This window comes from Paenalcaligenes suwonensis, assembly GCF_011290505.1.
GTDB classification, from domain to species: domain Bacteria; phylum Pseudomonadota; class Gammaproteobacteria; order Burkholderiales; family Burkholderiaceae_B; genus Paenalcaligenes; species Paenalcaligenes suwonensis.
Genome location: NZ_JAANPV010000004.1, coordinates 1 through 57,671 on the forward strand (window position 1 = coordinate 1; position 57,671 = coordinate 57,671).

Annotated in this window: 54 protein-coding genes; 23 read left to right on the forward strand and 31 right to left on the reverse strand. The window is 51.1% G+C overall.

The features are described 5' to 3' along the window. Window positions 1-233, forward strand: a 233-nt coding sequence (locus GY634_RS07085) for an IS3 family transposase (RefSeq protein WP_166407858.1), incomplete at its 5' end; no start/stop codon positions are given. On the opposite strand, the gene GY634_RS17435 is transcribed toward GY634_RS07085, so the two are convergent. Both GY634_RS17435 and GY634_RS07095 read right to left on the reverse strand, forming a co-directional pair. Beyond that, complete coding sequence (locus GY634_RS17435) at window positions 191-646, reverse strand: 4Fe-4S cluster-binding domain-containing protein (protein WP_166408116.1); 456 nt, start codon at window positions 644-646, stop codon at window positions 191-193. The genes GY634_RS07085 and GY634_RS17435 overlap by 43 nt on opposite strands. Before the next feature lie 312 nt (window positions 647-958). Further along, the gene (locus tag GY634_RS07095) at window positions 959-1,861 is read right to left on the reverse strand and encodes a LysR substrate-binding domain-containing protein (RefSeq protein ID WP_166407859.1); all 903 of its coding nucleotides are present in this window, start codon (window positions 1,859-1,861) and stop codon (window positions 959-961) included. A gap of 151 nt (window positions 1,862-2,012) precedes the next feature. On the opposite strand from GY634_RS07095, the gene dkgB reads away from it, so the two are divergent. The 3 genes from dkgB (at window position 2,013) to GY634_RS07110 (ending at window position 4,848) form a co-directional block, all read left to right on the forward strand. Beyond that, entirely contained in the window at window positions 2,013-2,816 is an 804-nt protein-coding gene (gene dkgB, locus GY634_RS07100; protein ID WP_166407860.1) for a 2,5-didehydrogluconate reductase DkgB, read from the forward strand. Between the two features lie 38 nt (window positions 2,817-2,854). Beyond that, window positions 2,855-3,976, forward strand: coding sequence for an alkene reductase (locus tag GY634_RS07105; RefSeq protein WP_166407861.1), 1,122 nt, complete (start codon window positions 2,855-2,857; stop codon window positions 3,974-3,976). A gap of 86 nt (window positions 3,977-4,062) precedes the next feature. Continuing rightward, complete coding sequence (locus tag GY634_RS07110; RefSeq protein ID WP_166407862.1) at window positions 4,063-4,848, forward strand: SDR family oxidoreductase; 786 nt, start codon at window positions 4,063-4,065, stop codon at window positions 4,846-4,848. Window positions 4,849-4,911: 63 nt separating this feature from the next. Here the strand turns inward: GY634_RS07110 and GY634_RS07115 are convergent, their stop codons facing one another. The 8 genes from GY634_RS07115 to GY634_RS07150 all read right to left on the reverse strand — a co-directional run bounded on the left by GY634_RS07115 (window position 4,912) and on the right by GY634_RS07150 (window position 14,084). Next, entirely contained in the window at window positions 4,912-5,616 is a 705-nt protein-coding gene (locus tag GY634_RS07115) for an SDR family NAD(P)-dependent oxidoreductase (protein ID WP_166407863.1), read from the reverse strand. Next, window positions 5,613-6,650 (reverse strand): histone deacetylase family protein, encoded by a 1,038-nt coding sequence (locus GY634_RS07120; protein ID WP_166407864.1) that lies wholly within the window; start codon window positions 6,648-6,650, stop codon window positions 5,613-5,615. Before GY634_RS07120 ends, GY634_RS07115 begins: the two co-directional genes overlap by 4 nt. A 21-nt stretch (window positions 6,651-6,671) precedes the next feature. Next, window positions 6,672-8,276, reverse strand: a complete 1,605-nt coding sequence (locus tag GY634_RS07125) for a dipeptide ABC transporter ATP-binding protein (RefSeq protein ID WP_166407865.1) — start codon at window positions 8,274-8,276, stop codon at window positions 6,672-6,674. Beyond that, window positions 8,276-9,115, reverse strand: a complete 840-nt coding sequence (locus tag GY634_RS07130; protein WP_166407866.1) for an ABC transporter permease — start codon at window positions 9,113-9,115, stop codon at window positions 8,276-8,278. Before GY634_RS07130 ends, GY634_RS07125 begins: the two co-directional genes overlap by 1 nt. Continuing rightward, on the reverse strand, window positions 9,115-10,089 hold the full coding sequence (locus tag GY634_RS07135; RefSeq protein ID WP_166407867.1) for an ABC transporter permease: 975 nt from the start codon (window positions 10,087-10,089) through the stop codon (window positions 9,115-9,117). Before GY634_RS07135 ends, GY634_RS07130 begins: the two co-directional genes overlap by 1 nt. Window positions 10,090-10,101: 12 nt before the next feature. Next, entirely contained in the window at window positions 10,102-11,679 is a 1,578-nt protein-coding gene (locus tag GY634_RS07140; protein ID WP_166407868.1) for an ABC transporter substrate-binding protein, read from the reverse strand. A 90-nt stretch (window positions 11,680-11,769) separates the two neighbouring features. Continuing rightward, window positions 11,770-13,029, reverse strand: coding sequence for an aspartate aminotransferase family protein (locus tag GY634_RS07145; protein ID WP_166407869.1), 1,260 nt, complete (start codon window positions 13,027-13,029; stop codon window positions 11,770-11,772). Beyond that, on the reverse strand, window positions 13,026-14,084 hold the full coding sequence (locus GY634_RS07150; protein ID WP_166407870.1) for a phosphotransferase: 1,059 nt from the start codon (window positions 14,082-14,084) through the stop codon (window positions 13,026-13,028). The genes GY634_RS07145 and GY634_RS07150 overlap by 4 nt, the downstream gene beginning before the upstream one ends. Window positions 14,085-14,286: 202 nt before the next feature. Between GY634_RS07150 and GY634_RS07155 the strand changes: the two genes are divergently transcribed. The 7 genes from GY634_RS07155 (at window position 14,287) to GY634_RS07185 (ending at window position 22,679) form a co-directional block, all read left to right on the forward strand. Beyond that, complete coding sequence (locus tag GY634_RS07155) at window positions 14,287-14,970, forward strand: GntR family transcriptional regulator (RefSeq protein WP_166407871.1); 684 nt, start codon at window positions 14,287-14,289, stop codon at window positions 14,968-14,970. Between the two features lie 161 nt (window positions 14,971-15,131). After that, window positions 15,132-16,172: a Dyp-type peroxidase gene (locus tag GY634_RS07160; RefSeq protein ID WP_166407872.1), complete on the forward strand. Its 1,041-nt coding sequence runs from the start codon at window positions 15,132-15,134 to the stop codon at window positions 16,170-16,172. Between the two features lies 1 nt (window position 16,173). Then, window positions 16,174-16,977 (forward strand): family 1 encapsulin nanocompartment shell protein, encoded by an 804-nt coding sequence (locus tag GY634_RS07165; protein ID WP_166407873.1) that lies wholly within the window; start codon window positions 16,174-16,176, stop codon window positions 16,975-16,977. Between the two features lie 235 nt (window positions 16,978-17,212). Further along, the gene (locus GY634_RS07170) at window positions 17,213-17,707 is read left to right on the forward strand and encodes an RNA polymerase sigma factor (protein ID WP_166407874.1); all 495 of its coding nucleotides are present in this window, start codon (window positions 17,213-17,215) and stop codon (window positions 17,705-17,707) included. Window positions 17,708-17,719: 12 nt separating this feature from the next. After that, window positions 17,720-18,727 carry a FecR family protein gene (locus GY634_RS07175; RefSeq protein ID WP_166407875.1) on the forward strand — a complete coding sequence of 336 codons (1,008 nt, stop codon included), beginning with the start codon at window positions 17,720-17,722 and terminating at the stop codon, window positions 18,725-18,727. Between the two features lie 170 nt (window positions 18,728-18,897). Further along, on the forward strand, window positions 18,898-21,405 hold the full coding sequence (locus GY634_RS07180; RefSeq protein WP_166407876.1) for a TonB-dependent siderophore receptor: 2,508 nt from the start codon (window positions 18,898-18,900) through the stop codon (window positions 21,403-21,405). A gap of 32 nt (window positions 21,406-21,437) precedes the next feature. After that, window positions 21,438-22,679: a YncE family protein gene (locus tag GY634_RS07185; RefSeq protein ID WP_166407877.1), complete on the forward strand. Its 1,242-nt coding sequence runs from the start codon at window positions 21,438-21,440 to the stop codon at window positions 22,677-22,679. Between the two features lie 85 nt (window positions 22,680-22,764). Here the strand turns inward: GY634_RS07185 and thiC are convergent, their stop codons facing one another. The 9 genes from thiC to GY634_RS07230 all read right to left on the reverse strand — a co-directional run bounded on the left by thiC (window position 22,765) and on the right by GY634_RS07230 (window position 33,396). Next, window positions 22,765-24,678 (reverse strand): phosphomethylpyrimidine synthase ThiC, encoded by a 1,914-nt coding sequence (gene thiC, locus GY634_RS07190; RefSeq protein ID WP_166407878.1) that lies wholly within the window; start codon window positions 24,676-24,678, stop codon window positions 22,765-22,767. 398 nt (window positions 24,679-25,076) lie between these two features. Then, the gene (locus GY634_RS07195; protein ID WP_166407879.1) at window positions 25,077-25,796 is read right to left on the reverse strand and encodes an SDR family NAD(P)-dependent oxidoreductase; all 720 of its coding nucleotides are present in this window, start codon (window positions 25,794-25,796) and stop codon (window positions 25,077-25,079) included. A gap of 24 nt (window positions 25,797-25,820) precedes the next feature. Then, window positions 25,821-27,341, reverse strand: coding sequence for a tripartite tricarboxylate transporter permease (locus GY634_RS07200; protein WP_242683636.1), 1,521 nt, complete (start codon window positions 27,339-27,341; stop codon window positions 25,821-25,823). Window positions 27,342-27,362: 21 nt separating this feature from the next. Next, entirely contained in the window at window positions 27,363-27,821 is a 459-nt protein-coding gene (locus GY634_RS07205) for a tripartite tricarboxylate transporter TctB family protein (protein ID WP_166407880.1), read from the reverse strand. Between the two features lie 14 nt (window positions 27,822-27,835). Beyond that, window positions 27,836-28,813, reverse strand: coding sequence for a tripartite tricarboxylate transporter substrate binding protein (locus GY634_RS07210; protein WP_166407881.1), 978 nt, complete (start codon window positions 28,811-28,813; stop codon window positions 27,836-27,838). 52 nt (window positions 28,814-28,865) lie between these two features. Then, entirely contained in the window at window positions 28,866-29,597 is a 732-nt protein-coding gene (locus tag GY634_RS07215; RefSeq protein ID WP_423227293.1) for an SDR family NAD(P)-dependent oxidoreductase, read from the reverse strand. After that, the gene (locus tag GY634_RS07220; protein WP_166407883.1) at window positions 29,597-30,124 is read right to left on the reverse strand and encodes a 2,4'-dihydroxyacetophenone dioxygenase family protein; all 528 of its coding nucleotides are present in this window, start codon (window positions 30,122-30,124) and stop codon (window positions 29,597-29,599) included. Before GY634_RS07220 ends, GY634_RS07215 begins: the two co-directional genes overlap by 1 nt. A gap of 172 nt (window positions 30,125-30,296) precedes the next feature. After that, window positions 30,297-31,112 (reverse strand): IclR family transcriptional regulator, encoded by an 816-nt coding sequence (locus tag GY634_RS07225; protein ID WP_166407884.1) that lies wholly within the window; start codon window positions 31,110-31,112, stop codon window positions 30,297-30,299. Window positions 31,113-31,266: 154 nt separating this feature from the next. Next, window positions 31,267-33,396: an alpha/beta hydrolase domain-containing protein gene (locus tag GY634_RS07230; RefSeq protein WP_166407885.1), complete on the reverse strand. Its 2,130-nt coding sequence runs from the start codon at window positions 33,394-33,396 to the stop codon at window positions 31,267-31,269. 317 nt (window positions 33,397-33,713) lie between these two features. Here GY634_RS07230 and GY634_RS07235 point away from each other — a divergent pair, with 317 nt between their 5' ends. Continuing rightward, on the forward strand, window positions 33,714-34,244 hold the full coding sequence (locus GY634_RS07235; protein ID WP_166407886.1) for an AAA family ATPase: 531 nt from the start codon (window positions 33,714-33,716) through the stop codon (window positions 34,242-34,244). Here GY634_RS07235 and GY634_RS07240 read toward each other — a convergent pair. The 3 genes from GY634_RS07240 to GY634_RS07250 all read right to left on the reverse strand — a co-directional run bounded on the left by GY634_RS07240 (window position 34,235) and on the right by GY634_RS07250 (window position 37,742). After that, on the reverse strand, window positions 34,235-35,116 hold the full coding sequence (locus tag GY634_RS07240; protein WP_166407887.1) for a DMT family transporter: 882 nt from the start codon (window positions 35,114-35,116) through the stop codon (window positions 34,235-34,237). The two genes, GY634_RS07235 and GY634_RS07240, sit on opposite strands and share 10 nt — an antisense overlap. A 33-nt stretch (window positions 35,117-35,149) precedes the next feature. Next, window positions 35,150-36,118 carry a threo-3-hydroxy-L-aspartate ammonia-lyase gene (locus tag GY634_RS07245; protein WP_166407888.1) on the reverse strand — a complete coding sequence of 323 codons (969 nt, stop codon included), beginning with the start codon at window positions 36,116-36,118 and terminating at the stop codon, window positions 35,150-35,152. A 121-nt stretch (window positions 36,119-36,239) separates the two neighbouring features. Next, the gene (locus GY634_RS07250; RefSeq protein WP_166407889.1) at window positions 36,240-37,742 is read right to left on the reverse strand and encodes an MFS transporter; all 1,503 of its coding nucleotides are present in this window, start codon (window positions 37,740-37,742) and stop codon (window positions 36,240-36,242) included. A gap of 146 nt (window positions 37,743-37,888) precedes the next feature. Here GY634_RS07250 and GY634_RS07255 point away from each other — a divergent pair, with 146 nt between their 5' ends. Both GY634_RS07255 and GY634_RS07260 read left to right on the forward strand, forming a co-directional pair. Further along, window positions 37,889-38,503, forward strand: a complete 615-nt coding sequence (locus GY634_RS07255; RefSeq protein ID WP_166407890.1) for a TetR/AcrR family transcriptional regulator — start codon at window positions 37,889-37,891, stop codon at window positions 38,501-38,503. A 131-nt stretch (window positions 38,504-38,634) separates the two neighbouring features. Then, the gene (locus tag GY634_RS07260) at window positions 38,635-40,005 is read left to right on the forward strand and encodes an MmgE/PrpD family protein (RefSeq protein WP_166407891.1); all 1,371 of its coding nucleotides are present in this window, start codon (window positions 38,635-38,637) and stop codon (window positions 40,003-40,005) included. Between the two features lie 4 nt (window positions 40,006-40,009). Here the strand turns inward: GY634_RS07260 and GY634_RS07265 are convergent, their stop codons facing one another. The 6 genes from GY634_RS07265 to GY634_RS07290 form a co-directional block, all read right to left on the reverse strand. After that, entirely contained in the window at window positions 40,010-40,945 is a 936-nt protein-coding gene (locus GY634_RS07265) for a LysR family transcriptional regulator (RefSeq protein ID WP_166407892.1), read from the reverse strand. 80 nt (window positions 40,946-41,025) lie between these two features. Next, on the reverse strand, window positions 41,026-41,967 hold the full coding sequence (lhpI, locus tag GY634_RS07270) for a bifunctional Delta(1)-pyrroline-2-carboxylate/Delta(1)-piperideine-2-carboxylate reductase (protein WP_166407893.1): 942 nt from the start codon (window positions 41,965-41,967) through the stop codon (window positions 41,026-41,028). Window positions 41,968-42,155: 188 nt separating this feature from the next. Then, window positions 42,156-42,995, reverse strand: coding sequence for an HpcH/HpaI aldolase/citrate lyase family protein (locus GY634_RS07275; RefSeq protein WP_166407894.1), 840 nt, complete (start codon window positions 42,993-42,995; stop codon window positions 42,156-42,158). 40 nt (window positions 42,996-43,035) lie between these two features. Beyond that, complete coding sequence (locus tag GY634_RS07280) at window positions 43,036-44,217, reverse strand: CaiB/BaiF CoA transferase family protein (protein WP_166407895.1); 1,182 nt, start codon at window positions 44,215-44,217, stop codon at window positions 43,036-43,038. A gap of 12 nt (window positions 44,218-44,229) precedes the next feature. Continuing rightward, on the reverse strand, window positions 44,230-45,390 hold the full coding sequence (locus GY634_RS07285) for an acyl-CoA dehydrogenase family protein (protein ID WP_166407896.1): 1,161 nt from the start codon (window positions 45,388-45,390) through the stop codon (window positions 44,230-44,232). A 14-nt stretch (window positions 45,391-45,404) separates the two neighbouring features. Further along, a complete protein-coding gene (locus GY634_RS07290) occupies window positions 45,405-46,274 on the reverse strand; it encodes an HTD2 family dehydratase (RefSeq protein ID WP_242683637.1) in 870 nt (289 codons plus the stop codon). A 103-nt stretch (window positions 46,275-46,377) separates the two neighbouring features. On the opposite strand from GY634_RS07290, the gene GY634_RS07295 reads away from it, so the two are divergent. The 8 genes from GY634_RS07295 (at window position 46,378) to GY634_RS07330 (ending at window position 53,739) form a co-directional block, all read left to right on the forward strand. Then, complete coding sequence (locus GY634_RS07295) at window positions 46,378-47,307, forward strand: LysR family transcriptional regulator (protein ID WP_166407897.1); 930 nt, start codon at window positions 46,378-46,380, stop codon at window positions 47,305-47,307. Window positions 47,308-47,471: 164 nt separating this feature from the next. Then, window positions 47,472-48,350, forward strand: a complete 879-nt coding sequence (locus GY634_RS07300) for an ABC transporter substrate-binding protein (protein WP_166407898.1) — start codon at window positions 47,472-47,474, stop codon at window positions 48,348-48,350. 18 nt (window positions 48,351-48,368) lie between these two features. Further along, the gene (locus GY634_RS07305) at window positions 48,369-49,889 is read left to right on the forward strand and encodes an amino acid ABC transporter permease/ATP-binding protein (protein WP_166407899.1); all 1,521 of its coding nucleotides are present in this window, start codon (window positions 48,369-48,371) and stop codon (window positions 49,887-49,889) included. Between the two features lie 6 nt (window positions 49,890-49,895). Continuing rightward, entirely contained in the window at window positions 49,896-51,173 is a 1,278-nt protein-coding gene (locus tag GY634_RS07310; RefSeq protein ID WP_166407900.1) for an amidase, read from the forward strand. Beyond that, complete coding sequence (locus tag GY634_RS07315; protein WP_166407901.1) at window positions 51,160-51,546, forward strand: ectoine synthase; 387 nt, start codon at window positions 51,160-51,162, stop codon at window positions 51,544-51,546. Before GY634_RS07310 ends, GY634_RS07315 begins: the two co-directional genes overlap by 14 nt. 29 nt (window positions 51,547-51,575) lie before the next feature. After that, window positions 51,576-52,421, forward strand: coding sequence for an urea carboxylase-associated family protein (locus GY634_RS07320; RefSeq protein WP_166407902.1), 846 nt, complete (start codon window positions 51,576-51,578; stop codon window positions 52,419-52,421). A gap of 4 nt (window positions 52,422-52,425) precedes the next feature. Continuing rightward, window positions 52,426-53,106 carry a GntR family transcriptional regulator gene (locus GY634_RS07325; protein ID WP_242683638.1) on the forward strand — a complete coding sequence of 227 codons (681 nt, stop codon included), beginning with the start codon at window positions 52,426-52,428 and terminating at the stop codon, window positions 53,104-53,106. Between the two features lie 192 nt (window positions 53,107-53,298). After that, window positions 53,299-53,739 (forward strand): universal stress protein, encoded by a 441-nt coding sequence (locus GY634_RS07330; protein WP_166407903.1) that lies wholly within the window; start codon window positions 53,299-53,301, stop codon window positions 53,737-53,739. Window positions 53,740-53,801: 62 nt separating this feature from the next. On the opposite strand, the gene GY634_RS07335 is transcribed toward GY634_RS07330, so the two are convergent. Genes GY634_RS07335 through nadE form a run of 3 tightly spaced genes read right to left on the reverse strand, consistent with a single transcriptional unit; the run spans window position 53,802 to window position 56,283 of the window. After that, window positions 53,802-54,323 (reverse strand): cytochrome b, encoded by a 522-nt coding sequence (locus tag GY634_RS07335; RefSeq protein ID WP_166407904.1) that lies wholly within the window; start codon window positions 54,321-54,323, stop codon window positions 53,802-53,804. Window positions 54,324-54,348: 25 nt separating this feature from the next. Then, the gene (locus tag GY634_RS07340) at window positions 54,349-55,416 is read right to left on the reverse strand and encodes an AI-2E family transporter (RefSeq protein WP_166407905.1); all 1,068 of its coding nucleotides are present in this window, start codon (window positions 55,414-55,416) and stop codon (window positions 54,349-54,351) included. Between the two features lie 24 nt (window positions 55,417-55,440). Further along, on the reverse strand, window positions 55,441-56,283 hold the full coding sequence (nadE, locus tag GY634_RS07345) for an ammonia-dependent NAD(+) synthetase (RefSeq protein ID WP_166407906.1): 843 nt from the start codon (window positions 56,281-56,283) through the stop codon (window positions 55,441-55,443). A gap of 176 nt (window positions 56,284-56,459) precedes the next feature. Here nadE and GY634_RS07350 point away from each other — a divergent pair, with 176 nt between their 5' ends. After that, window positions 56,460-57,581 carry a GGDEF domain-containing protein gene (locus tag GY634_RS07350; RefSeq protein WP_166407907.1) on the forward strand — a complete coding sequence of 374 codons (1,122 nt, stop codon included), beginning with the start codon at window positions 56,460-56,462 and terminating at the stop codon, window positions 57,579-57,581. Window positions 57,582-57,671 lie beyond the last annotated feature (90 nt).

A 57,671-nucleotide genomic window follows, 5' to 3' on the forward strand; every position in this document is an offset into this window, starting at 1 on the left:
TGAGCAGACGAGGAAATTGCCACGACAATGCTGTGGCCGAAAGCTTCTTCCAGTTACTGAAACGAGAACGTATCAAACGTAAAATCTACAACACAAGAAACTTAGCTCGTCAGGATATCTTCGACTATATCGAGATGTTCTACAATCCGGTTCGCCGACATAGTCATGCCGCGAATCTTTCACCTGTACACTACGAACAGCAATATTTTTCTGAGGCAACGAAGTATCTATAAAAGTCTGGTCGATTCACAAACCGAATATTTTTATGATGAGATAGGTTTATTTTTTTTATATACAGTACAGCTGCCTGCACCATATCAAAACGCAATAATGGATCTCCACCCTGAAACTCTACCGTTAAGGCTTTTGCTTCACTTTGAAATATTGACTCACAGGCCTTGTAAAGACACTCGTCACTCATAACATGATGAGAGTCTGTCAGTGAACGACTGACCTGACAGTATTGACAGGAATGGGCACACTGAAGCGTAGGGACAATAATGTGAAGGCATGGCCCAGCTTGTACAGTCTCCCGCCGGGCAGATTCCCTTGATAATAGTAAGCTATCGCTTCCTAGAGCATCGATAGATCTGATAAAAAAATGCGATTTAAGTGTTGCTTGTTCACTTAGGGAAAAACGATCAATTTAGCCATTTTCTAGTAATTTAATTTGACCATCATCAAGAAATAAAAAATCACCCGATGAGCTCACTACTAACCATTTCTCACCCAATTTTCTAGCGTTATAGGGCAATGCTTCTGCGGCGTACATATCTATAACATTCCACTATCCATTATCCTAAAATTCGAATTTACTATATATTACAGTTCATTTATTCCCATAAGATAAATTCAGAAACTTAAACTCATAAAGTAGCTATATAGCTTCCAAAAAACCACAGCAAAGCACTAATTTAGATCTGGCGTATAACATCGCCACGCTCTTTTCAGAAACCGCCTACAACCTACACTCCCCTTCGGTTATCGCCTCGATTACGTAATCTACAAAACACGCAATCCGTGAAGCCAGCGCTGTATTGCGGTAATACACCGCATTAATGGCCCTGCGCATATCAAGGGAGTCCTGAGGAAACAGCACTACTAATCTGCCGCTTTCTACATCGGCAGCAGTCATAAAGTCTGACAAGCTCACAATGCCTTCACCTGCTAACGCTAATTGGCGCAGGGTTTCGCCGCTGGATGAGGTCATGGTGGGGCGTATTTGCAGCAGTTCGCCATCGGCACCGTTAATGGGCCACTGATTTAGCGTTTCAGGTTTAGAAAAACCCAATAAGCGATGCGACAACAAATCAGAAGACTGCCGTGGGTTGCCCATTTCCGCTAAGTACTCTGGGCTCGCCAACATGCGCAAGCGGCTGCTGCCTACTGGACGTGCATGCAACGTGGAATCGCGTAGTTGCCCAATCCTAAATGCCACATCCGTGCGCTTTTCCAGCAAGTCGGTAATACCGTCATTGCTGTTTAGCTCTAATTCCACCTGTGGAAAACGTTCTCTAAAACCTTTCACCAACGGCACCAATACATGCAGCATGAAAGGTGTAGCCGCGTCGACACGCAAACGCCCTGCAGGCTGACGTCGGCGAGCAGCCACTTGCTCTTCGGCCTCCACCACTGACATCAAAATAGAACGCGCATTTTTTAAGAATGCCGCCCCTTCCTCTGTCAGTTCTAATCGCCTAGTCGTGCGACGTAACAAGGTGGTTTGCAGCTTTTCCTCTAAACGCCCCAAACAACGGCTGGTTGCCGAGATAGTGAGTCCTAAATGTTCCGAGGCTGCTGTAATAGACCCCGCATCCACCACTGCCACAAAGGCCTGAAGCTCATCTAAGGTTACTTTCATATTTGATTTTTATTCAATAGTATTTTCCTACTGCACAGCTTAATTCACAAATATAAAACTGGCAAAATACTTTTCATACGATGACTGAGCACGCAGTACTACGCATCAGGACTCCCTACCCCTTACCTGATTCAGGAGCTTAACCATGCCCATGACTATCCCTTCATTTGGTGTTGGTACTTTCCGCCTAACTGGCCAAACCGTTATCGACTCTGTACACAATGCCTTAGATGTAGGCTACCGCGCCGTAGATACCGCGCAGATTTACGGCAATGAAGCCGAAGTAGGTCTAGCAATTGCTGAAAGCGGTGTACCCCGCGCTGACTTGTTCGTGACCACCAAGATCTGGACCGACAATTACGCTAAAGACAAACTCATCCCCAGCCTACGTGAAAGCTTGGAAAAACTGCGTACGGATTACGTGGACCTTACCTTGATTCACTGGCCCGCCCCCGGTAATGGCGTATCGCTACCCGAGTTTATGGAAGCCTTGGCAGAAGCCAAAGCACAGGGTTTAACACGCCAGATTGGCGTATCGAATTTCAATATTGCACTCACCCAGCAAGCCATAGATGTGGTGGGTAAAGGCCAAATTGCCACCAACCAAATCGAACTTAGCCCTTACCTACAAAACCATAAGCTGACCGCCTTTCTGAATGCACAAGACATCGCGGTGACCTCTTACATGACATTGGCTTACGGCAAAGTGCTGAAAGACCCTGTGCTGGAAAAAATTGCCAGCAAACACCATGCCACGGTTGCACAAGTCGCATTGGCGTGGGCCTTACAACTAGGCTATGCCGTGATTCCATCCTCTACCAAACGTGAAAATCTGTGCAGCAACCTCTTGGCTAAAGACCTAAAACTGGATGCTGACGATATGGCACTGATTGCCAACTTGGAACGCAATGGCAGGGAAGTGAACCCTGAAGGTTTAGCCCCCGAGTGGGACTAATCACGCATCCTCAAACCGCTTATTCTGGATACACCGCTATGTCTACCACTACTGCTTCACTGTTCACCCCCTACTCCTTGGGTGAGCTGCCATTACCTAACCGCATTGTCATGCCACCCATGACGCGGTCACGCTCTAGCCAACCCGGCGATGTGCCGAATGAGCTAATGGCCACCTACTATGCGCAACGTGCCAGTGCCGGCCTAATTATCAGCGAAGGCACATGGATTTCACCGCTAGGTAAAGGCTACGCATGGACGCCTGGCATCTGCACCGAGGCGCAAATTGCTGGCTGGCGCAAGGTAACAGACGCCGTACACGCAGCTGGCGGTAGAATTTTTGCGCAACTGTGGCATGTAGGTCGTTTAAGCCATAGTAGTTTGCTAGATGGACAACCACCCGTTTCGTCTTCTGCCCTGCAAGCCACTGGTGTTAATGTGTACGTTGTGGAAGCCGATGGCAAGCCTGGTTTTGCCCAAGCTTCTACACCCCGTGCGTTAAGCGTGGAAGAAATTCACGACATTGTGGACCAATACCGCCAAGCCGCCCGTAATGCGATGGCCGCAGGTTTTGATGGTGTAGAACTGCATGCCGCAAATGGGTATTTGGTGAACCAGTTTATTGACTCCAATGCCAACACACGCACAGATGAGTACGGTGGCTCGCTGGAAAACCGCTTGCGCTTCCTTAAAGAAGTTAGCCAAACCTTGGTAGAAGGTGTGGGTGATGCCAGCCGTGTAGGGATACGACTCGCGCCCCTCACCACCCTAAATGGATGCTCTGATGCCGACCCTGAAACCACCTATACCGCTGCCGCAAAACTGCTGGATCAGATTGGTGTGGCCTACATTCACATTGCAGAAGCCGACTGGGAAGATGCACCATTGATGCCAGCCCCCTTCAAACAGCGCTTACGTGATGCCTACAGAGGTTGCTTAATTTACGCGGGCAACTACACCGTCGAGCGTGCAAACACCGCTATAGCAGAAGGTTGGGCTGACTTAATCGGCTTTGGCCGCACCTTCATTGCCAACCCCGATTTGCCTGAACGTTTACGCGTAGGTGCCCCCTTAAACACCCCAGAACGTGAGACCTTTTTTGGAGGCGACGCCAAAGGCTTCACCGACTACCCCACCTTAGCTGAAGCCACTACGGCTTAAGCCACCCACAACAAGGCCAGGAAATACGTTGCAGCATGCACGTATGTACCTGGCCATTACTGTTTTTTCTACTAAAGGAGCTTTTCATGGATTTAGGTATTTCTGGACGCTGGGCCATCGTTTGCGCCGCCAGCCAAGGCTTAGGTAAAGGCTGCGCCGAAGCCTTGGCCCACGAAGGTGTGAACCTTGTGATCAACGCCCGTACTGCTGAAACACTGGAACAAACAGCAACTGAGTTGCGTGCACGATTCCCCGCCATTGAAGTGCGTACAGTAGTGGGTGATGTCGCCCAAACAGACATTCAAGAAACCTTACTCGCTGCTGCGCCACAGGTGGATATTTTGGTCAACAACGCTGGCGGCCCACCACCCGGTGACTTCCGCGACTGGGATCGCACCGACTGGCTTAAAGCCTTAGATGCCAACATGCTCACACCCATTGCATTAATGAAAGCCGTGGTAGATGGCATGGCAGAACGAGGCTTTGGTCGTGTGATCAACATTACCTCTGGCGCGGTCAAAGCCCCCATTGATATCCTAGGGTTATCTAACGGTGCTCGCAGCGGTTTGACAGGCTTTATTGCTGGCGTCGCCAGACAGCATCGCTTGGCCGGTAAGAACGTAACGCTTAACAACTTACTACCTGGCGCATTTGATACGGCCAGATTGCAGAAAACACTGCAAGTAGCCAGCCAAGCCAATGGCGACTTAAACGCCGTGACCGAAGCCAGAATCAAAACCATCCCAGCCGCACGCTTTGGTACCCCCGAGGAATTTGGTGCGTACTGCGCCTTTTTGTGCAGCAACTACGGTGGTTACATCACCGGCCAGAATTTGCTGATTGATGGCGGCGCTTACCCTGGGACTTTCTAAGCTTAGCCGTACGACACAGCCCACCCTTCTTCAAGCGTGGGCCGTTTACACTGACATACCTTATTAATACTCCGACTCTACCTGCCAATTGATAGGTATCTCGGCAATACTGGCCGTAAATGGTAATGACAGCACCGTTCTGACAACGGTTGCTACATCTTCAGGGCGTGTGATCTTGGCCTGAATATCCGCAGGTACTTGCTGCGCCATATCCGTTGCAATGAACCCTGGGCATATGGCTGTTGCCCGTATGCCTTCGGTGTCGCCGCAATGGCGTATACCATGCGCCAAACTGAGTGCTGCAGCTTTGCTTAAGGCGTAAAGTGACGCCTCGGCGGTACGCACCCTTTTGCCTGCTAACGATGCCACCACCACTACCCGCGCCTGATCGGACTGTTTCAAATACGGCCATGCATATTGGGTAATACGACGAGGTGACTTCACATTCACGTTGAAGATTTCGTCTACCTCAGCCTCTGTGGCCGCCATCACAGAGGTGCTACTGAGTATCCCTGCGTTATGCACCAGCCCATCTATACGGCCAAATCGCTCTACCGCCGAATTCACCCATGCGGCTTCACTGCTGGGGTCGCGGGCATCATAAGGGCTCCAATGCAGCGCATCACCCCACTCACCTAGATTTGGCTGACTACGGGACCCCACACTCACCCGCCATCCTGCCTGCAGCAACTCTACCGCAATGGCTTTCCCTAGACCACGAGCAGCACCACTCACCAGTGCTACTCGGCTGTGTGTAGGTAATGTCATGCGCGTTTATCCAAGAAGCCGTTTAGCAACGAACGGGTATTAGCGCGCAAAGCCTCAATCACATACCCCCCTTCTTGGACAAACAAGGTAGGTAGGTTCAATTGCGCTAATCGTTCTCCCAACACCGCGTAGTCCACCGTATCCAAACACAAGTTACCAAAGGGGTCGCCCCTAAACGTGTCATAACCTGCCGCCACGATTAATACATCAGGGTTAAAGTCAGCAATACGCTGTAAGGCTCGTTCAAACTGTGGACGGTATTGGGCTATTTCGCTGCCTGCGGCAATAGGGATATTCAAGTTATAGCCCTCACCTGCTCCCACGCCTATTTCATCGTCGTAACCGCAGATAAACGGGAAAATCACGTCTGGGTCACCGTGTATAGAAATGGTCAGCACATCATCACGATCATAAAATAATTGCTGAGTACCATTACCGTGATGCACATCTATGTCTAACACAGCTACGCGACTAAACCTTGTGCGTAAACGTTCTGCTGCCAAGGCTGCGTTAGCAATGAACGACCCGCCCATTGCCATATCGCGCATAGCATGATGGCCGCTTGGACGCGACAACACATAAACTTCACGAGCACCGTCTAAAATAGCTTGCGCACCACTTACGGCTGTTTCAGCACCGGAATGCACATTTTTCCAGGTATCTTCCACCACAGGTGATGCACCATCACCCAAGTAATACCCTGCTTTAGCAACCGGTAGACTGCCCTTCATTTCTGGGAAATAACGATTGGGCCAAATATTGGGGCGCACCTCAAACGAAGAGCCTGCACGCTTGCTCCATTCCTCTGTTGCCGTTTGCAGGTAATGCAAATAATCCTCTGAGTGCACTTGATGCAATTCGGGCATCAACACACTGCCGGGCGTCACGTAGTAGCAGTCTAATTTTAAGTCTTGTAAGGCTGCTTCTACTTGCGCACCACGCCCTTGCGCATCATGGTGTGGCTGCAGTCGCCCACGCACCAAAGCGTTACCGGTCCAGTGATGATCGTGAAATGGTGATATGTACGCTTTCATGGTCTACGTCCATCTAAAAGATTATTTCCAATCCCTGCCAGGCATAGCGTCAATCAATGCCTTGGTATAGGGATGCTTGGGTGATTGCAATACCTCAATGGCATCACCCTGCTCAACGATTTCACCGTGCTGCAAAACGATAATGCGCTCGCACAGCTGGGCAGCCACACGCAAATCGTGCGTAATAAACAGCATGGAAAGCGACAACTCCGTTTTCAGCTCATTCAACAGTTTTAAGACTTGCTCTTGTACAGAAACGTCCAAGGCCGACACAGGCTCATCCGCAATGATGAGTTCTGGATTCACCGCGATGGCACGCGCAAAACCTAGCCGTTGACGCTGCCCCCCTGAGAACTCATGAGGAAAGCGCTCCAACGCGGCTTCATCTAAACGCACAATGTTGACTAACTCTTTAGCCCTACGTAAGGCCTGCTCTCGGGATACCCCTTGTGCAATCATGCCTGCCGTCAAAATAGTAGAAACACGATGACGTGGGTTTAGCGAACTGTAGGGATCCTGAAAAATCATCTGTACGCGTCGACGTAAGGCTTTATCTTCAAACGCATGCGCTTTTAATAAGTCGTGTTCTTGCATGCTGGCGTGCCCTGCATCAGCTGGAATTAACCCTGCCAAAATTCGACCAATCGTAGATTTACCCGAACCAGACTCCCCTACCAGCCCTACAGTTTCCCCTTTATGTATGGTGAAGCTCACCCCTTTCACGGCCTGAAACTGCTGCTCTGGCTTGAATAAACCTGCACGCTTCACGTAGGTTTTACGTAGCCCCTCTACGTTCAGTAGTACATCTTCTGGCTGAGCAGTTTCAGGATGCTCTGGTGGAACAGACGACGGCACCGCATCCAACAACGCTTGGGTATACGGTTGTTGTGGATTACGCAGCACTTGTGCTGCATCACCCTCCTCAACAATACGCCCCCCTTTCATCACCACCACGCGGTCGGCAATTTCCGATACCACCCCAAAATCATGGGTAATGAACAAAACGCCTAGCCCTTTACGCTGCTGTATGTCTATCAAGACGCGCAAAATCTGTGCTTGGGTCGTCACGTCCAATGCCGTAGTAGGTTCATCAGCAATCAGAATTTCAGGTTCTAATGCCAAGGCCATAGCAATCATCACCCGTTGGCGCTGACCACCCGACAACTGAAAAGGGTAAGAAGCCGCCACACGTTGGTAATCACTAAGCCCTACAGACTGCAATAGCTCTGCCACGCGTTCTTGCATTTGCTCAGATGACATCTGCGTGTGTTCACGCAAGGTTTCTTGCACCTGTTCACCACACCGCATCAAGGGATTCAGTGCGCTAAGCGGCTCTTGGAAAATCATCGAAATACGGCAACCCCGTATTTGACGCAAGGCGCTTAACGACTGCCCCAATAACGGTAGCTCACCCAACTGTATGTTTCCTTGCGTCACCGCCAACCCTCGTGGCAACAACCCCAACACGGCATGCGCTAATGTGGATTTTCCAGAGCCCGACTCACCCACCACGCACACAACCTCACCGGGCCGTACCCGCAGCGAAACATCTTCCACCGCGAAAGCTCTATCCCCCCCCTTGGGTAAGGCAATACGGATGTCTTCAATAATCAGTTCTGCGCTCATCATCCTTCCTTACGATGCAGTTTAGGATTCAATGCGTCATTCAACCCTTCGCCCACCAGATTCACAGCCAGTACGGTCATGAAAATGGCCAACCCAGGGAACAAACACATCCACCACGCCAAACGCAGCAACGAACGTGAGGCACCTACCATGTACCCCCAACTCATTAAGTTAGGATCACCTAGCCCTAAAAAGCTCAACGCACTTTCTAGCAAAATGGCATTAGCTACCATCAACGAAGCCATCACAATCAACGGTGATAAACAGTTAGGCAGAATTTCCACCAACACAATGCGAAGCTTAGTAAGCCCCTGCACCAATGCAGCCTCTACAAACTCGCTGGTTTTCAAGCGCATAAACTCTGCTCGCACTAAACGAGCAATAGGCGGCCAACTGACTAGCCCCACCGCCGCCACAACGGACCACAAGGAAGGCTGAAATATCGCCACAAATAAAATAGCCAAAAAGAAACTGGGAATGGTTTGGAAGATTTCCGTCAGACGCATTAATGCTTCGTCCGTACGTCCACCAAAAAAGCCTGCTGGTACCCCCACCAATAAACCTATAGTGACGGCAACGAGGGTAGCAGCCCCGCCTACCAGTAATGACGCACGCGCCCCATGTGCAATACCCGAAGCAATATTGCGGCCCATGGAGTCAGTACCTAACCAATAGCCGGGCTCTTCAAATGGCTTCAAAAAGGGCGCAGCATCAGCGTCCCACGGATTGCCGGGGAATAACAGCGGAGCAAATACCGCCACAAAAATCACCAATGCCAAGACCAGCAAACCAATGACTGCCCCGCTGTTCTTCGTAAAACGTGTCCATAATCCACGCATCAGACACCTCGCATCCGTGGATCAACCACGACATACAGCAAATCAGTCAGCAAATTCAGCACTACCACCACTACCGAGGTGCAAAAGAACACACCCAGTAAAATTTGATAATCGCGCTGCATCAGTGCATCAAAGGCCAAGCGTCCTACACCCGGCCACGCAAACACAGTCTCCACCAGTACCGAACCACCTATAAGCTGACCAGCTTGCAAGCCTGCCAAGGTAATCACCGGCAATACGGCATTACGCAGTTGATGCACCCACACTACTCGTGACGACGACAACCCTTTGGCCCACGCTGTTTTCACATAGTCGGCCATTTGCACTTCATTCATAGAGGCTCGTGTCATTCGGGTGTACAACGCCACGTTAAAGGCCCCTAAGGTCACAATAGGTAGGAAAGCATGGTGTGCAATATCTAACCAGCGCGACATGCCCGTTAAGGTAGAACCCATTTTTTCAAAGCCAAACGGCGGGAACCACGGCACATAGACAGAAAAGATCAGCACCAACATTAGCCCTACCCAGAAAATAGGTGTGGCATAAAACGCCAGCGATGCAGCCGTAATCGCTGAATCTTTCCATGTACCTCTGTACCGACTGGCCAGTACTCCTAACAACACACCTACTATCAACGACAGTGCAAAAGCGGGTAAGGCTAAAACCAATGTGGCAGGTAAACGGTCGGCGATCAAATCCCATACCGGCTGCTGTTGCCTATAACTAAAGCCCAAGTCGAAACTTGCCATGGACTTCAAATAGCTACCCAATTGCACTATCAACGGTTGATCTAAATTGAATTCCTTGCGCAGCTGATCCAGAAATTGCTGATCCGAGGCTCCAGCCTCACCGGCCAACACACTGACCGGGTCGCCTGGAGCCATACGTACTAAGGAGAAATTAATCACCAGTACCGCCACCAACACCATCAAGGATTTCAGCAGAACAGGAATAGCTGCCAACACATACCTCATGGCGTGCTCCTGTTAGGGTTCCAAATAGGTGGTTGCAAAGTTTTCTGCTACACCAATGGCCGAGGTAGTCACATTTTTCACTTTGCTAGAAGTAATAGTGGGGAAAGACAGCTCTACCAACCAAATGGATGGGGAATCTTCCATCAACAATGCGGTAGCTTGTTCGTAAAGCTCCTTACGCTTAGCCTGATCGTTTTCTACAGCAGCGGCAGTGAATAAGCGATCAACCTCGGGGTTGGAATAACCCGACGCATTGCTGCCATAAATACCCTGACGGATGTTATTGCTTAGGTAAGTACGATCTACGCCTAGCGCTGGATCAGAATACTGATACAAATACACCACCACCATTTCAAAATCCCAGTCGGCGTATCGACGTGCCCAATTGCCGGCATCAGTACTTTCCAGCACTACCTCAATACCTACTTTGGACAACGAGTTTTTGATGTACTCAGAGACCTTGTTCCAGGTATCACCATACGGCAGGCCCAGCAGTTTTACCGTTGCACGCTTGCCATTGGCATCTGGCTTCAGCCCCATTTCATCCAACAGCGCAATGGCCTTATCCGGGTTGAACTCATAGCCTGGCACTTGGTTATCGTGATACTTAGTGACCGACGAAATAGGGCCGGTTGCGGGTCTGGCCGCACCAAAGAAAATACGCTTAGCGATAAAGTCTTTATCAATGGCGTACTGCATGGCTTGGCGGAAACGTTTATCTGCCAATGGGCCATCACGATGATTCAGCTCAATAAACGCTTGTGGGCCAGCAAACTCATAGCCTTGATGTGTAATATCCAACTCTGGATTACCTTGCAACTGAGGCAAGAAGGCGAAATCGATGTCACCAAAACTTGCGACTTGTACAGAACCGTTTTCTAGTGCCAGCAAGCGTGATGCGGCATCGGGAATGACTTGGAAATAAATGCTATCTAGGTACGGCAAACCCTCTTGCCAATACTGCTCATTACGCACCACCTGCACATAGCGCCCACGCTGCCATTCTTTGAATTTGAAAGGCCCAGTACCAATAGGAGTCTGGTTCGCAGGGTTGTTGCGATAGTCTGTGCCTTTGTACAAGTGTGCAGGCATCATGGGCGCACTGGACACTTCCAGGGTGTTAATAAACGGCGCAAAAGGCTCTTTTAACGTAATGACTACCGTATGCTCATCAGGCAGATCAATCTTATCTACGCGAGATAAGCTGGCTCTAGCCCTGGAATGCGTCTCGGCCAACATGTCTTGCAACGAGAAGCGGACATCCTCAGAGGTAAAAGGTTTGCCATCGTGCCATGTCACCCCTTCCTGCAGGTTAAAGGTATAGGTCAAACCATCAGGACTCACTGCCCATGACTTCGCCAAACCGGGTTGTGGGTTCAACTCAAAATCGTAGGTCAGCAGCCCTTCGTAAATTTTTCCTGCGGCAATCTGTGTAGGGGTTTGTTGATTCAAGGCATAAATCAGCGTGGGTGGCTCTGGGTTCAAGATTACGTTAATAGACCCGCCAGTGGGTTGCGCCACACTGTGTCCTGCAACCAATAATGCAGCGCCTCCCAATGCGCTTTTCCACCATGTCATTGTGCTCTTCATTGTCTGCTCCTTATCGTTGTATAGGGACGCCTGCTCTCGTTGGCAGTGCGTTTTCCACGGGATGTGCCCCCCGTTTTATTAGGCGTTTGATTACGCCTTCACGCCTTGCAATTGCTGTTGCAACACCTCCATAAAGTGGGCCACATGCTCTTTGCAAAAAACCAATGGCGGGCGTATTTTCAGGGCCTGATTACTTTGCCCGCAGGTGCCTACCAAGATGCCCTCTTGGCGTAACCCATTTACCAGCAACACAGCCAGTTCTGATGCCGTATGTAGCTTGTTATCTTGCAACGCAATTGACCAGTACAGCCCGCCCCCACGCACGGCCTGCACCTCTTCGTGTTCGGAGACTAAGGCATGTAATTGCTGGCCCAAATAATCGCCTACCTCTTGTACATGCTCGGTAGCATTTAAGGTGTGTAGCTCTTGCAAAACGGCCAACCCTACGGCTGCCGACACAGTGTTTCCACCAAAGGTGTTGAAGTAGCGGCAACGTAGCCCAAAGTCGTGTAGCCATTGCTCACGCACCACTACGGCACCAATAGGATGGCCATTGCCCATGGGTTTACCTAAGGTGACCATGTCGGGGATCACATCATCTTGTTGAAATGCCCACCAGTTTCCGCCCACGCGTGCAAAGCCACCTTGCACCTCATCAGCAATAAACAACCCACCGTGCTTACGCACGGCTTGTGCTGCTGCTGCCAATACCCCCTGACTAGGAATGTACAAACCATCGCTGGCAAATACGGTATCCACCATCAACGCACACACCGGAAAACCTTTGGCTGCCAAGCGCTGTGCCGCTTCGTCCACGTGCGCCGCAAAACTTGCCGCAATCTCAGCAGGAGTACCGCTCAAGCACGTTGGTGCGGGAACAACCTCAACATGCTCTGCCACAGGGCGTAGTGATGGCGACATATCAGCCAACTCACTGGTCACACCGTGGTAGGCATTTTGTGTCACGATCACACCGCGACGCCCCGTCACCTCATGGGCAATACGCAAAGCCAAGTCGTTGGCCTCGCTACCTGTGCATGTAAAGACAGCCCGATTTAACTCACTGGGAAACAACGCCAACAATTGTTCGGCGTACGCCACGACGTTTTCATGCAGATAGCGAGTATGGGTATTCAAGATGCTGGCCTGCTTTGTCATGGCTTGCACTACAACAGGATTGGCATGCCCAACCACTGGAACGTTGTTGTACATATCCAAGTACTTTTTGCCATCGTTATCTTCTAGCCACACACCTTCGCCACGTACCAAATGCACGGGCTCTTCATAAAACAGACGGTAGGCTGTACCCAGTACTTTTCGTCTTTCTAACAAAGAAGTATCGCTAGTCATCTCACTTTATCTCCTGCTCTGGATACTTTCCAGAACGTCATTAACTGTTTGAATAACCTTTCTGCCTCGGCTCTGCTGCGAAGAATATAGGTGCTGTTGGCAGGAAACTGGTCTGCACGCCACGAGGTAATAACAATGCGCTGCACCAGCCTGGCTAATACCAAATCCAACACTGTCGCCTGCTCTGGCTCGCTTAACTCCAGTACCTCACTGTAACCAGCCAACATGGCATCTAATACCGCTAATGGATCTGTGCCACGGCTCATTTGATAGGAGGCTGTCACTGCCAATTCAGCAATACGTGGTGCATACACCATGTCCCCAAAATCCAGCACTCCCACCACACGTTTTCCTGCGTCGCAGCTCAACATGTTGCTGGGTGATAAATCGTTATGAATCACCTGTTGGGGCAAGCTTTTCAAAATAGGCTGTATGGTCTGCTCGAATTGCTGCATAAAACACTGCACCAAATCATGTAGCTCTTGTTGCTGAATCACCGGCAACATAGGCTTAAGCAAATGCAACTGCGCCACATCCCATAAAAATGGCCTATGTGCCCCCGCATGCTCAAACGATTGCATCGCTTTCGTTACCTGTGCTGCCGCTTTGCCAATGTCGCGCCATACGGCAGGTTCTGCCTGCAGTGCGCTACCAGGAAAGCCTTCTAAGTAGCTATAGGCTCGTACTCGTACAGGCCCATCTGGCATAACAACGTCTATCCAATCTTGTATCGCACGGGAAGACGGAATATGCACAGGTACTTCACGCTCTATTCCCGATGTTGCCAAATGCTTTAGCACGGCCACCTGCATCGCTGTTTCTTCTGCACTTTCCGCGTGGTTGATGAACTTCAAGGTCAAACAATCGCCATTGGCACTGCGCACCATGAAATTTCTATCGCGCTCACCACTTAGGGCTTTGATGTCTTCAGCCTCGTCAAAATAGCTCCGCATCACACATCGTGCGTCATCCACACTCACCTGCGGGGGCGACGTGGTCAGCAACGCATTGGTCATCACAAACGCCGAATTCTGAGGCGGCACAAAAGTGGTCATAGCATCCACACAAAGAATGATTATTTTTGATGCATGATACATCATAATTTTTTTCACTCTTAATGATCGTTAACCCTATTGGGGTTGAACCCAGCAAAAACCCCTTAAAATGATTTATGATGCATCAACTTAGAAAAACACTGAGCTACAGATACGGTATCCTGTGCCATATTTGTGTTGATCATTTGCCCTTGAGCTGCCCATGTCGCCTCCAGCCCTTACTACTCCTACGTTTAGCGCCGTCAAACATGAAAGCATGGGAAGTCAGGTGTACCTGATACTGTCTCTTGCGTTAATAGAAGGCAGGCTCAAACCTGGTGAGCGCCTACGTATACGCGAACTAGCAGAAGAAATGGGCACCAGTGTGACCCCGGTACGTGATGCCATATTGCGCCTGGTACAGGATGGTGCGCTGATCATGCGTAGCGCTCGTGACATTCGAGTAAAGCAAATATCTTTAGCCGAATACTTAGAAATTCGCGATATACGTCTAGAACTTGAAGGTATGGCGGCCGCACGCGCTGCCGAAAAAGCCACCCCTGCTGACGTAGAAAGACTAGAACGCTTAATTACTGAAAACGAAGATGCCATCAAACGTGATGAACTCATTACAGCTACAGGACTAAACCAACGCTTTCACTTTGAGTACTGCAAAATCGCTGACATGCCTATCTTGTTAGAAATTTTGCGACGCCTGTGGCTAAAAATGGGCCCACTTATTGCCGAAGTCTACAGTGATGGGGGGCGTGACATGATTGATGGACACTATGCGTTGATTGAAGCCATGCGTAATAAAGATGGGCAAGCCGCTCGCATTGCTGTGCAAACCGATATTTTATCGGGCGGACAAGCGATTCTTGAATTAAAACGGCGCCAAGAACCCTAACCCCCACAACGTTAAACATATACAAACAGCCACAAACTCCCTACGCTGCGCGTTGGATTCACCCTGTAAATTCCTCTACAATGAATTGACAGCGGCCCTGTTTAGTACACGTGGCAGGGTCTTGGATTTAACAGAGTTTTTCAACACCAGCGTCGGAGCTCATGTCCTCTACAACCCCACAACCACAAGCTGTGGTAGCACCTATTACGCGCAGCGCCATCTATATTGTTGCCACTCTGGCTCCCAATACTGAACAGGACGACAAAGTACGCGCCTTATGCGGCAATTTGGCTGCCTTGGTTCGTTCAGTAGGCCATCGCGTATCCACAGGGCACTTATCCTGTGTCTGTGGTTTTAGCGATAGCGGTTGGGATCGCCTGTTTGGTAATCCACGCCCTGCTAACCTCCACCCTTTCCGCGAATTTCACGCGGGCGATCGCCAAGCTCCCGCTACGCCAGGCGACATCCTGTTCCATATTCGTGCCGAGCAAATGGATCTTTGCTTTGAGCTAGCTACCCAGATCATGAACCAGTTGGGTGACGCCATTACCGTGGTAGACGAAGTACACGGCTTCCGTTATTTCGACATGCGTAGCATGGTAGGTTTTGTGGACGGTACCGAAAACCCCGTAGGCCAAGAAGCCGCCGATTTCACCCTTATTGGCAACGATGACCCCGACTTTGAAGGCGGTAGCTACGTGTTGGTGCAAAAATACCTGCACGACATGGATGGCTGGAATCAACTGCCCGTTGAGACCCAAGAACGCATTATTGGCCGCACCAAGCTTTCAGACATCGAGCTGGATGATGCCGTGAAGCCTACGTCTTCACACAGCTCGTTAACCACGCTGGAAGACGAAAACGGCGACGAGATTAAAATCCTGCGTGACAACATGCCCTTTGGGAAACCCGGCTCTGGCGAGTTCGGTACCTATTTCATTGGCTATGCACGCAAGCCTGACCCCATTGAGCAAATGCTAGAAAACATGGTGATTGGTCGCCCACCGGGCAACTACGATCGCCTGCTGGACTTCAGCCGTGCTGTTACCGGTGGCCTGTTCTTTGTACCTTCTGCTGAACTGCTGGAAGAACTAGAAACACGCACCCCAGATACCCAAGCCGACACAACGGCAGATGCCAGTGCTCCTGCGCCAGCATCCCACGACGGTTCCCTGAACATTGGTTCTCTAAAAGGACAGTAATATGAATAACTTGCATCGTGAATTAGCCCCCATTTCCAGTGCCGCTTGGGCACAGATAGAGGAAGAAGTCGCACGCACATTCAAGCGTTCTGTGGGTGCACGCCGTGTGGTAGACCTTAAAGGCCCTGGTGGTGTAGAATTATCTAGCGTCGGTACTGGCCATTTAAGCAACCTAACCTCCCCACACAAAGGGGTGACTGCGAAGGTACGCGAAGTAAAAGCCTTGGTTGAGCTGACTGTGCCTTTCGAACTGCAACGCGACGCCATTGACGATGTAGAGCGTGGCGCTAACGACTCCGACTGGCAACCGGCTAAAGATGCCGCCACCAAACTGGCATTTGCCGAAGACCAAGCGATTTTTGATGGCTATAAAGCCGCTGGCATTACGGGGATTCGCGAAGGTTCCTCAAACACCAGCATTGCGCTGCCTAAAGACGTCACCGACTACCCCACCGCTATTGGTAAAGCCCTGCAAGCACTGCGCTTAGAAGGTGTGGATGGCCCATATTCGGTATTGCTAGGCGCTGATGCCTATACAGCGCTGACTGAAGCCAGCGACGGCGGCTACCCCGTGATCGAGCACATCAAACGCATTATCAGCGGCGACATTATCTGGGCTCCCGCGCTAAGCGGCGGCTGCGTAGTGTCTACCCGTGGTGGCGACTTTGAACTGCATTTGGGTCAAGAACTGTCTATTGGCTACCAAAGCCATACCGACAAAGTGGTGCGCTTGTACCTGCGCGAAACACTGACTTTCTTGATGCTGACTAGCGAAGCATCGGTTTCCTTAACACTGAAACCCTAACTCGTTGCCACACCTGTTGCAGGTGTAGGCCACGACGAACAAAGGCGTAATGGGTAATCATTACGCCTTTGTTGCTTGCCCGTTCACCGCGTGGCAACCCACACACAACCCCATGGTTTTCGCTGTCACTACGCAGCAAATTCACCCCACTTTGTATCTGAGCCTGTACGTAACGCTTTTTTTACCGCATAATCGCACACTGTTATTGATAATCATTTCTATTTGTGGCGGTGGCATGAAAAGCCGTTCCTCCCGGCAAAAAGGCTGGCTGGCACATTACACAGAGCTCATTAGTTCATGGGCCAAAAAACACCCACATTCTCCCGATGCTGAAGACGCAGTGCAGGATGTAGCGGTGAACATGATCCAGATGGAACACTCTGCTGTGGACTACATGCGCGCCTATCTGTTTCGCAGCGCTATTAATGGCGTCAACCGTCAGCACATAGAACGACAAAAAGTGAGCCTGCTGTCGCTAGATGAACTAGAAGAAGCAGAACACCCGTTGGTATCGCATGTGGAAACCGATGCCTATGCGTCTGAGCTCACGCAGCGGGTACAACAGGCATTGGCCGAATTGCCGCTAAAACAACAACAAGTCTTTGCGTGGCATCGTTTAGAGGGCTGGACGGTGCCAGAAATTGCCGCCCACATGCAACTTTCGGTCAGTAGTGTGGAAAAATACCTGAGTGCCGCATTGCGACATCTTCAACACCGTTTGCGTGAGTAGCACCAGCAGAAGATGAAACAGAGAGAACACCCTTACACCCTGCCCATTCCCGTAGACCCTGATGACGCTGCCAACTACTGGTTCACCCGTCGTCAAGGTGGATTGATGCAACCCGGTGACGAGGCACAGTTTCAATATTGGTTAGCCGACGATGCCGCTCACCCTCAGGCGTATGAAGAAATCTCTACCGTGTGGCGTCTGACACAGCGCGTACCCGATGCCGTCTTTAAAGCGGTGCTCCCCCCTGCTCCCGTTGCTACACCCACACCCTCTAGACGCCAGTTTTTATGGTGGAGCGGCGGCGTCGCCATGGCTGCCGTCACAGGATTCAGCATCCGCAGCCTGCTGCAAGAAGAGCCTCTGTTATTCCAAGAAAGTTATAGAACAGCTAGAGGCCAGCACCAAGCACTGCAATGGCAAGATGGCAGCACCGCATGGCTCAATACCGAATCGGTACTGCAAGTCATGTTTACGGCCTCACAACGCCTAGTCTTACTCGAACAAGGCGAAGCCTTATTTAAAGTGGGCAACGATAAACAACGCCCCTTTCTGGTGAAAACCAGCCAAGCAGAAATACATGCCAGCAGCGCTGAGTTCAGTGTGCGGCAAGACAATAGCCACACCGCGGTAACCGTACTGGCTGGCGAATTAGAAATGCGAGCTAACCAATGGTGGCACCGATCTACCGCCCTGCTGCGCCCTAACCAGCAATTACGTATTCCTACCGAAGGCGCATGGAGCGATATAGAAGTGGTGAACGCCACCGCCGTCGCCGCATGGCACCGCAATCAAGTCGTGTTTGATCGCACCCCCCTGCGCCAAATTATCCACGAGCTCAATCGCTACCGCGCGCAACCTATTTTTCTAGATGCTCCTTTGTATGAGTCGTCCAGATTAAGCGGCGTGTTTGAGCTGGATCGCATCGACGATTTCCTGCAACGGTTGCCAAACCTGATCCCCGTTAACGTCGTACGCCATGCCGATGGCAGTGTGATGATTGTGTCCAAAACTACTGTTTAAGCCACTCTCAGCCAGAAAGAAACATATAGTTACAATATATTAATGAGAATGATTACGGGTTTCGTTACGAATTCCACTCTTAGTACATAGAAGCAGTGATTGCATCATAGCGCCCACTGCCCGGGAAGGCCCGCCTAGCGGGTTCGCATGAAGCATATGAGTAGAACACTGTGAACAACCTCAACCCTAATAACACCACTCCTGTAGTGTCACACCTGACGCTCCCCTCTAGCCACACATCGAAAAAATGGGCATTTGCCACGTTACTGTGCTTAAGTTGCGCCGTGGCACAACCCTTGATGGCAGCCGAACAAATGGCTCGCCACATCAGTATTCCAGCACAGCCACTGACCACAGCACTGCTTGCGTTTGGTCAGCAAAACCACGTGCAGATTTACTATCTACCTGAGATGGTGGCAGGGTTACAAGCCCCTGCGATTGAGGGGAACTACACCCCACACGAGACGTTAAGCCGTCTACTACAAGGCACTGGGTTAATTGTGGAATGGGATGGTAACAGCGTTACCTTAAGCCGCACTCTGGAAGGCAGCACCAGTCAGCTAGCCCCTGTGCGTGTGCAAGGTACGGTTAGCTCTACTACTGAAGGCACTGGCGAATACATCATGGCGGGCACCAGCAATACCGCCACCCGCCTAAACATGGATACCCAACATACGCCGCAGTCTATTAGCGTCATGACACGCCAGCAAATGGATGACTTCGGCCTCACCAACTTTGATGAAGTATTGAACTTCACCACTGGTATTACGGCGGCGACAGCCTCACCCGGTGGTGGCTACCAGTTTCAATCGCGCGGCTTCTCTATCACCAACGTACAAGTAGACGGTATGCAAAGTAGCTACCGTTCAGCTGGACGTGGTGCGTTCAACCCCATTTCCTTGGACATGGATTTATACGACCGTGTGGAAGTGGTACGTGGCGCAACCGGTTTGCTGTCCCCCACAGGTGAACCTTCTGCCCTGATTAACTTAATTCGCAAACGCCCCCAAGCCACCTTTGGTGCACGGTTAAATACGCATATAGGCTCATGGAAAGACCGCCGCGTCACGGCGGATGTCACCGGCCCGCTGACGGAAGACGGTCGTTTACGTATGCGTGTTATTGGTTCGCACAAAGCGGCTGATTCCTTTATTGATAGAACCAACAATAAGAATAATTTGCTGTCAGGTATTTTGGAATTTGATATCACCGACAACACCATTCTGACCGCTGGCTACGACTTCCAAAACTCAAAGCTTCAGGGCGAGTCCAACATGGGTATTCCCCTGTTTGACTCCAATGGCGAGCGCATTGATGTGTCGCGCTCTATGTCACTGGCACCAGACTGGACCTACTGGAACAAACGCCACCAAAACGCGTTTATCTCGGTTGAGCATGAGTTCGATAACGACTGGACTGCCAAGATCAGCTATAGCCACCAACGTGACGATGGGGATGCCGTGATTACTGACTGGGGCGCTGGCGTGAACCCTGATGGTTCTGGCGTCGGCATACGCACCAACTTAGCCGCCGAAGGCTACCGCTTACAAGACAATCTAGAACTGTCGGCTAACGGCCCATTTGAGTTGCTAGGCCGCACGCACCAGCTGATGTTTGGTTTTAACGGTACGCGCAAACGCGATACCTCCTACACCATGAATATCAGCGACACCAACAACTGGTATATCCCGAACATCTACGATTGGGATGGTGCTATGCCCGAGCCAGTAGTCAGCCGCTCTGGCGCCTGGACCCGCACCCATACTAGAGAATACGGTTTCTTCGCCGGTACACGACTGAACATCATCGACCCATTAAATGTGATTCTGGGCATGCGGTTGTCGGACTATAAAACCTACCGCGACAACTACAACACCTCAGGCACCTTTACCGGTGTATCGGGCGAGCTGCGCAACAAAAACGAAATCACTCCCTACTTCGGTGTGACCTACGATTTCCTGCCTAACCTAACCGGTTATGCCAGCTATACACGTCTGTTTCAACCACAAGGCTACAAAGACAAAGAGGACAACTACTTAGACCCCATCACTGGTGAGAACCGTGAGCTGGGCTTAAAAGGTAGCTTGCTGGAAGAGAAAGTGCAGTTCTCAGTGTCAGCCTTCCAAACCAAGCAAAACAACTTGGCCGTGCTAGACCCCTCGGTACCCGACGACTTTGTGTTGCCTGATGGCAGCCGCCCTTATGTATCGTCAGGCGCCGGCAATAAAACCAAAGGCTTTGAGATCGAGCTAAGCGGCGCCTTAACCAACAACTGGAATATGTTTGCCTCGTACAGCTACGCCAGCACCAAAAATGGTCAAGGCGAACGCATCATGACGTACATTCCTAGCCGCACCTTCAGACTGGGTACTAACTACAGTTTCACCGGAGCATTACAAGGTTTAAGTGCAGGGGCAACGATTAACTGGTTTGGTAAACGTGATTTGTGGACAGCAGGTCGTGCCTACACCGCCAAAAACGGTAAAGCACTGGATGCCACACACAGCAGCTATGCGGTGGTTGGTCTGCACGCCAACTACCGTCTGAACCAACATTGGAACGCACGACTAACCGTGAATAACGTCTTTAACAAACGCTATTACGACAACTTTGTGATTTTCCGTGCGCGCTACGGTGCACCACGCAACGTGTATTTGTCAGTTGATTATCAGTGGTAATTCCACATTCATCCTATTGTGAGCCTACCCCTATGACACCCTTTGTTTCTCGTCCTTTTGTTCGTGGTTTGTACCTTGCCATCGTCGTGGGCTTATCTGCCGGCGCAGCACAGGCCAAGACACCACCACAACCCGTTTACCAACCTGTCACCGAAGCCCAGATAGTGCAGCAGCCTACCGCTAAAGAAGTGCTGGAAATTGTGTACAGCCCGAATCAGAAAAGTTTGTATGTATCGTCACCTAACTGGCAAGACGAAACGCTATCGCGCACACTGGTGCTAGACCCTAAAACCTTAGCGATTCAAGGTGAAATCCCTATGGAAGTGAAAAGTTTCGGGGTTGCCTTAGACGATGCCGCCAACCGCTTGTACCTAACTCAAGGTTTTAATGGCAGCATTGTGGCGGTAGATACCACCACCAACACCGTGCTGAAACGCATTCCCATACAAGACACCATCAACTTCCAAGACACCATTGCCGCCGCTGACTTCGGCCAAGAGCGCAAAGATGGTCTGTTGAAAATGTTGGAACGCTTTAAGGTCACCGACGACTACCAATACAAAACCCGCGAACTGGTTGTGGATAAGAAAAACCACCGCTTGTTCGCTCCCGGTTTAGGCTTAGGCTTTGATAGCGTGCTGTTTGTCGTGAATACCGACAGTCTAGAGCTAGAAAAAGTGATGCCAGGTTTTGGCTATAACGTGGCCGGTATCACCACAGACGAAGCCAATGACCGCGTGTTTGTGTCCAATATGCAAGGCCAAATCATGGTGGTTAACAGCAAAACCCTAGAGATTGATGACGTCTGGGAAGTAGAGGCTGACCAACTGATTAACTTAGTCTATGACCCAGCCCAAAACCGCTTGTTTGGCGTAGACCAAGGCATTGACCGTAACTCACCACGCAACTTGCACTTAGAGCGTGAGTACACCCGTCGCAGCCCTGGGCATCAGGTCTTTGTACTCAATGCAGACAACGGTAAAACACTGGCCGTCATGCCTACAGGCGAAGTACCTATTGGCGTGCGCTTTGACCACGACACACAACGCTTGTTTGTAGCGAACCGTGGCGGTGTACGTGAAGCAGAAGGCAAAGGTTCTATCAGCGTTTTCGACACGATTACCTACCAACCACTGCAAACCATTGAACTTGCACCACACCCCAATAGTTTGGAGTACATCCCTGCTGAAAAAGCCTTGTACGTCTCGGTAAAAAATGACGGCAATAACAAAGAAGCAGGCACCTTAGAACGCATGGTACGCCTACAGTTCTAAGCCGTTTTACATACACCAGTTTTGACTAACTACTTGACGGTAGCTTTTCCTCCCCACAGTGTGGGGAGGTTTTTTTTCGTCTGACTTACTCCACGTGGTACAGCAACGCGCCTTTTTGCACGAATTCTATGGCTTTTTCTTCCATACCTTTCTGCAATGCTGCTTCGTCTTCCACCCCTTTTTGCGCCGCATATTCTCGTACGTCTTGGGTGATTTTCATGCTGCAAAAGTGTGGGCCGCACATGGAGCAGAAGTGCGCGACTTTCATGGAGTCTTTAGGCAACGTTTCATCGTGGAATTCACGTGCAGTATCTGGGTCTAGACCCAGATTGAACTGGTCTTCCCAACGGAATTCAAAACGCGCTTTAGACAAAGCATTGTCACGTACTGCGGCACCGGGGTGACCTTTGGCTAAGTCGGCAGAGTGTGCCGCAATTTTGTAGGTGATAATGCCATCTTTCACGTCTTTTTTGTTGGGTAAACCTAAGTGCTCTTTAGGGGTGACGTAACACAGCATGGCTGTGCCGTACCACGCGATCAAGGCTGCCCCAATACCGGAGGTGATGTGGTCGTAACCCGGTGCGATGTCGGTTGCCAGTGGCCCCAAGGTGTAGAAAGGTGCTTCTTTGCAGTGCTCAAGCTGCAGGTCCATGTTCTCTTTGATTTTCTGCATGGGCACATGACCAGGGCCTTCGATAATCACCTGCACGTCGTGTTTCCACGCAATCTGTGTCAGTTCGCCTAGGGTTTTAAGTTCGGCAAACTGGGCTTCGTCGTTCGCATCGTAGGTGGAACCAGGGCGTAAGCCATCGCCTAGCGAGAAGCTCACGTCGTAGGCCTTCATGATTTCACAGATGTCTTCAAAGTGTTCGTAGATGAAGCTCTCACGGTGATGCGCCAAGCACCACTTGGCCATGATTGAACCACCACGGGACACAATGCCGGTCATGCGATTAGCGGTCATGGGTACGAAGGGCAAACGTACGCCCGCGTGAATGGTGAAGTAGTCCACACCTTGCTCAGCCTGTTCGATTAAGGTGTCGCGGAATATTTCCCATGTCAGGTCTTCGGCTTTGCCATTCACTTTTTCCAGTGCTTGGTAAATAGGCACGGTACCAATAGGTACGGGTGAGTTACGGATAATCCACTCACGGGTTTCGTGTATGTGTTTGCCTGTGGACAAATCCATCACCGTATCCCCACCCCAACGTATGGCCCACGTCATTTTCTCTACTTCTTCGGAGATCCCTGAACTCACTGCCGAGTTACCAATGTTGGCGTTAATTTTCACCAAGAAGTTACGCCCAATAATCATGGGTTCACATTCTGGGTGGTTAATGTTGGCAGGGATAATGGCTCTACCACGTGCGATTTCATCACGCACAAATTCTGGCGTGATCATCGCTGGTATAGATGCACCAAAGCTTTCGCCAGGATGCTGAAAAGTCATGCGCTGGGCAAGCTTTTCACCTTCGGGACCGCTTTGGCGTAAAGACTCTATGTATTCTTCACGACGCAGGTTTTCGCGTATGGCTACAAATTCCATTTCTGGCGTGATAATGCCGCGACGTGCATAGTGCATTTGCGTGACGTTAGCGCCCTCTTTCGCCCGTCTAGGTTTACGTGTCAGGTTAAAACGCATGTCGGCCAAGCTAGGGTCTGCCTGACGTTGGCGACCATAGTCACTGCTTACGCCGGGCAACACAATGGTATCGCCGCGCTCTTCAATCCATGCGTGGCGCACAGAAGGCAAACCGTCGCGCAAGTCAATGCGTACCGATGGGTCGGTGTACGGGCCACTGGTGTCGTAAATCGTAAGCGGCGGGTTTTTTTCGCCGCCCAGCATGGTGGGAGTGTCGGCTTGGGTGATTTCCCTGAACGGCACACGAATATCTGGGCGAGAACCCACTTGATAGATTTTGCGTGAACACGGTAAAGGCTGGATGGCGGCTTCGTCTACTGTTGCCGTATTAGCCAAGAAGGGGGTATTGGTTTTCATTGAAGCTCCGTAAGTAAAAAACCGGAGCCGAGTGGAGGAGTTCTGCCTACGCAAGGCATCAGAAGACACGAAACCGTGCACGATGAGGTCCTACATTTTGCATACAACTTAAAGCAGAACGCGCTTCCAGCGTCGGCATTATCCGTACTGGTGCGAAGGGACTCTCTCAACCCAATAAAGCGTAAAAAGCTCATTGAGTACCCCTGCGTCTGTTGGCGAGTATAGCAACAGCTTTTGTGCAATGACCAGAGCAGTTTGCTACTACCTAGTACAAACCCTGATTTTTCTAGCCTGCAGTCATTTTGCTTTTTCTTGCTGCTATTTGCCCATAAAAAACGCCTGTTAGCTAAACCAACAGGCGTTTTTACTTTCTTCGTTTACGTCTTTCTCAGAGGCACTTAGGCCACTAGGTAACCACCATCTACAGGCAAGATTACCCCTGTCATGAATGCCGCTGCATCCGAGCACAAGAAGGCTACTGCTTTTGCCACATCTTCAGGCGTACCCCAGCGGTTAAGCGGAGTACGGCCCAAAATAGCCGAAGATCGAACAGGATCGTTCTGCAAGTCTAAGGTCAGGGGTGTAGCAATCCAACCGGGAGCTACCGCGTTCACACGAATACCATCCGCCGCGTACGCAATCGCCAACGACTTGGTTAATTGCGCTACACCACCTTTACTGGCAGCGTAAGCTGGCACCAAGCCACCACCAAAAAAACTCAGCATGGACGCCATGTTCACGATAGAACCTTTGGTCTCGCCCAGTTTGGCGCGTGCATCGCTGCTGATACGCATTGTTCCAGTCAAGTTCACATCCAGCACTTGCTCGAACACATCTAATTGATGTTCTGCTTGGCGCTTGATAATACCTGCGCAGTTCACTACGTGATGCAACGGCTCATCGTTTTCGAACAACGCGTGCACAGAGGCTTCGTCGCTCACGTTCACCAGCTTTACTTGAATGTCTGGGTGCAATACGTTTTCCGTGCTGCCCAAACCGGCTGCTGTCACCGTTGCGCCCAAACTGTGCAAGTAGTTCGCAATACCTGCACCAATACCCTGTGTAGCACCAGTCACCAAGATATGCTGCCCTTGGAAGAGCTGTTCTTTGAAACTCATAATTACTATTTCTCGTAAAGTCGTTTAGTGAGCGGTAACGTCTGACGCGGCTGGCTTTTTGAAGATCAACTTACGCAAAACGCCACCAAAGATCAGGAAGAACCAGATCAACAACGTGATCCCGCCCAGCCACATGGCCAAGGGACGGTCATAGAACATGGACAGATCACCTTCAGCCTTGATCAAGGACTTCATCAAGTTTTCCTCAATCAGCGGGCCTAAGATCAATGCCAAAATCAGCGGTGCAGTGGGAAAGTCGTTTTCTTCCAAGAAGTACGCCACCAACCCCATCACCAGCATGATGCCTACGTCAAAAATAGAGTTGTTTGCCGAGTACGCGCCCACAATACAGAACATCAAAATAATGGGGTACAGAATGCTGCTAGGCACTGACAACACGCGACCTGCGCTACGAATCGCCAACCAACCCAATGGAATCATCAGCAAGCTGGCAACAATAAAGGTGATGTAAACGGAGTACACCAATGGCGCTTCGGTGATGAACACCATAGGCCCGGGGGTGATCCCCTTCATCAGCAACACGCCGATCACAATCGCGGTAACGGTATCGCCAGGAATACCAAACACCAGTGCAGGCACATAGGTACCAGTTAGCGAGGTATTGTTTGCCGACGCTGCAGCGATCAAGCCTTCAGGGTGACCCGTACCGAATTTTTCGGGTGTTTTAGAAAAGCGTTTGGAAATCGCGTAAGCCACCCACGCAGCGATATCTGCACCAGCACCGGGCAAAATACCCACGATAGTGCCCACCGCAGTGCCACCAGCCGCTTGGCCTTTGTACTTGTACAGCAGCTTACCGGTACCTTTAAACACCTGATCGGTCTTCAACGGCTTAGGTGCTTCTTGTGCAAAACGCATACTTGGCAATTTACGCAGCAACTCAGTCACCGCAAAAATACCAATCATGGTGGGCAAGACCGAGATACCCGCGCTGAGCTCAATGCTGTCAAAAGTCAGGCGTGGCATACCTACTACCGCATCAATTCCTACGGTGGATAGCAACAAGCCCAAACCTAAGGAGATACAGCCTTTCAACGGTTGCCCTTGCGACACTAACACCGCACTGGACAAGCCCAGCAACGCTAACCAAAAGTACTCATAACTGGTGAAGTTCAGCGATACGCGAGCCAGAGACGGCGCGAATTGCGAAATCACCATAATGGCCAGAATGCCCCCAATAGAGGAACACAACAGCATCACGCCCAGCACCTGACCGGGCCTACCTTTTTGCCCCATCAAGTACGCATCATTGGTGTAAGCGGCCGACGCTGGAGTACCGGGAATACGTAATAGCGCGGAAGGAATATCCCCCGCAAATAGGGTCATCACCGTTGCCGACACAATGGCAGCAATCGCTTGAATAGGGCCCATAAAAAATGTGACAGGCACCAACAATGCCGTAGCCATGGTTGCGGTTAAACCGGGGATAGCCCCCATGAACAAACCGAAAATGGCCGAACCTACGATCGTCAAAAAGACGTGCAGGCTGAATACCTGATCTAAGGCTTCAAGAAATGCAGACACGATTATTCCTTTGTAGTGATATCAGAACGGCATGGTTGGCAAAGGAACCTGCAAGACTTCGGCAAACACTAGCCACATCACCAGCGTTGTGCTGAGGGCCACGAGCGCCGCCATAATCCAACGTTGTGTTAGCCATCCAATCATGGAGAACACAATCACAAAACACAGTGGTGCGAAGCCCAACCAAGATTCAAACACCATGTACGCCACAATGGCCGCTGGCACACTCATGGCATACACAAAGGCAGCCAGCCATGGCTGGCGTACCTTTTTGGCCTGCCCTTTATTCGCTAGGTATTGACGCAGGCCTGAATACATTAGCCCCACACTACCCAGCAGCAGACCGCATGCGATCACTGATGGAAAAGTGCCAAGTCCATAAGGCAGTCCTGATAATTTGGGCAATGTCTGTGCATAGATAAGCAGACAAATACTGCCTACCGCCAAAATCAGTCCAGTTAATGCATCATTGATTCGCATGCTACTTCCTAGAATTACTGCTGTACCAACTCAAGATCAGCGATCAACTGGCCGCTAACTTCGTCAGATTGCTGCATAAATACGCCAAACTCTTCTGGATTGCTCCACTTCACACCAAAACCTGCACGGTTCATGGCTTCCAAGAATTCTGGCGATTGCGCTACTTTTTCTGCCGCAGCAGCAATCACTTCAATAGCTTCATCTGGCATGCCTTTAGGGCCTACCAGACCACGCCATGTACCTGCCGCCAATGGACGACCTGTGGCTTCACCCATGGTTGGGATATCCGCAAAAGAAGGCAAACGCTCATCGGACATCACAGCCAAGGTTTTCACCAAACCGGCATCACGCATGGTTTTACCTTCTGGCAAAGCGGAAGCCACAATCTGTACACCACCAGCAGCCAACTCTTGGAAACCGGGTGCTGCGCCTTGGCTAGGCACTACAGTCACTTTCTTAGGATCGATATCAGCCAATTTCAATGCTTGCGCTAAAGCCAAGTGGTAAGCAGCACCTGCTGGAATACCAGACAGTTTGTATTTACCGGCTTGTTCAGCACGGATGGCCTCAAAAGCAGCGTCGATGTTGTCCCATTCGCTATCTGCATTCACGCTAAACGCGGCTGCATCAAAGTTCATTTGGGAAATGGGTTTTACATCGCTAAATGCCAATGGCGATGTTTTCATCCAGCGGTAAGTCACCAGTTCAGCAGTGGCCAAACCAATGGTGTAACCGTCAGACTTTGCGTTACTGATTGCGGTGTGACCAATCACGCCACCTGCACCAGGACGGTTAATCACGTTGATGGGTTTACCCAACTCACGTTCCAACCCTGCGGCAATCAAGCGCGCCACGGTATCGGTACCGCCACCGGCGGCCCAAGGCACAATCATTTGAATAGGACGCTCTGGGTACGCTGCCAAAGCAGGGCTTGCAGCCAAGCCACCCAAAACAGTTAAAGAGAAGGCAGCTAGAATTTTGTGCTTGAGCATACTTGTGTCTCGCATACGTTGGTTATTGTTTATTGGAAAATTAAGCGCAGGCTTAGTAGGTAGCCCGACCACCAGACAAATCGAAAATCGCACCGGTATTAAATGAACACGCAGCAGAACATAGCCAAGCGGTCATTTCAGCGACTTCATCTACGGTTCCCAAACGTTTCATGGGGCTTTTGTCGATCATGGTTTGCACGTGCTCGGCAGACATTTGTGCCAATAGCGTGGTATTGACGGCAGCGGGTGCAATCGCATTCACCAGCACATTGCTGGTTGCCAGCTCTTTGCCCAACGATTTAGTCATCGCTAGTACACCCGCTTTGGCTGCACTGTAAGCGGACGCATTAGGCGTACCTTCCTTACCAGCCAATGACGCGATATTGACGATGCGACCAGACTGCTGTTGCAGCATGTATGGCACCACCGCCCTACAGGTGTTAAACACCCCTACCAAATTGATATCGATAATCTTTTGCCAGATGTCAGCAGGGTATTCCCACAAGGTTGTGGTTGGGCCTGCAAACCCTGCATTGTTGATCAGCATATCGATGCGTCCTGCATCAGCATGCAGACGTGCAGCGGCTTGCTGCAACGCGTCTGCATTACTGATATCAACGCGATAGTGCAATGGCAAGGACTCATCAGCTTCCAAATCCCAAATGGAAACCGTGGCGCCATCGCTGGCCAACTTGTCAGCGATGGCCTTGCCTATGCCGGCACGGCCACCGGTAACGATGGCAACCTGGCCGCTAAAATCGTATTGAACGGAGCTTTGCATAATCAACGGATAAATTGATCTACAAAGTCTTCACCCAAACCTACTTCGGTATAGTGCTTGCGGCACATATCGATTTTGGTGAACACGTCTTCAAAACCTACGCCTTTACCCCATGGGTCGGTGTAGTACATCAAACCGTTCACGGTGAAGTAAGTGATCATTTCTTCCACGTCTTCAGGCACGTACAGTGTGTGTGTTTCACCGGGTGGCTCGTACACGTAGCTGCCTTCTGTCGCTTCCCAATCGTGTTCCAGGTAGCGCCAGCGACCTTTCAACACAAGGCCGTGTACAGCTTGTGGGTGGCGATGACGGCTTAACACGCCGGATTTACGCACGCGCAACAAGTTAGTCCAGTAGCCCTGGCTGGCGTTCAAACAGAGTGGACGGAACCAAACGTTTTCAGCTTGTGGCACCCACACGCGCTCGTCCTCAGGAATCGCATGAGGAACCACGATTTCTGGGGAGGCTTCTTTAGGGTTGGGGTATTGGTAAGGTGTCAGTTCACCGAACTCTTTTGTATCTGTAGTCATAACTCTGTCCATATTGTGGGCAATCAGTCCATATAGTGGATAGAATTTTATTGACTAGCTCTCCCTATCAACTATTAGGGATAACCCTAAAATGTTGAAACTTGAAGTGTTTTTGCAGGGTATATACTAGGGAAAGTAGAGAAGGGAAACTACACGGTGATGCCCTACAGCACTACCAAATATGCGTGCTATCGACGAGCGCTGGGCTTTGCACAATACGTTGGGATATTTTCTTGCACGTCTCTAACAACGGCTCTACATACGCTTTTATGGGATCCTCGGCTTGGCGAAACCGCAGCGTGCTCACACTAATGGCTGCCACCGGCTGCTGTCTTGCCCCCAAGATCACCGCACCAAAGCAATAAATGCCCTCTTCATTTTCTTCGTCATCCACAGACCAACCACGCTGCTGCACTTGGCGTACTTGTGCGCTGAGTTGTTCTGCTGTTAACACGGTGTTGTCGGTATAACGGGCATAAGACAAACTGCCAATGATGTCTTGGCGTTCTGCCTCACCCAACGCCGCCAAATAGGCTTTACCCACTGACGAGGAATGCATAGACACGCTAGAACCTATGTAAGACGCCATGCGCACGGCGCTCGTGCTTTCCAGTTTTTCTATGTACACCATCCTGTCGCCACTGGGCACGGCCAAGTGCACAGTTTCGTTAGTAATGTCGCGCAACGCTTGCAAGGCCTGTACCGATACCAAACGTAGTTCGGATCGGTCCCAGCTACGGCTAGCCAGTTGAATCAAGCGTGGACCTAACTGGTAAGCCTCACCATTGAGCGTCTCTACCAATAACCCTTCGGCCACCAACCCACCCACGCTACGGTACACCGTAGAGCGTGGATACCCACTTAACTGCGCCAATTGCGGAATGGTTAAGGGCTCGGTGCTATCAGCAACCAACTGCAATAAGTGGATGAACTTGGAAAAAGCAGCGGTTCCCGTCGCTTTGGCTGTACCAGAGAGAGGCTGAGTCATATGTCACTGTAAACCAATGTATGAGCCGACCTGCGGGCATGGCCAGAGGTCGGCTTTAAGATGTCTCCTTGCTGGTTGAGGCAATCTATACCCCCACCACATCGCTGGTAGTATATAACGCCTCTGCGAGAGACTGCAGCGCTCTTTTATTCGCTTACGACTTCGCTGCCTGTTGATAACTGCATTGCTGGTCAGTAACGGGTTTAGCCACTACCCTGTCATACAACCCCGCCGCCTTAGCAACCACAGCCTCTACATCCTGCTCTAGTAGCACGCGCTCTTGCACTTGCTGACGAGCAACTTGTTCCACTTGCTGCACATAGGCATCACGTGATGGATAGTGCTGCGCCACCTGCTCGGCAGACCATGGAATAAACGACCCATACAAACGCGCTAGAGCATCGGGTGCACCCGCATTCGCATTACGTAAGTTCCAACCCAAATACGCCCCCACAGGCACCGCCACTTGTGGCGCGATCAAACCGGCTAACTCGTTGCCGTCCGCATTCACTTGAGGCACCAAGGTGTTGTAGGCTTTGCCAAAAACAGGGGGTTGTACGTCTGAAATACCTTCAGCGTCAAAACGCTCACCCAACTGCAAACGCGGTGGCTGCAAGTAGCGCGCAGGTTTACGCAAATCATCCTCTACGTCGGTCAATGCCACCTTATAATCTGCTAACGACACCAAAGTGCCATTTTCGATGCTAGGAATTCGTGAGGCAGGAGGCGCTTTATCTTCCACCACCCACTGATCCAACGCTACCAATAATGCACGCAATTGTGGGCGGTAATCGGTAGGCAACAAGCAGTTTTCGTAAATGCCACGCTCGGGTGGCGTCGCAATCACGTGCTGAGCACCACTAAGCAAGTAGGCTCTAGCGTGATCGTCTAACGGTAAATCGGTTTTGCCTTCAGTATCGGTATGCAGCAAGGAGGCCGCGCGTGCCCAATAATCAGTAGAACTGGCGGTATATACCAGTTTAGGCACTACCCCTACTTTTTTAGCGTTATCCAACACGCTAGCTTCTTTACCCAATACCTCATCACGCTGAGTGACGGTGGCGAATGGGAAATAATCGGTAGGGTAAATGGATTCCTCATGCGGGCTAAAGTGACGTGTTGTTTGTGCAAAACGGTGGTTAAAGCTGCCTTTGCCGCCACCCGCTACATGCAAGAAACCGCCATCAAAAGTAGGACGCTGTTGTTCATCCACATGTAAACCGTCTAACAACATGGTTTGCAGTACACGCCCTGATTGCGAAATACCAAAGGCCAGCACATGTTCGGGTAACGTACCCTGTTGGTCCAGCAATGGATTACGCTGCCCTGCTTTGTCCTGCTCTTCGTAACGGAAGAACGACAGCGCATCACGTACCGCCGCCAAACCCAAACCCGTGACCACAGGGTTTTCTGCGGTATAGCGCAATTCATAAATGCGGCCGGGTTCAAAGCCTGTGGACAAGTACACACTGGTATCGTCGGGGATCACTTTACCGTCTTCTACCTTGGCTAATTGCCAAGCATCGCGGGAGATCACCACGCGCTCACCTTCTGGCGTATCACGCACAGTCAGCTCGGCACTTTCTTGAGCACCAGGAGCAAAGGGGTAGCCGCGTGCCAAAATACCCAAGTGCGATGAGGCATTGGTAGGCGCATTCACTACAATTTCATTCACCACCACACCCTGAATAGCATCACCATTGGCTTCACGTGCTACAGGTAGTGTGAGCTGCTGGCGCTGGCCACCCTCTACCACATCCCAGTTCCAGCCTGTCCATAACAAGCTATAGCCTTGATCTAGCAACCAGTTGTCGCCTTGTGCCTCGGCACTGTTTAAATCGTTGCTGAACACACCATTTTGGAACAAGTTAAACAACCAATAGTTACCACGGTTATTCACTTCATATAGTAGTTTGCCATTATTAGCCTTGCCGTCTACGGGGCGGATAAGCGTGAAATCACCGCTAAACTCCACCAAACCTTGGGCATTACGTGGCGCAAGCTTTACATCCACAATAGGCGCGTTGGCGGCAGCGTTGGGGTCTACCGCGTAGTGCAAACGCCCCTCAATGCGCTCGTATTTATTGTCTGCCTGTTGGGTCACAAAAGGCGTGCGAGACAGTATTTCCACACGCTCAACAGCTGCTTGCGCCAGCATAGGCATGCTTAACACCCCAGCAACGGCCAGTGATCGTGCCACGGTCGTCAATGCGCGAGGAGAAACAAACGAAGCCGCTTTATGCGCTTGTGCGTAATGCAAAGGGAAATACTGGGAATTCAACATGAGCCTACAACTTTAAGAAAGTAACAACATTCAACGTAGAGCTAGTATCCACCGCTAGCAATATAACCATCAAAGCCAATTTATTAATTTCAATATAATTAATAGCTATTATGAGTGTAGGCATTTATTCGCTATGCTAAAACCGTGCACCACACTGCGTGCCCAGCTTTATATCTTCGCCATTCAGGCAATTCCCCCCACAGTATTCATGTATAGCCCTCTAGGCCTATGCGCCTACGCACGCCTGCACCATGGCTCCGAGCCGTGCACCGTAGGGCTATCGCTATTTACCTTTTACCCTTTATCTTGGAGCACTCATGCAGCGACGCATTGTGATTTCCGGTTGTTCCGGTGGTGGCAAATCCACCTTATTAAAGGCCTTACAACAACAAGGCTATCCCGTAGTACCCGAACCCGGCTTACGCGTTGTACAACAAGCGCAACGCGAGGACAGCCTCGCCCTACCGTGGCGCGATATGGATCTCTTTATTGAGCACACCATCGCGTTAGCCACGGCTGATCTGGCCGCCGTGACTGACATGCCAGAGCAGGTGATCTTTTTTGATAGAGGACTACTTGATGCGCTAGCGGCCCACGCTAGGCTACACCCTGAACAGACTGCGCTGATGACATCACAGGCCGAACACTACTACGACCCGTGCGTATTTTTGACCCCGCCCTGGCCCGAGATTTATGAAGAAAACGACGAACGTCAGCACAGCCTAAAAGCTGCGGAAGAGGAGTACCAGCATTTATTACAGGTGTATGCACAGCTAGGCTATGACATACACCTGCTACCCAAAACCAGCGTGCAACAACGTGTAGAGTTTGTGCTGCATCAGTTGTAGCTGCTCAGCAGTAATACCCCTACGATCAGCACACCACAGCCCACTAAACGCCAAATGCCTACGGCCTCTCGTAGTACCACCATACCTAGCAATGCCCCCACCATCATGGACATTTCACGAGCAGGGGCAACGAAGCTTACCTCTGCGCCCATTTGCAACGCCAGCAGCACCAAAATGTACGATAAGGGGGACAGCATCCCCACTGCTATCGCCAAGGCCCACTTGCCGCGCATACGTTCCCGCACCTTATGGCGCGCACTCCACTGCCATGGAGCCATAAACAGCAATCGTGCGGAGTTTGAAAACCAATCCAGCACCACGGGGTGTATGAGCAGCGCCTTCACCCCAAACGCATCTACCAGGGTGTAGCTGGCAATAATCATCCCGGTTAGACCGCCCCACTGCACCCCTCGGTATGCTCCCGGCTCTTTAAAGCTAGCCAGATTACCTTGTGTGGAAATCAACGCAATCCCCACCACTACCGCAATCAAACCCAGCACACCGTACAACGAAGGCTGTTCACCCAGTAACAGGAAGGCCCCCATGGACGACATCAATGGCGCACTACCACGCGCAACTGGATAGACCACTGAGAAATCGGCCACTTGATAACCACGCTGCAAGCAGAGGTTATAGATCAGGTGCAGGAAGCCACTGAGCGCAATACACAGCAACGCTTGCCAGCCCCAAAAACTTTCACCGTGGAACAACAACCATAGTGTCCACGGCAAATACACCACCATGGCAACAAAGGTAAATACAAACACAAACGTGGGGCCTGCATCAGCCGCACGTTTTGCCAACAAATTCCAGGTTGCATGAATCAGCGCAGCCGATACCACCAACACCAACGGCAACCACGTAGCGCTCATTTGAGTCGTCCTCAGGCAAGCAAAGTAAGCGACTTATTGACCTAACAAACGACAAAAATGAGGGATATCCACGTTACCACCACTCAGCACAATACCCACGCGCTTGCCGCGTAGTTGCTCTTTCATGTGGCTTGCTGCCGCAAAACCTAAGCACCCTGTGGGCTCTACCACCAGTTTCATGCGTTGCGCCATAAAACGCATGCACTCGACGAGTTGTGCGTCTGTAGCGGTCAAAATAGCATTCACATCGCGCTGGATAATGGCAAAGGTAAGTTGCCCCAAGGCTTGCGTTTGCGCTCCATCGGCAATGGTTTTAGGGGTAGGAATGTGTACGATCTTGCCTTGTTCAAACGACTGCTGCCCATCATTACCGGCTTCGGGTTCCACCCCATACAGCGCACAGTTAGGCGATAACGCGCGAGTAGACAGTGCCGTGCCCGATAACAAGCCCCCACCGCCCAATGGCGAGAACAAGGCATCTAGCTCGCCCACTTCTTCGAAGAGCTCTTTAGCCGCTGTGCCTTGACCTGTGATGACATCGGGATGATCAAAAGGCGGAATCATGGTGTAGCCATAACGCTCTACCAAGTCGCGCCCAATTTGCTCGCGATCCTCTGAGTAACGGTCATACCGAATCACCTTACCACCATAGCCTTCTGTCGCGTTAGCCTTAGCTTCTGGCGCATCGTGCGGCATGATGATGGTGGCGGGAATATCTAAAATACGGGCAGATAGCGCAATAGCTTGTGCATGATTACCTGACGAAAAGGTCACCACACCGGCTTTACGTTGCTCGGGGCTAAATTTAGACAAGGCGTTAAATGCCCCTCTAAACTTGAACGCCCCCATACGCTGCAAGTTTTCACACTTAAAAAAGACCTCGGCACCCCATAGCTCATTAAGCGTTCGGGACGTCATGACTGGTGTGTGGTGCGCAACCCCTTCTAAACGCTTTGCGGCGGCTTGAACATCATCATAAGTGGGTAAAAGAGGAGTAGTCATTGCGCCGCCTAATACGTATAAAGAAAGAGTAAAGCTAAAGAATCACCTTAACAAATCTACTCCTGTTACGACATCAAGCCCCCACAGCCGCATTCCTATCGTTACACCTGAGCAACACTGTTTAGGCCTCTACCGTTTGTATGGCAACGTAGCGTTCTCTACGACGGCTTATCCACAGCAACAGTGCACTGAACGCACTCAGCAAACCCGCCACCAACATAGCCACTTGAAAACCACTGGCCATAGAAAACGCATAATTCACTGCTAACGTGGGTACATCATGTAGCCCCTCGTGATACAACACCGCTTGCTGTGCCACGTGCGCTGCCTGCTCAACACCGTCGGCCCCTAAACGCTGTGTTAATTCAGCGATCGCCCCTGCACTTAAGAGTACGCCTAACAAGGCAATACCCATGGTCATACCGGCTTGGCGTAAGGCATTCATGGTGCCCGACACTGAGCCCGTTAATTCTGCTGGTGCCATACCCATGATGGTTAAGCTGGTACCTGGTACCGACAACCCAGCCCCTACCCCCATCACCAACAGTAGCGACCCCATCATCCAGTACGGTGTATCCACCGAACACCACCACATCGCCATCATGGCTACTGCAATCAACACATAGCCTGTCATCATCAATGTAGGTACGCTAGCCTTCGCGCTAAAACGCCCAAAGCACAGCGACACACAACCATTGGCCATAAACAACGGCATCATGCGCCACCCCGCCTCAGCAGGCGACCAATCTTGCACTTGTTGGAAATACAGCGAGAAGAAGAACAAACTGCTGTAGTACGAAAAACCTAAGAAAAACGAGGCAATATTCGCGACCACAAAAACAGGTTTCTTAAATAGCGTTAACGGTATTAATGGGTGCTGAACCTTGCGCTCTACCTGTATAAACACCGCCCCACACACCAGTGCAATCGCCCAGCACCACAAGGGAGTAGTGCCCGTTATGCCTTCTTGCCCTGCGGCTATAGTGCCGTATGCTAACGCACCCAACGTGATCAAACTCAGCACTTGGCCCACTGGGTCTTTAGCCGCTTGCGCTTCGTAGCGACGCTCGGGAATAGCCCAACTGCCTAGCCCAATCGCACACACCCCCAGCGGTAAGTTGATCAGGAAAATACTTTGCCACCCCCACTGTTCTAGCAACACACCGCCCAACAATGGGCCCAAAATCAATGCCAATGCAGTGAAAGCCGACCACCCACCTATGCAATGGGCACGCTCAGCAGGGTCGGAATACAAATGCGTCAAAATAGGCAAGGCACCAATAATCAAAAACGCTGCCGACAACCCTTGTAGAGCACGTCCCCACAACAACCACGACAAGCTAGGCGCTATCCCACATAGCCACGATGCGGCGGTGAACACGATCCCCCCCATCAACCAGCAACGCTTATGCCCCAACCTATCGGCCACCGACCCCGCCGATAACATGATGGCCGAGAGCCCAATGGCATACATATTCACCACCCACTGCATCCCCGCTATATCGGTTTGCAACGCCGTTTGCATGGATGGCAGCGCCACATTGACGATGCTGATATCCAGTGTAGCAAGAAAGGTGCCCAGATACGCCGCCAAAACCGCGGCTCTACGTTTAGATGCTTGCATAAATCAGCTTTTCCTAAAGTCATTAGCATTTATACTAGCAATTCGACTGACCGTCGGTCAATTAAAATATGAATGAGAAAGACTTTGTTCTAGTCTTGTTTTACACTGCCGGAAATACACCCTTTTTGTTTTGATAAGATTGCCGCATGTCTACCTCACAGCCTCCCTCTGCGCCTTCTGCATCACCACGCACCAAACCCGCTGAAGTGCGCCTGGACGAGCTGATGAGCGCTGCCGAAACCCTCTTTCTAGAAAAAGGGTTTGAAGCCACCACTATTGCCGACATTACACGTGTGGCGAATGTGGCCAAAGGCACCTTCTACCATTACTTTGCCTCTAAAAACGACATGCTAGCAGCGCTGGCTACTCGCTATACGCAGCAATACTTAGAGGAACTGGAACGCGCAGTAGAGGCCTGTGCGGTTAACGACTGGCCTACCCGTTTACGGGTATGGATTGAAACCAGTGTACGTACCTATGCGCAAAGCTTTAGAACGCATGACATGGTGTATGGGGGCCACCACCATCACGAGCGTGACAACGCCGAAAAAAATGCCATCTTGATGCAGCTAGAGCACATTCTTAAGCAAGGTGAGCAGCACAAAGCGTGGTACTGCCCTAATCCCTCTATGGTGGCACTGCTACTGTACTCAGGTGTGCATGGTGCAACCGATGCCCTGATTGCCGCCCCCGAGCAAGACCAAGACAGCTATGCTCGCGAACTGGCCGACACCTGTTTACGCCTGCTACCACGCCCCTAATTTGCCGCTTTGGCAGTACTAAAGCCCAGCTTCATTAAACAGCAATAGCCAAAGCTCGCTAGGTGCGGCACAGTTAACGGCATCTGCCGTCTGCCCCCGCAGACGGCCTCATTTTGCTGTATGCCATCACTATGACGACTTTGCATTATTCGCGACAATTAGCCGATTTTGCGGCCAATTTGCGCTTTGAAGACATACCTTCTGAGGTGATTGAACGCACCCAAGCGCTATTTCTGGATACCTTAGCCTCTATCTTGGCAGGTGCTTCTACACGCCCTGTACAAACCATAGAGACGGTATCCAAACACATGCGGCCCGATCATGGACCGTCAGAAATATTGGTGTCTTCTACGCATAGCTCGCCCTTTTTTGCGGCCATGATTAATGCTGCTGCCGCGCATGTGGTAGAACAAGACGACCTGCACAACAGCTCGGTACTGCATCCGGCTGCGGTGGTATTCCCCCCTGCGCTTGCCGTCACCCAAGACCTGAAAAAATCCGGTAAAGATTTACTAACTGCTGCCGTCGCGGGCTACGAAGTAGGCATACGAGTAGGCGAATTTTTAGGGCGCTCGCACTATCAAATTTTCCACACCACGGCCACAGTAGGCACCTTAGCCGCGGCCGCTACTGCCGGAAATTTGCTGCATTTAGATGGCGAGCAAATGTTGCACGCCTTTGGTTCAGCTGGCACACAAGCGGCTGGGCTGTGGGAATTTTTGCGTGATGCTGCCGACTCCAAGCAGTTGCATACTGCCCACGCTGCCAGCAGTGGTTTGTGGTCTGCGTACCTTGCTCAAGCTGGTTTCACTGGTGCCACCCACATACTGGAAGGAAAAAAAGGGATGGCAGCAGGGATGTCTAGCGATTCAGACCCTACCCGTTTAGTCGATGGTTTAGGTACCCGCTGGGCATTAAGCGAAACCTCGTTTAAGTTTCATGCTTCGTGCCGTCACACCCACCCTTCTGCTGATGCCTTGCAACTGCTCATGACAGAGCACGGCCTACGCGCCAGTGACATTGCCAGTGTGATCACCCAGGTACACCAAGGCGCCATTGATGTGCTAGGTGCAGTTACTCGTCCACAAACTGTGCACCAATCTAAGTTTTCCATGGGTACAGTGCTGGGATTAATTGCGGTGTTTGGTAAAGCAGACCTCACCACCTTTGATGAGCAAGCCCTACAAAACCCTGCTGTGGCAGACTTCCGCGACCGCGTGCAGATGATGTACGACCCCGAAATTGATGGCGCTTACCCGCGTAAATGGATAGGCAAAGTCAGCGTAACCACCCACGATGGCCGCACCTTACACGCCCGAGTCGACGACCCTAAAGGCGATCCCGGTAATACGCTCACGCGTGCAGAACTGGAAGATAAGGTGCACCGCTTAATTCAGTACGGCAACCCGGCAAGCACCACAGAGGCTAATACCGCCTTAGCCAATAAGCTCATTGATATAGTCTGGCGCTTACCTGAACTCAATCAGGTGCAACTGCTATAGCCTACTACACCAGTGCCGACGGTATATCAGTAGGCACTGGTACTGTTTTGGCATCGGCCAATAACAGTTGAATAAGCTCATAGGTAAAGGACGGCAAGGATTCCATGTCGCGTACGCAAATCAGTAAATCGCGTATTGCCCACTCATTACTCAAGCCCACAATGTGTATAGGCAACACATCGGCATGGCGCTTTGCGACGGATTCAGGCACCAGCGAAATCCCCGCATTGGCAGCCACCATTCTGCAAGCTGCCTCAAAGCTACCCACCTGAATACGGGTTTGCAACGTGCGCCCCATGGTGTCAGTAATGCGTTTTAAAAAAGAATGTATAGCCGTGCCTTCATGCAGCACGATATACGGGCTTTCTATGGTTTCCTCAAACGCAATGCTATCGAAAGCCGCCAAAGGATGCGATTGCGCCACCACCAACACCAAACGATCATGGCGATACGGCAGCACTTGTAAACCTTCGGTATTCACTGAACCCGCCACTAAGCCTATATCGGTGGCGCCAGACAGTACAGCACGCACAATCTCATCGCTAGGGCGCTCGCGTAAATCCACATTGATATCGTGCCATGCTGCCAAATATTGGCTTAACACATGCGGCAGAAACTCTGTCATGGCGGTAGTGTTGGCTTGCACACTAACGCTACCTTTGATGCCTTCTGCATAGTCTTGTAAGTCGGAGCGCAGTAACTCTACCTGATGCAGCACCTGCCTCGCATGCGCTAAAAAGGTTTCACCTGCAGGGCGTAATGTAATGCCTTGAGCACCACGATTTAGCAAGGGCACGCCTATGGACTGCTCTAAGTTTTTAATGCGCATACTCGCCGCAGGCAAGGAAATAAACACACGCGCTGCCGCACGTGTCAGGCTCCCCTCTTCGGCCACATAACTAAACAAACGTAGGTCCACAAAATCGAACTGCATCGCCATGAAAGCGCTCCTGCCATTGGTGCTACGTTCAGGGGAGGCAAGCTCGGTGGCTTAGCTCCCCATTTCCTGCAAAGCGCTGCCTACGCGGTTTGTTGGCTACCTTCGTACACCAAAATAGCGGCAGTCAGATCTTCCAGGGCATTACCTACCGACTTAAACACGGTGATTTGGTCGTCACTAGTACGGCCTGCATGCTCACCTTTACACAGATCAAACAGCGTGGCTTGAATAGCCTCTACGGTTAATGTGCCCGCTTCAATGGCTTGCAACAAGTCGCCCGCCTTCTTAGCCGCTTCGTCGGTATCCACAAAGACCGCCGCACGAGCAAAACACTGTGCATCGGTTTCAATCATGTGCGGTGCGAAACTGCCAATCAAATCCAAATGTTGACCTGGTTTTAACCATTCGCCATGCACCAAAGGCGCTTCTGACAAGGTGGCACAACTAATGATATCGGCCTGTGCCACGCCTTCTTCTACGGTGCTAACCACATGAGCGTTATAGCCTTTTTCGTTTAGCTCTTGTACCAAGCGTTCAGCCCCTTCTGGACGTCTATTCCACACATACACGTCTTTAATGGGGCGCACTACGCTGTAAGCATCTGGTAAAAAGCTGGCTACGCGACCGGTACCCAGCACAAACAAACTGCTGGCATCCTTCTTCGCCAAATACCCACCCGCCAACGCCGATGCAGCAGCGGTTCGACGTGATGTCACCGCATCACCATCCACATGCGCCAAAGGCTTACCGGTACGACCGTCGTACAACAAATACGTAGAGTGCAGCCCTGGTAAATCCAGCTCGTGATTAGCAGAGAAGATATTCACTGTTTTCAAACCGAGGTATTTCTTGTTATCCCAAGCCGGCATAATCAAGGTAATACCTTTGCGATCATCGCACTCTATGGTGTGGGTGTGTCGTAATGGTACGGTGATATTTGCTTGAAAAGCGTGGCGTAGCGCCGGTACCAGTTTGTCAAAGCCCAACAAAGCATTAGAGACATCTGCATCAATCAGCTGCATATTTTTTATCCTTACTCGTATTCTTCCGTAGGCACTCTGCCGCTCGGTGATCACGCAAGATCCCGGCCACGCAAAGCACTATCTAACACAACCCTACAGAGTATTTGGGTTGCACCTTTATTTTTATTATGGTTAACCCTTGATTTTGAAAATAAAGTCGGTGGCCGCACCTACTCAGCCCACTACCGTTACCGGGCACGAGCCAAAAAACGTCTGGCATGTTGCACCACGGGCTGGTCTACCATTTTTCCATCCACCTGAACGGCCGACCCACCAGACGACTCATCAGCGGCTACCACACGTCGAGCCCAATCCAGCTCTTGCTCGGAAGGCTGCATGGCTTGATGCACCCCCTCCACTTGGCGGGGATGAATGCACAACTTGCCACCAAACCCAAAACGCAAGGCACGCTGTACATCGCTGCGCAATCGCTCACCATCTTGCAACGCCGTAGTCACGCCATCAATTGCCGGAGCCAAGCCGCCCAATCGCGTAGCCATGGCTATTTCAAACCGCAACGGCGCAAGCTCTGGTTCGTCTTCTGAACACTGCAAACCGGTGTCAGCCATGAAGTCTAAATGCCCTAGCGCCAAGCGACATACCCCGTGAACTGCCGCCAGCTCACGCACAGCGGCATACCCCTGCGCCGACTCTATTAGAGGAATCAGGGGCACGTGCGGTAACGCTGCGTGCACCTGCTCTAGGGCCTGCACAGACTCTGCCTTAGGCACCAGCAACGCCCAGTCGCCCGTTAGCTGTTTAGCCCATGCAATATCTTGTTTACCTAGGTCAGAGCCAGCACTGTTACAACGCACCACCAACGGCACGCCATGCGCTTGCAGCGCAGACCATGCTGCTGCAATCTCGGCTCTGGCCTGCTCTTTGTCGGCACTGCCCACGGCATCTTCTAGGTCAAACACCACTGCATCAGCACCGGTTTGCAACGCCTTCACAAAACGGTCAGGCCTATTACCCGGTACAAACAAAAATGTACGTGCTTGCGCAATGCGTGTTTGACTACTGCTCATGCTTTATTCTGCCTTACAAAAAATACGTGATATCGCCATGTTATACCGCACCCGCTGCACGTAAAGCGGCTATTTGCTCTGGCGTTTTACCTAACTCAAGCAAAATAGACTCCACATGCTCACCTAAACCTGGCACGGCATCCATACGTGGTGAGTAAGCATTACTACGCCCTGGCGGTAGTAAAGCAGGTAGCTCGCCCACTGGGCTCATCACCGATGACCAGCGCTGTCGGGCTTGCAGTTGTGGATGCTGCCATACATCGTTCATGGTGTTCACCCGCGCGTTAGCAATCTGCGCTTTTTCTAAGCGCTCTACTACCTGATCGGCCGTCAAACTCGCAAAACGTTCCAAGATTAACGCCTGCAAAGCATCACGGTTATCTGAACGTTTAGAGTTAGAGGCGAAACGCGCATCTGTGGCTAAGGTGGGTTGCTCCATGACTTGCTCGCAAAACACGTTCCACTCACGTTCGTTTTGCAGCCCTAACATGACAGTATTGCCATCACCGGCAATAAAAGGCCCATAAGGGTAGATAGTGGCATGCGCTGCCGCCGTACGTGCCGGTGGCGTTGCGCCATCAAAGGCGTAATACAGCGGATAACCCATCCACTCCACCATACTTTCCAGCATGGACACATCGATATTACTGCCCTTGCCAGTTTTACCCCGTTGCAAGAGTGCCGCCAAAATATTAGTGTAGGCATACATACCCGCCGCAATATCAGCTATGGAACACCCCGCTTTAGAGGGATGTTCAGGCGTTCCCGTTACCGACAAAAAGCCCGACTCACTTTGAATCAACAAGTCATAGGCTTTCTTGTCGCGATACGGGCCATCGTCACCATAGCCTGAAATATTGCACACAATCAGCTTAGGAAAACGGTTGTGCAATGCCTCGAATGACAAGCCCAGCCGCGCTGCCGCCCCGGGCGCTAAGTTCTGCACCAACACATCGGCTTCGGCTAACAGTTGCTCAAGCACCTCTTGCGCTGCTGGGTGCTTCACATCCAAGGTTAGGCTTTCCTTAGAACGGTTCGCCCACACGAAATGCGAAGCCATGCCATCCACCCGTTCATCGTAGGCTCGCGCAAAATCGCCACTACCGGGGCGTTCCACTTTAATGACGCGAGCACCCAAGTCCGCTAACTGCCGAGTACAAAACGGAGCAGCTATTGCATGCTCTAACGTGACCACCGTCACCCCATCCAAAGGACGCGACATTTCACCCTCTACTTAGAAAGAACGGGGCAAGCCCAATACATGCTCAGCCACGTAGGAGTAAATCAAGTTAGTAGAAATAGGCGCCACTTGATACAGGCGGGTTTCACGGAATTTACGCTCTATGTCGTACTCTTTGGCAAAACCAAAACCACCATAAGTTTGCAAACACACGTTGGCCGCTTCCCAACTGGCTTTGGCCGCTAAATACTTCGCCATATTGGCTTGTGCCCCGCACGCTTGGCGGGCATCGAAACGGCGTGCCGCATCAAAACGCATCAAATTCGCCGCTTCAATTTCTATAAAAGCATCGGCAATAGGAAACTGCACACCTTGGTTCTGGCCTATAGGCCGGTCAAACACTACGCGTTCGTTAGCATAGCTACATGCCCTATCAATAAACCAATAGCCATCACCAATACACTCGGCCGCAATCAACGTGCGCTCGGCATTCAAGCCTTCCAAAATGTACTTGAAGCCCTTGCCCTCTTCACCAATAAGATTTTCTTCCGGAATTTCTAGGTTATCGAAAAACAGTTCATTGGTTTCGTGGTTGACCAAGTTAGGTATAGGCCGTACATCTAGCCCATTACCAATAGCATCGCGTAAATCCACCATAAAAATGGACATACCTTCTGACTTCTTGCGCACCTCACTCAGCGGCGTCGTACGTGCCAACAAGATCATCAAGTCAGAATGCTGCACGCGTGATATCCACACTTTTTGCCCATTCACTACCCAGCGTCCATCTTTTTTGACAGCGGTAGTTTTGATCTTGGTGGTATCGGTACCCGTAGTAGGCTCCGTCACCGCCATAGACTGTATGCGCAGTTTTCCTGCAGCGATTTGAGGCAGGTATTTTTCTTTTTGTGCTGTACTGCCACTGCGTAACAAGGTACCCATGTTGTACATCTGACCATGCACGGCACCTGCATTCCCACCGCAACGATTGATCTCTTCCATGATGACCGACGCTGCGGTCAGCCCTAAGCCTGTACCGCCGTATTCTTCGGGGATCATTGCCGCTAACCAGCCCGCTTCGATTAAGGCGTCTACGAAACGCTCTGGATACGCTTCTTTGGCATCAATTTCACGAAAATACTCATCCGAAAACTGTTTGCACAACTGGCGCACACCATCACGTATTTCTTCAAACTCGTCTTGTTCCATGTACATCGTTGTTCTCCGTTTTAGTACAGTTCCACATGGGCTTGCATCGCCAAATGGCCGGTTTCTGTGCAGGCCCATAGCGAGACCTGATGATCGTTATCGTGTCGCCCACACACGGTGAAGGTGTTGATATCAAAAATGGGGCTAACCGCCTTAAACGAAAAACGGCGTACGCGTGCATCGGGCAATTCGCGACGCAATAAATCCAACAACAGCGTGGCGATTAAGGGACCATGAACAATCAAGCCTGGATAGCCCTCTTCCTGGGTGACATAACTGCGGTCGTAGTGAATACGGTGACCATTAAAGGTCAATGCCGAATAACGAAATAGCAGTACTGGATCGGGGGTAATACGGCGTTGCCATTGCGCCCCTTCCGGAGCAGGTACCGGCGCAGGCACTGGCGCATCCGCAGCAGGCATATCGCGGTACACAATGTCGTGATAATCCACGATAGCTAGGGTGTCATCCGCATAAATTTCATGCTTTACCTTCACAAACACCAATGTCCCACTACGCCCTTGTTTTACGTTCAGATCGGCAATAGTCGATACCCGTTTTAGGCGTTGCCCCTCACGCAATGGCGCTAGAAACTCTAGCTGACTACCCGCCCACATGCGGCGAGGCAGCGGCACTGGCGGCAAGAATCCACCGCGCTTAGCATGCCCATCCACCCCTATTTCTGACTGCTGGTGTACCGGTAAAAAGTACAGCCAATGCCAACACGGTGGCACATCCAACATCGCCACATCGGGGTCGTCTCGGTCCAATGTTGCGGTCAACGCCTTTAGCGGCGCAGACGTCACTGTATCTTGCGCTGTCTCGGTACGCCCTATCCATTCTCGCAAATGTGCCATATCCACTGCTGCCATCGCCCACCCTTTTCGCATTCGTTTTAGTACTAGGTTGATCTGATTGTAGGTAGCGTCTAAATATCTGTAAAATAGTTATTAAATCTATTTGCTATATCTATTTTGTATACCTAAAGCGGCTATGGAACTACGTCAATTACGCTATTTCATCGGTGTATGTGAAACCGGTAGTTTGTTGCGCGCCTCGGCTCGCCTACACATTGCACAACCTGCATTAGGTCAACAAATTTCTGCCTTAGAGCATGAGCTAGGCGTCAAACTGTTCGAGCGCTCTAACAGAGGGATGATACAAACCGAAGCGGGCCGCATATTTCTAGAACATGCACGTGTGGTACTGGCCGACGCCGAACGCGCCAAACAAGCCGTACGTGCCACCAGCAACAGCCCCAGCGGTGAAGTATCCATAGGCTTACCCACCAGCATTGCGCTTAGCACTACGCTTCCTATACTCAGCGCCTGCCGAAAACAATATCCCAATATACGCTTGAAAATAGTCGAGGCCTATAGCGGCTTCATACAAGAATGGCTGCATTCTGGTCGCTTAGATATAGCCTTACTCTTTGGAGCCGACCCCGAGCCTGGCCTCAATAAACGCCCCTTGCTAGATGACAGCTTGGTGTTTGTGAGCAGCACCACACAGTCACTAGCGGATCACCTAAGCTTGGCAGATATCAGCAAATTGCCGTTGGTATTACCCGGCCAAGAGCATGGCTTACGCCGCATTATTGACGATGCCTGCGCCGCCCAAAAGCTCAGCCTAGATATCGTGGCCGAAATCGAATCTCTAGGCAGCGTAAAGCGCGCCACCCAAGCCGGTTTAGGCAGCACCATTTTGCCCCAAGTGTGCTTGCTGGAAGAAATCGCCAACGGTTCTCTGCACTGTGCACACATAGACAACAACCGCTTATCCCGACGTGTGGTCTGTGCCACCAGCCTCACCCGCCCCGGCTCTAACGCCATTGCTGCGGTGGAAACCTTAGTGCTGGAAGTTATCTACGACATGGTCAACAGCGGCACATGGCCAGCCCGCTGGGTAGGCGACACACTCTAAGTTTTCCCTATTCTTTCTTCTCCTTGCTGGGCTGCTTGAAGCAGGCGGCGGTACCTGCCTGTTTCGTAATAACCCTTATTGCGGCACAAAACATTGTTGAACAATAATTGGATTGTTCAACAATTATTAGTGGCATCCACACCCACAAGCCCCAAGGAGACACCATGAGATTCCCCGCATTCTCTGCTAGCTTACGCACACTTAAAAAAGCGATTCAATCCCCCTTAACATGGCTAAGCTGCAGTGCATTACTCGCCTGCAGTCCCATCGCACTAGCATCAACACCTCCTACCGTACAAGCTGGCACGCTGACCATTGCCTCAGATCTCACTTACCCGCCTTACGCCTATTTCCAAGACAAAGTACCCGCTGGTTTTGATGCTGACTTCAGCCGTTTAATGGCCAAGCATCTGAATCTGGATGCCAATATTGTGGACACACGCTTTGCCGACTTGGTAGTGGGGCTGCGTGCTAACCGCTTTGATGTCGTGGCTTCTGCGCTCTACATGACACCCGAACGTGCCAAGCTAATTAGCTATGTTCCTTACCTCAAAACCGGCTCATCATTAATTGCCTTAAGCAAAAACGACCAACGTCCTGCTAACCCTGAAATGCTGTGCGGACTAAAAGTTAGCACCATCAAAGCAGCCTCGTGGACACCTAAGTTGGAACGGGTTTCGCAGTCTTACTGCAAAGCCGAAGGCAAACCAGCCATTACCGTGCTGGAGTTCCCTACCTCGCCCGAAGCCTTGATGGCCCTACGCTCTAGTGCTGCCGACGTGATGATGGAAGACTCTGCGGTGGCCCACCAGTTGGTACAGACCATGAAAGGCGAGCTGACAGTGACCTCGCCCGAGCTGCTGTACACCATTGTGATTGCACTAGGTGTGAATCAACGAAACCCCGAGCTTTCCGAGGCATTAACACAAGCCCTGTTACGCGCCACCGAAAGCGGTGAATACGCACAACTACTAGAACAGTACGGTCTTGCCGCCCCCACAGAAGCCGACATAGCCAGCTCTTTAGCTGCACAACCACAATAAGAACAGGAGCATTTTGTAATGGAATTTGATTGGTCGTATGCGTATAGCCTGTTGTTTGATCAGGATTTTTGGCTGGCTTGCTGGACAGTGGCCAAACTGGGTTTTCTCTCTTGGCTGCTAGCAGGTGGGTTAGGTTTCTTTTTAGCTCTGGCAAAACAGTCCAGCATACGGCCCATCAATTGGCTCTCTAGGCTCTACATCTGGTTTTTCCGCAGCTTGCCTCTGTTGGTTTTACTGATGTTCATCTACAACCTGCCGCAAGTATTCCCTGCGTCAGCCAATGTGCTCACCGAGGCTTTTTATGCAGGTTTAATCTCGTTAGTGCTTAGCGAAGCGGCTTATATGGCTGAGATTCACCGTGGCGGTATTTTGGCCGTACCGCGTGGCCAATACGAAGCGGCTAAAGCGCTGGGGTTGCGATACGCCGGCATTCAGCGCCTGATTATTATTCCGCAAGCCATACGTATTGCCCTGCCTACGCTCAGCAACGAATTCATCACCATCGTCAAGCTAACGTCACTGGTTTCCGTCATTTCATTGACCGAAATCCTGCTGGTAGGCCAACGCCTGTACACGCATAACTTTCTGATCTTCGAAACCATGTTGGCGGTCGCCTTTTACTACGTGTTGATGGTGACGATCTTTGACAAAGCCTTAGGCTGGTTAGAACAGTACTTAGATGTGAGCCAACGCAAGCCCAAGGCGTATCAGTTAAGCGCGAGTGAAAAAGCCGCTATTCACGCGGCACAACCTGCTAGCGCCTCTACAACGTCTGTGGCGTCAGACAGCGCTACGCCTGCCTTAGAAGTACGCCAACTGAACAAATACTATGGCGAACACCATGTGCTCAAGAACATAAACCTCAGCGTACGCAGTGGTGACGTGATTTCTATTATCGGCCCCTCAGGTTCCGGTAAAACCTCGCTTATCCGTACCCTAAACGGGCTAGAGCCTTTTGCAGACGGCAGTGTGTGGATTCATGGTCAGCACTTTTTAGGTACGCAAAATGGCCAATGCTTAACCGCGCCACACCCAGAACTGATTCTGGACATTGGCATGGTGTTTCAAAGCTTCAACTTGTTTCCGCACCGCACGGTACTGGATAACGTGACCTTGGCATTGGGCTATCACAACCGTGGCACAGCAGCGTCCCGCCGTATTGAGGCACTTACCCAGCTTTCACGAGTAGGCATGGTAGAACACGCCAATAAATACCCACATCAGCTCTCGGGCGGACAGCAACAGCGTGTAGCCATTGCCCGCGCCTTGGCGATGCACCCCTCCATCATGCTGTTCGATGAACCTACTTCTGCGCTAGACCCAGAGCTAGTGAATGAAGTGCTGCGTGTGCTGGAGTCCCTTGCTGCCGAGGGTATAACCATGCTGATCGTGACGCATGAAATGCGCTTTGCCTTCAACGTGTCTAACCGCGTCATCTTCATGGAAAACGGTGCCATCTTGCACGATGAATCGCCTGCTGATTTACGTCAATCCAGCGATACACGTGTGAGCGAATTCCTGCGCCAACTGAATCACTAACACGACATGGGTACAGCCATTCACACCACAGCCCATTGCTTGCAGCGTATTGCTGCCTTGCCTAACGAGGCAGCGCTCGCGCTGACGGCCATTGACCAGACTGCTAAGCCTGCCAGCGAAGGTCCTTTACACGGTCTAAACCTAAGCGTTAAGGCCAACATAGATGTGCAAGGTTGGGTAAGCCACGCCGGGTCCGCCGCCTTTGCGCAGCACCCTGCCGCCGCACAAGATGCTCCCCTCGTACAGCGCTTACGCCAGCAAGGTGCCACCATTCTGGCACAAAGCAACATGACCGAATTTGCCTACGGTGCCCTTGGTCTAAACGGGTATTTTGGTACGCCCATGAACCCCCGCTACCCTACTGAAGCCCGTGTGCCGGGCGGTTCCAGTTCGGGTGCCGCCGTCGCCGTCGCATCCGGTTTTAGCGATGCGGCACTGTGTACAGACACCAGCGGCTCGGCCCGTATCCCCGCTGCGTTCTGTGGCGTAGTAGGCTTTATCCCCACCAAAGGACTACTGCCTGAAGAAGGCATATTCCCCTTATCGCCCAGTTTTGATGTGCCTGGCATTATGAGTCGCCACGTACAAGGCTGCCAACGCATTTTCACTGCCCTAGCGCCTACCCACGCCACCGAAGTACCACTGCCGGAGCGCTGGACCTTACTGATCCCTTCTGAGCTAGCCACTCTAGGCATAGATGCCGCTGTACAGCGGCAGTTTCGTGCTGCCTGCCATGCCTTAACTAAGGCTGGGGCCACCTTAATAGAAGCTAATTTCCCCGCCTTAATCACGGCAGGGGCTACCGCAGCAGAAGGCGGCATGATCAGCGCCGAGGCCTATAGCATCCACCAACCTTGGCTAGAAACAGATGGCGCACGTTATGACCCACTTATACATCAACGTATTAGCGCTGGGGCCACACTGCCTGCATGGCGCTATGCCCAAGCACAGCACGCACTGCGTACGCAAACCCAGCATGCACAACAACAGTTAGCACACGTTGATGCTGTGCTCACCCCCACGTGCCCCATGTTGGCGCCTGAACTAGCACCACTGCATGACCCTGAAACCTATCTAGCGACTAATAGACGCTCTTTCTCGCTCACCGAATTTGCTAACCGCTTACACCTACCTAGCCTGAGCCTGCCCTATACCCCAGCCAACGCACACAGCATTGGCTTATTACTGACAGCAAAACCCCACGACGAGCCACGCTTATTTGCGCTGGCCCAGTGGATAGAAACCCTTTTACTTGCCGAGGAGCAATACCATGATTGTGATTAATGCTGAACAACTGCGCGGAACCCCACGAGACGCTAGCGGCCCAGGCTGGCAAAGCGTACGCATGATTGTAAAAGGCGATGGCATGGGCTATTCCGTGCACGAAACACGCATCACCGAAGGAGCAGAGCTAGAGCTGGAATACAAAAACCATTTCGAAACCAACTACTGTGTGGCTGGCGAAGGCGAAGTGAAAGACCTCAATACGGGCAAAACCTACCCTATTAAGGCAGGCGATATCTACGCACTAAACCTAAATGACCCTCATATTCTGCGTGCCACCAAGGGTGATCTGCATTTGCTATGTGTGTTCAACCCACCGCTAAACGGTGACGAAACCCATAACGCGGATGGCAGCTACGACGTTCGCGACTGATCTCACACTTCCTCATTAAAGGTAATCACATGGGAAATTATCCTGCCGCCTACCAATCTACCCAAGGCTCGGCCCTCTCGGTAGACAAAGCCTTTTATAACCGTCTCATCACACGCCCTGAAACGCGCACCTTGGTGGACAAATTTGTTGTGCCTATTCGCAGTGGCAAAGCGTGGGAAGTACCCGCCGGCCATGTTTGCCGCATTGTGACCATTGATGGCCCTCAAGTTGCTGACCTGAACATATGGAACCGCCACGACCCACGCGAACGCATGTGGGCTTCTCGTACCCGTCAATTACAAGCAGCACACGTCAGTATTCATGACCGCCTGTGGTCTACACTGCCCTTTTTACGCCCACTGGCCACCATTACGGATGACACCTTAGCGAACTACGGTATTGATGGTGACGGTGGCCGTGTGCACGACTTGCTTGGTACCCGCTGCGACCCGTACGTCAATCATCTGCTCACAGGTGAAGACTTCCACTTTCACTGTCACTCGAACCTCACCCGTGCCGTTGCGCCCTACGGTTTAACGGAATTCGACGTACACGATGTCTTAAATGTGTTTCAATGCACTGGCTTAAATGACGACGATCAGTACTTCATGAAAGCCTGCCCTGCCCAAAAAGGGGATTACTTTGAGTATTTCGCAGAAATAGACCTGCTATGTGCGCTATCCACCTGCCCAGGCGGTGATCTATCTGTACCACTTTGGGGGCCAGATGCACGTGATCCTATTGATGTTTGTCGCCCATTAGGTGTAGAAGTATATGCGTTGGCACCTGAACTGCTTGAAGGTTGGTCACAACCTGAACGTGCCCAATACAAAGGCCATCACGGCATGAACCCTGAACTCGTTCAATGGAGATGAGTCATTGAAAACCAAAATCGATGCGGAAAAGCTATCTATTGTTGATGTCATTGGCTACAAACTGCGCAATGACATTATCGAAGGTAAGTTAGCGCCCGGCGAACAATTGATAGAAGTAGATTTGGCCCAAACTTACGATGCATCACGTAATAGCATCCGCGAAGTGCTGCATCTGCTTGTACGCGATGGCTTAGCCACGGCTATACGTCATCGCGGTGTCTTTGTGCGCAAATTCCACGTCGATGATCTTCAAGACCTATACACAGCACGTCGAACCTTGGAGCTGCACGCCGTGCGCTCCTCGCCCCCGCCCTCGCGTGCACTCTTAAACAAAATGGCCCGAAACAACAAACAAGCCGAACGTGCACTAGCCAAAGAACAATGGCAAGAGGTGGGTTCGCTCAGTTTGATGTTCCACCAACTACTGGTGTCTATGCTGGGCAGCAAGCTGTTGGATGAGTTCTTTCTCACACTCTGTGCGCAGTTGCGATTGGTGTTCTTTGCCGGACCAGATGAAAAAATCGTACAAGCCCCCTTGTGGATAGAGTGGGAGCGGCGCATTCACCAATGTCTATGTGACGGTGATATCGCTCAAGCCGAGCACGAATTAGCAGAATATCTGGATGCGTCTGAAACCGCATTAAGCAAGGTAGTCAGTACATACCAAAACTCTGGTCTGAAATAAGCGCAACTTTTACCTGTTATTACAGCCTTTTGCTATAGGCTACGAACTTTACTGATATAGTTTTTAACAGGACAAGCTAAATAGCGTAAAAACACAGGGAACACGGTGGCTTGACCCGTATCAATCCCTTTTTTACCTATCATGGCAAAATGTGTTTAAGCCCATTGTTTTTTCATCAAGGTATTTCAACATATGAAAACTGTACTCTTGCCCTACGACGGTTCCGACACCGCCAAACGTGCTCTGCAATATCTGATTGATCTGTCCAAGGATTACTCTGGCTTTTCAGTGCATGTACTGAATGTGCAGTTTGATCCGCAAATTTATGGCCGCAGCTACACAGCCTTCATTGGTGATGCGCTGAAGCAACTGCGTGAAGACACACACAAATACGCCATCGACATGGCTGAGCAAGCCGCTGCACAACTGCGCGAAGCTGGCATTAACACCACCGCCCACGCTGCTGTGGATACCGATATCGCGTTCGCAGTGGGTGAGCTGATTAAGTCCCAAAAATGCGACTCTATCGTCATGGGTACCCGTGGCATGAGCGGTTTGGGTAATCTGTTCTTGGGCTCTGTTGCAACACGCATCATCCATCAGGTAGACATCCCTGTCACCCTGATCAAATAAGCAGGTAGCACCCAACAAAAACAGGCGCATAAAGCGCCTGTTTTTTATTACCTACCGCTTTATTACATGCGGCCTAATACATCGGTAGCGGGATTACGTCTATGCCAGTACGCCAGCACAATGTGCATAAAGATGGCGATAAACAGCACAATACCTAAATTACCGTGCCAGTTATTACCCAAGGCCACCATCCATTCAACCTTGTTGTCGCTCGCCTGGGTAATGGGGATGCCAAAGTAATCAAAGGCGCGTCCCGATCCATATTGGCGGAACAAGGCCATACAGGGCACCACCACCATAAACAGATACAGCAAACGGTGTCCCCACAGTGCAAAAGTGCTGATGGCTTCTGGCGATTCCTCGCGCATTTTCCATGCCCACAATACCCGTATCCACCACAGCAAGAACAAGGTAAAACCGATCAGCCTATGCCAGGGCCAGAGCGCATCCGAGAAAGGAGTCTCATCTGCGAATCGTCGTGCCAGAATCGTTACTAGCATGACTCCAAAACCTACCGCCATTAACCAATGCAAAAAACGGCTCACCCCATCGTACCGTGTTTGCGCATGGGAAAAAGAACGCATTACTGCCTCCTTCATCTACAAAAAGTTAGGGAATAGGACGAGTAGATGCTGCTTGGTGTGTCCACTCTCGCCACATAGCTACCAACAAAGCCATCAAGACTGGGCCAATGAACAACCCCACAAAGCCCATAGTCTGTACACCACCTACCAAACCAAAAAACGTAGGCAAGAAGGGAAGCTTCACCGGGCCGCCTACTAATCGAGGCCGCAGAGTTTTATCTACGATGAAGAGCTCTATCGCCCCCCACAAGAACAAGCCTACCCCTGCTCCCACACTGCCAGAACCTACTAAGTACAGCGATACCAAAGTAAAAGACAACGGTGCACCGCCTGGTATTAATGCCATGAAACCCGTGACCACCCCCAATAACGCTGGAGACGGCACACCGGCTACCCAATAGGCAATACCCAGCACAATCCCCTCGCCCAGTGCGATTAAGCCCATACCGGTAACGGTGGAGTTCACCGTCGCGGGTACCACACGGGAAAACCGCTGCCAGCGCTCAGGCACTATACGCTCCCCGATCACATCTAACTGAGACAATATATGATCGCCATCTTTGTAGATGAAAAATAAGGTAATCAGCAGAAACAACAGCGTCAGCATCAGGTGAAAAACGTTACCTGTAGCGGACAACACCATGCGGTAAATATTGCCTAAATGCTGACCACTTACCATCTCTACCATGGTGCCCAACGCGTGGGGTTCACCTAGGTATAGTGTCCAATACTCTGACACGCGATCCCCTACCAACGGCAAGGCGCTGATCCAATCTGGTACAGGCATACCATCACGGTTAGTCTCTAAAGCCCACGCAATAAAGCTGCTAGCCTCTTGGATAGCAAAAGAAAGGGCTAATGAGATAGGTACTACCACCACTACAATCACCACCAATAGCGCTAGGGTGGCGGCTAAGGTATTGCGATTATTGCAGCGTATTAATAAACGTCTATACAGCGGCCAACTGGCCAACCCTATAATCAGTGCTGCCAGCACTGGGACCAGAAAACCCCGCAAAAAATATAAACCGGCCAGAACTATAAGTAGCAATAACCAACGAGCAATCAGATGAGCCGGTAGTACAGGTTGCATAGATAAAGCGTCCGTGAGTAAGGATCAAGCAGTAAAAGGTGGCGTAGCGGGTAAGGCGCGCTTATGTGCAGAGGCCGCAAAGTAGCGCAACATAATTTGAGCGGCCTCATCGCTGACTGCTTTACCTTCTAGAAAATCATCGATTTGCTCATAACTTACACCAAAAGCATCTTCATCTGGCTTTAGCGGTGACAAATCTTCTAAATCGGCGGTAGGTACTTTATACACTAGCTGATCGGGCGCTCCCATAAGAGAGCCTAAACCACGTACTTGGCGCTTCGTGAGCCCCGACAACGGCATAACATCAGCGGCCCCATCACCAAACTTGGTAAAGAACCCCATCAAGGCTTCCGCAGCATGATCACTGCCCAACACTAACCCAGATGCCGCAGCCGCGGCGGCGTATTGCGCCACCATACGTTGTCGAGCTTTGATATTGCCTACAATGAAATCTTGCTGGGCTGCACTGGCAAAACTTTGCCCTGCTGCGACCAGCTGCGCCACCATCGCGTCTGTTGCTGGCTTGATATCCACCGTTAAGCGTTCGTCGGGCTGGATCACATCCATACACGCTTCGGCATCGGCCGCATCGGCTTGTTGTCCATAGGGCAGCCGCATCGCAATAAAACGTACGTTTTCGCCCTCGCCACGTAAGCGCTCGGCCGCGCGTTGGGCTAAGCATGCTGCGACGAGGGAATCCACCCCACCACTAATTCCTAACACCATCGCCCGTACACGACTGCGCTTCACATAGTTCATTAGAAAAACCAGACGACGTTCTAGCTCGTGCTCTAGGTTAAGCTCGGCTTTCACGCCTAATTCTTCAATAATTTGTTGTTGTGCCTCGCGCAATCTTGCATCCTGCATAGTCTTTTCCTACTTGAGTTCCAACTGCATTGAAGCACTTATTGTAATGCCATGCAGCTAGACTCACGGTTAAAAATCGACCCATTTACCCTACAGATCCTGACAGTCTGACAGAACATTACCCGCTATACTGATAATACTTTACCAATTGCGTCATTTCGTTACTGTCTATCAGGATGACAACCTCTTCCTTACACGACCTAAAAACACTGAGCATCGCTTCGCTACAAGATACCTTCTCTACGCGTTATCACTCCAAAGACTTCAGCTTTGCCCGCAGTGAATACCTATGCGTTAGGATACAGATCATTGCTTTGCTCTTTGCCTTACTGACCCCATTATGGGCAGTCATGGACCACTTAGCGTTACCGGAAGACACACTCAACACACTGCTGTTTTTACGTGTGATGATGTTTATTGGCTTGGTCGCTATCTTGCTAATCTCTAGGTTCAAACGCTCTAACCGCAGCAGCTTACTGCTTAGTGCCGCTCTGTTTATACTGCCGGCTCTGTTCTATGGCGCTGTGCTGTTCTATTTACCTAAAGACGGGCATTACTCACTAGTAGGCTATAGCTTTATCCCGTATTTACTCACGGCCACCTTAGGGATCTTCCCCTTCACACTGATAGAGTCTTTGGGCATAGGGTTGTGCTTACTTGTGCTGCAGTTTTGTTCCGGTTTTGTAGATGGTTCGGTGTTTAGCCCTAGAGCCTTACAAGACCTATGGCTGCTGGCAGCCCTGTTGGTGATTGCCATGACCACCAACCATTTTCAGTTGGGTTTGCTACTGCGCTTATACAGACAGGCCACCCACGACCCGCTAACGGGCTTACTGAACCGCACGGCGCTGACGCGTCACATCGAACACCACACACCGCAAGAGCTAACACCTCCCGTAGCCGTGATGCTGCTGGATCTAGACCATTTCAAACAAATCAACGACCAACACGGCCACTCCGTAGGCGATCAGGTGCTTAAGCGTTTTGCGCTACTGCTGAAAAAAGAAAGCCGCCAACAGGATGTCATTTGTAGATACGGCGGTGAAGAGTTCTTGCTACTAAGCGGCCCCTGTACAGTAGAGGCTGCCATGACCCACGCCGAACGTATACGCGAAACCTGCCATCAGCTTTGCTTGACCAACTTAGAGGGTGAATCTGTCAGCCTCACTGTCAGCATAGGCATCAGTATGTTGCGGCATGGCGAGCACTTAAACGATGCTATACAACGTGCGGATCAACGCCTATACCAAGCCAAACGAGCAGGCCGCAACTGCATCATGGCTGGCACGGCAATCTAAGCTGTAATAGTCGTTACAGCCCACTTAGTCACCACCTGCTGCCGTAGCCTAAGGCTGCGAAAGTATTTTTTTATTTGAGACACCAAATAA

What these genes read in the sequence shown, in the direction of transcription:
- GY634_RS07220 (WP_166407883.1), bottom strand. Translation starts at nt 30,124, where the DNA reads ATGACTACAGATACAAAAGAGTTCGGTGAACTGACACCTTACCAATAC.
- GY634_RS07275 (WP_166407894.1), bottom strand. Translation starts at nt 42,995, where the DNA reads ATGAGCAGTAGTCAAACACGCATTGCGCAAGCACGTACATTTTTGTTT.
- GY634_RS07130 (WP_166407866.1), bottom strand. Translation starts at nt 9,115, where the DNA reads ATGCGTGGATTATGGACACGTTTTACGAAGAACAGCGGGGCAGTCATT.
- thiC (WP_166407878.1), bottom strand. Translation starts at nt 24,678, where the DNA reads ATGAAAACCAATACCCCCTTCTTGGCTAATACGGCAACAGTAGACGAA.
- GY634_RS07205 (WP_166407880.1), bottom strand. Translation starts at nt 27,821, where the DNA reads ATGCGAATCAATGATGCATTAACTGGACTGATTTTGGCGGTAGGCAGT.
- GY634_RS07245 (WP_166407888.1), bottom strand. Translation starts at nt 36,118, where the DNA reads ATGACTACTCCTCTTTTACCCACTTATGATGATGTTCAAGCCGCCGCA.
- GY634_RS07140 (WP_166407868.1), bottom strand. Translation starts at nt 11,679, where the DNA reads ATGAAGAGCACAATGACATGGTGGAAAAGCGCATTGGGAGGCGCTGCA.
- GY634_RS07155 (WP_166407871.1), top strand. Translation starts at nt 14,287, where the DNA reads ATGTCGCCTCCAGCCCTTACTACTCCTACGTTTAGCGCCGTCAAACAT.
- GY634_RS07225 (WP_166407884.1), bottom strand. Translation starts at nt 31,112, where the DNA reads ATGACTCAGCCTCTCTCTGGTACAGCCAAAGCGACGGGAACCGCTGCT.
- GY634_RS07135 (WP_166407867.1), bottom strand. Translation starts at nt 10,089, where the DNA reads ATGAGGTATGTGTTGGCAGCTATTCCTGTTCTGCTGAAATCCTTGATG.
- GY634_RS07235 (WP_166407886.1), top strand. Translation starts at nt 33,714, where the DNA reads ATGCAGCGACGCATTGTGATTTCCGGTTGTTCCGGTGGTGGCAAATCC.
- nadE (WP_166407906.1), bottom strand. Translation starts at nt 56,283, where the DNA reads ATGCAGGATGCAAGATTGCGCGAGGCACAACAACAAATTATTGAAGAA.
- GY634_RS07170 (WP_166407874.1), top strand. Translation starts at nt 17,213, where the DNA reads ATGAAAAGCCGTTCCTCCCGGCAAAAAGGCTGGCTGGCACATTACACA.
- GY634_RS07350 (WP_166407907.1), top strand. Translation starts at nt 56,460, where the DNA reads ATGACAACCTCTTCCTTACACGACCTAAAAACACTGAGCATCGCTTCG.
- GY634_RS07295 (WP_166407897.1), top strand. Translation starts at nt 46,378, where the DNA reads ATGGAACTACGTCAATTACGCTATTTCATCGGTGTATGTGAAACCGGT.
- GY634_RS07280 (WP_166407895.1), bottom strand. Translation starts at nt 44,217, where the DNA reads ATGTCGCGTCCTTTGGATGGGGTGACGGTGGTCACGTTAGAGCATGCA.
- GY634_RS07290 (WP_242683637.1), bottom strand. Translation starts at nt 46,274, where the DNA reads ATGCGAAAAGGGTGGGCGATGGCAGCAGTGGATATGGCACATTTGCGA.
- GY634_RS07250 (WP_166407889.1), bottom strand. Translation starts at nt 37,742, where the DNA reads ATGCAAGCATCTAAACGTAGAGCCGCGGTTTTGGCGGCGTATCTGGGC.
- GY634_RS07105 (WP_166407861.1), top strand. Translation starts at nt 2,855, where the DNA reads ATGTCTACCACTACTGCTTCACTGTTCACCCCCTACTCCTTGGGTGAG.
- GY634_RS07305 (WP_166407899.1), top strand. Translation starts at nt 48,369, where the DNA reads ATGGAATTTGATTGGTCGTATGCGTATAGCCTGTTGTTTGATCAGGAT.
- lhpI (WP_166407893.1), bottom strand. Translation starts at nt 41,967, where the DNA reads ATGCAGCTGATTGATGCAGATGTCTCTAATGCTTTGTTGGGCTTTGAC.
- GY634_RS07310 (WP_166407900.1), top strand. Translation starts at nt 49,896, where the DNA reads ATGGGTACAGCCATTCACACCACAGCCCATTGCTTGCAGCGTATTGCT.
- GY634_RS07340 (WP_166407905.1), bottom strand. Translation starts at nt 55,416, where the DNA reads ATGCAACCTGTACTACCGGCTCATCTGATTGCTCGTTGGTTATTGCTA.
- GY634_RS07095 (WP_166407859.1), bottom strand. Translation starts at nt 1,861, where the DNA reads ATGAAAGTAACCTTAGATGAGCTTCAGGCCTTTGTGGCAGTGGTGGAT.
- GY634_RS07160 (WP_166407872.1), top strand. Translation starts at nt 15,132, where the DNA reads ATGTCCTCTACAACCCCACAACCACAAGCTGTGGTAGCACCTATTACG.
- GY634_RS07330 (WP_166407903.1), top strand. Translation starts at nt 53,299, where the DNA reads ATGAAAACTGTACTCTTGCCCTACGACGGTTCCGACACCGCCAAACGT.
- GY634_RS07115 (WP_166407863.1), bottom strand. Translation starts at nt 5,616, where the DNA reads ATGACATTACCTACACACAGCCGAGTAGCACTGGTGAGTGGTGCTGCT.
- GY634_RS07150 (WP_166407870.1), bottom strand. Translation starts at nt 14,084, where the DNA reads ATGACCACTTTTGTGCCGCCTCAGAATTCGGCGTTTGTGATGACCAAT.
- GY634_RS07285 (WP_166407896.1), bottom strand. Translation starts at nt 45,390, where the DNA reads ATGTACATGGAACAAGACGAGTTTGAAGAAATACGTGATGGTGTGCGC.
- GY634_RS07240 (WP_166407887.1), bottom strand. Translation starts at nt 35,116, where the DNA reads ATGAGCGCTACGTGGTTGCCGTTGGTGTTGGTGGTATCGGCTGCGCTG.
- dkgB (WP_166407860.1), top strand. Translation starts at nt 2,013, where the DNA reads ATGACTATCCCTTCATTTGGTGTTGGTACTTTCCGCCTAACTGGCCAA.
- GY634_RS07265 (WP_166407892.1), bottom strand. Translation starts at nt 40,945, where the DNA reads ATGGCGATGCAGTTCGATTTTGTGGACCTACGTTTGTTTAGTTATGTG.
- GY634_RS07315 (WP_166407901.1), top strand. Translation starts at nt 51,160, where the DNA reads ATGATTGTGATTAATGCTGAACAACTGCGCGGAACCCCACGAGACGCT.
- GY634_RS07145 (WP_166407869.1), bottom strand. Translation starts at nt 13,029, where the DNA reads ATGACTAGCGATACTTCTTTGTTAGAAAGACGAAAAGTACTGGGTACA.
- GY634_RS07120 (WP_166407864.1), bottom strand. Translation starts at nt 6,650, where the DNA reads ATGAAAGCGTACATATCACCATTTCACGATCATCACTGGACCGGTAAC.
- GY634_RS07230 (WP_166407885.1), bottom strand. Translation starts at nt 33,396, where the DNA reads ATGTTGAATTCCCAGTATTTCCCTTTGCATTACGCACAAGCGCATAAA.
- GY634_RS07300 (WP_166407898.1), top strand. Translation starts at nt 47,472, where the DNA reads ATGAGATTCCCCGCATTCTCTGCTAGCTTACGCACACTTAAAAAAGCG.
- GY634_RS07260 (WP_166407891.1), top strand. Translation starts at nt 38,635, where the DNA reads ATGACGACTTTGCATTATTCGCGACAATTAGCCGATTTTGCGGCCAAT.
- GY634_RS07185 (WP_166407877.1), top strand. Translation starts at nt 21,438, where the DNA reads ATGACACCCTTTGTTTCTCGTCCTTTTGTTCGTGGTTTGTACCTTGCC.
- GY634_RS07175 (WP_166407875.1), top strand. Translation starts at nt 17,720, where the DNA reads ATGAAACAGAGAGAACACCCTTACACCCTGCCCATTCCCGTAGACCCT.
- GY634_RS07320 (WP_166407902.1), top strand. Translation starts at nt 51,576, where the DNA reads ATGGGAAATTATCCTGCCGCCTACCAATCTACCCAAGGCTCGGCCCTC.
- GY634_RS07195 (WP_166407879.1), bottom strand. Translation starts at nt 25,796, where the DNA reads ATGAGTTTCAAAGAACAGCTCTTCCAAGGGCAGCATATCTTGGTGACT.
- GY634_RS07255 (WP_166407890.1), top strand. Translation starts at nt 37,889, where the DNA reads ATGTCTACCTCACAGCCTCCCTCTGCGCCTTCTGCATCACCACGCACC.
- GY634_RS07125 (WP_166407865.1), bottom strand. Translation starts at nt 8,276, where the DNA reads ATGAGCGCAGAACTGATTATTGAAGACATCCGTATTGCCTTACCCAAG.
- GY634_RS07210 (WP_166407881.1), bottom strand. Translation starts at nt 28,813, where the DNA reads ATGCTCAAGCACAAAATTCTAGCTGCCTTCTCTTTAACTGTTTTGGGT.
- GY634_RS07335 (WP_166407904.1), bottom strand. Translation starts at nt 54,323, where the DNA reads ATGCGTTCTTTTTCCCATGCGCAAACACGGTACGATGGGGTGAGCCGT.
- GY634_RS07165 (WP_166407873.1), top strand. Translation starts at nt 16,174, where the DNA reads ATGAATAACTTGCATCGTGAATTAGCCCCCATTTCCAGTGCCGCTTGG.
- GY634_RS07110 (WP_166407862.1), top strand. Translation starts at nt 4,063, where the DNA reads ATGGATTTAGGTATTTCTGGACGCTGGGCCATCGTTTGCGCCGCCAGC.